The organism is Sphingobium lactosutens (assembly GCF_013393185.1).
Taxonomy (GTDB): Bacteria; Pseudomonadota; Alphaproteobacteria; order Sphingomonadales; family Sphingomonadaceae; genus Sphingobium; species Sphingobium lactosutens_A.
On record NZ_QJQX01000022.1, the window covers coordinates 115343 to 162028 of the forward strand.

The 46686-nt window shown below is 58.1% G+C and carries 38 protein-coding genes, 2 pseudogenes and 1 other annotated feature; of the genes and pseudogenes, 13 read left to right on the forward strand and 27 right to left on the reverse strand.

Features of this window, described 5'->3' with window-relative positions:
- Positions 1-146 precede the first annotated feature (146 nt).
- The gene (locus tag DM806_RS02490) at positions 147-467 is read left to right on the forward strand and encodes a 2Fe-2S iron-sulfur cluster-binding protein (protein WP_372859194.1); all 321 of its coding nucleotides are present in this window, start codon (positions 147-149) and stop codon (positions 465-467) included.
- Positions 468-618: 151 nt separating this feature from the next.
- On the opposite strand, the gene DM806_RS02495 is transcribed toward DM806_RS02490, so the two are convergent.
- The 15 genes from DM806_RS02495 to DM806_RS02560 form a co-directional block, all read right to left on the reverse strand.
- Positions 619-933, reverse strand: coding sequence for a hypothetical protein (locus DM806_RS02495; RefSeq protein WP_179041676.1), 315 nt, complete (start codon positions 931-933; stop codon positions 619-621).
- Between the two features lie 173 nt (positions 934-1106).
- Positions 1107-2281, reverse strand: a protein-coding gene (locus tag DM806_RS02500) for an IS3 family transposase (RefSeq protein ID WP_218647315.1) whose coding sequence is annotated in 2 segments (ribosomal slippage) — positions 1107-2047 and positions 2047-2281 — 1176 coding nt in all. Because the reading frame shifts where the segments join, the coding sequence is not laid out codon by codon here.
- Positions 1938-2054: a sequence feature (AL1L pseudoknot), on the reverse strand. (Overlaps the previous gene by 117 nt.)
- 204 nt (positions 2282-2485) lie before the next feature.
- Positions 2486-3829: a carbohydrate porin gene (locus DM806_RS02505; protein WP_179041677.1), complete on the reverse strand. Its 1344-nt coding sequence runs from the start codon at positions 3827-3829 to the stop codon at positions 2486-2488.
- A 347-nt stretch (positions 3830-4176) separates the two neighbouring features.
- Positions 4177-5343 carry a sugar diacid recognition domain-containing protein gene (locus tag DM806_RS02510; RefSeq protein ID WP_179041678.1) on the reverse strand — a complete coding sequence of 389 codons (1167 nt, stop codon included), beginning with the start codon at positions 5341-5343 and terminating at the stop codon, positions 4177-4179.
- A gap of 45 nt (positions 5344-5388) precedes the next feature.
- Complete coding sequence (pyk, locus tag DM806_RS02515; RefSeq protein ID WP_179041679.1) at positions 5389-6846, reverse strand: pyruvate kinase; 1458 nt, start codon at positions 6844-6846, stop codon at positions 5389-5391.
- A gap of 40 nt (positions 6847-6886) precedes the next feature.
- Positions 6887-8059: a glycerate kinase gene (locus tag DM806_RS02520; protein ID WP_179041680.1), complete on the reverse strand. Its 1173-nt coding sequence runs from the start codon at positions 8057-8059 to the stop codon at positions 6887-6889.
- Positions 8060-8095: 36 nt separating this feature from the next.
- Positions 8096-9406: an MFS transporter gene (locus DM806_RS02525; protein WP_218647316.1), complete on the reverse strand. Its 1311-nt coding sequence runs from the start codon at positions 9404-9406 to the stop codon at positions 8096-8098.
- A 400-nt stretch (positions 9407-9806) separates the two neighbouring features.
- Positions 9807-10475, reverse strand: coding sequence for an IS5 family transposase (locus DM806_RS02530; protein ID WP_256869066.1), 669 nt, complete (start codon positions 10473-10475; stop codon positions 9807-9809).
- Complete coding sequence (locus DM806_RS27110; protein WP_256869058.1) at positions 10361-10612, reverse strand: transposase; 252 nt, start codon at positions 10610-10612, stop codon at positions 10361-10363. The genes DM806_RS02530 and DM806_RS27110 overlap by 115 nt, the downstream gene beginning before the upstream one ends.
- Before the next feature lie 248 nt (positions 10613-10860).
- Positions 10861-11877 (reverse strand): zinc-binding alcohol dehydrogenase family protein, encoded by a 1017-nt coding sequence (locus DM806_RS02535; RefSeq protein WP_256869059.1) that lies wholly within the window; start codon positions 11875-11877, stop codon positions 10861-10863.
- Positions 11878-11880: 3 nt separating this feature from the next.
- Entirely contained in the window at positions 11881-13173 is a 1293-nt protein-coding gene (gene fucP / locus DM806_RS02540) for an L-fucose:H+ symporter permease (RefSeq protein ID WP_179041681.1), read from the reverse strand.
- Between the two features lie 12 nt (positions 13174-13185).
- Positions 13186-13962 (reverse strand): SDR family oxidoreductase, encoded by a 777-nt coding sequence (locus DM806_RS02545; protein ID WP_179041682.1) that lies wholly within the window; start codon positions 13960-13962, stop codon positions 13186-13188.
- Between the two features lie 107 nt (positions 13963-14069).
- Positions 14070-15287: an SGNH/GDSL hydrolase family protein gene (locus DM806_RS02550; RefSeq protein WP_372859196.1), complete on the reverse strand. Its 1218-nt coding sequence runs from the start codon at positions 15285-15287 to the stop codon at positions 14070-14072.
- A complete protein-coding gene (locus DM806_RS02555; RefSeq protein ID WP_179041683.1) occupies positions 15284-16489 on the reverse strand; it encodes a glycoside hydrolase family protein in 1206 nt (401 codons plus the stop codon). The genes DM806_RS02550 and DM806_RS02555 overlap by 4 nt, the downstream gene beginning before the upstream one ends.
- 112 nt (positions 16490-16601) lie before the next feature.
- The gene (locus tag DM806_RS02560) at positions 16602-19574 is read right to left on the reverse strand and encodes a TonB-dependent receptor (protein ID WP_179041684.1); all 2973 of its coding nucleotides are present in this window, start codon (positions 19572-19574) and stop codon (positions 16602-16604) included.
- A 194-nt stretch (positions 19575-19768) separates the two neighbouring features.
- On the opposite strand from DM806_RS02560, the gene DM806_RS02565 reads away from it, so the two are divergent.
- Positions 19769-20560 (forward strand): IclR family transcriptional regulator, encoded by a 792-nt coding sequence (locus tag DM806_RS02565; protein ID WP_179041685.1) that lies wholly within the window; start codon positions 19769-19771, stop codon positions 20558-20560.
- 114 nt (positions 20561-20674) lie between these two features.
- On the opposite strand, the gene DM806_RS02570 is transcribed toward DM806_RS02565, so the two are convergent.
- From DM806_RS02570 to DM806_RS02580, 3 genes and pseudogenes are all read right to left on the reverse strand, one after another.
- Complete coding sequence (locus DM806_RS02570; RefSeq protein ID WP_179041686.1) at positions 20675-21463, reverse strand: MipA/OmpV family protein; 789 nt, start codon at positions 21461-21463, stop codon at positions 20675-20677.
- A 383-nt stretch (positions 21464-21846) separates the two neighbouring features.
- Positions 21847-22437: a TetR/AcrR family transcriptional regulator gene (locus tag DM806_RS02575; RefSeq protein WP_179041687.1), complete on the reverse strand. Its 591-nt coding sequence runs from the start codon at positions 22435-22437 to the stop codon at positions 21847-21849.
- Between the two features lie 424 nt (positions 22438-22861).
- Positions 22862-23643 (reverse strand): annotated as a pseudogene (locus DM806_RS02580) (IS5 family transposase).
- Positions 23644-24056: 413 nt separating this feature from the next.
- On the opposite strand from DM806_RS02580, the gene DM806_RS02585 reads away from it, so the two are divergent.
- Positions 24057-25481, forward strand: a complete 1425-nt coding sequence (locus DM806_RS02585; protein WP_218647317.1) for a family 43 glycosylhydrolase — start codon at positions 24057-24059, stop codon at positions 25479-25481.
- A gap of 301 nt (positions 25482-25782) precedes the next feature.
- On the opposite strand, the gene DM806_RS27550 is transcribed toward DM806_RS02585, so the two are convergent.
- Together DM806_RS27550 and DM806_RS02595 are read right to left on the reverse strand one after the other, a co-directional pair.
- On the reverse strand, positions 25783-27330 hold the full coding sequence (locus tag DM806_RS27550; RefSeq protein ID WP_179041688.1) for a TerC family protein: 1548 nt from the start codon (positions 27328-27330) through the stop codon (positions 25783-25785).
- Positions 27331-27392: 62 nt separating this feature from the next.
- A complete protein-coding gene (locus tag DM806_RS02595; RefSeq protein WP_179041689.1) occupies positions 27393-28055 on the reverse strand; it encodes a DedA family protein in 663 nt (220 codons plus the stop codon).
- A gap of 21 nt (positions 28056-28076) precedes the next feature.
- Here DM806_RS02595 and DM806_RS02600 point away from each other — a divergent pair, with 21 nt between their 5' ends.
- The 5 genes and pseudogenes from DM806_RS02600 to DM806_RS02615 form a co-directional block, all read left to right on the forward strand.
- Positions 28077-28769, forward strand: a complete 693-nt coding sequence (locus DM806_RS02600; protein ID WP_179041690.1) for a hypothetical protein — start codon at positions 28077-28079, stop codon at positions 28767-28769.
- Between the two features lie 150 nt (positions 28770-28919).
- The gene (locus DM806_RS02605) at positions 28920-29105 is read left to right on the forward strand and encodes a hypothetical protein (RefSeq protein ID WP_179041691.1); all 186 of its coding nucleotides are present in this window, start codon (positions 28920-28922) and stop codon (positions 29103-29105) included.
- A 97-nt stretch (positions 29106-29202) separates the two neighbouring features.
- Entirely contained in the window at positions 29203-29583 is a 381-nt protein-coding gene (locus DM806_RS26930; protein ID WP_218647318.1) for a hypothetical protein, read from the forward strand.
- Positions 29558-30190 (forward strand): IS630 family transposase, encoded by a 633-nt coding sequence (locus DM806_RS26935; protein WP_256869060.1) that lies wholly within the window; start codon positions 29558-29560, stop codon positions 30188-30190. Before DM806_RS26930 ends, DM806_RS26935 begins: the two co-directional genes overlap by 26 nt.
- A pseudogene (locus tag DM806_RS02615) lies at positions 30187-30690 on the forward strand (IS5 family transposase); the annotation flags it as partial. The gene DM806_RS26935 and the pseudogene DM806_RS02615, both read left to right, overlap by 4 nt.
- Here DM806_RS02615 and DM806_RS02620 read toward each other — a convergent pair.
- From DM806_RS02620 to DM806_RS02650, 7 genes are all read right to left on the reverse strand, one after another.
- Positions 30691-31320, reverse strand: a complete 630-nt coding sequence (locus tag DM806_RS02620) for a DedA family protein (RefSeq protein ID WP_179041692.1) — start codon at positions 31318-31320, stop codon at positions 30691-30693.
- Entirely contained in the window at positions 31310-31942 is a 633-nt protein-coding gene (locus tag DM806_RS02625; RefSeq protein ID WP_218647320.1) for a class I SAM-dependent methyltransferase, read from the reverse strand. Before DM806_RS02625 ends, DM806_RS02620 begins: the two co-directional genes overlap by 11 nt.
- Before the next feature lie 418 nt (positions 31943-32360).
- Entirely contained in the window at positions 32361-34157 is a 1797-nt protein-coding gene (locus DM806_RS02630) for an ABC transporter ATP-binding protein/permease (protein WP_218647321.1), read from the reverse strand.
- 73 nt (positions 34158-34230) lie between these two features.
- Entirely contained in the window at positions 34231-36177 is a 1947-nt protein-coding gene (locus DM806_RS02635; protein WP_179041694.1) for a S9 family peptidase, read from the reverse strand.
- 30 nt (positions 36178-36207) lie between these two features.
- Positions 36208-37167, reverse strand: a complete 960-nt coding sequence (locus tag DM806_RS02640; RefSeq protein WP_179041695.1) for a hypothetical protein — start codon at positions 37165-37167, stop codon at positions 36208-36210.
- Positions 37167-37514: a thioredoxin family protein gene (locus tag DM806_RS02645; protein WP_179041696.1), complete on the reverse strand. Its 348-nt coding sequence runs from the start codon at positions 37512-37514 to the stop codon at positions 37167-37169. The genes DM806_RS02640 and DM806_RS02645 overlap by 1 nt, the downstream gene beginning before the upstream one ends.
- A 111-nt stretch (positions 37515-37625) precedes the next feature.
- The gene (locus tag DM806_RS02650; RefSeq protein WP_179041697.1) at positions 37626-39998 is read right to left on the reverse strand and encodes a TonB-dependent siderophore receptor; all 2373 of its coding nucleotides are present in this window, start codon (positions 39996-39998) and stop codon (positions 37626-37628) included.
- Positions 39999-40397: 399 nt separating this feature from the next.
- Between DM806_RS02650 and DM806_RS02655 the strand changes: the two genes are divergently transcribed.
- The 5 genes from DM806_RS02655 to DM806_RS02675 form a co-directional block, all read left to right on the forward strand.
- Positions 40398-41060 (forward strand): response regulator transcription factor, encoded by a 663-nt coding sequence (locus DM806_RS02655; RefSeq protein WP_218647322.1) that lies wholly within the window; start codon positions 40398-40400, stop codon positions 41058-41060.
- Positions 41057-42418, forward strand: a complete 1362-nt coding sequence (locus DM806_RS02660; protein WP_218647323.1) for a sensor histidine kinase — start codon at positions 41057-41059, stop codon at positions 42416-42418. The genes DM806_RS02655 and DM806_RS02660 overlap by 4 nt, the downstream gene beginning before the upstream one ends.
- A gap of 252 nt (positions 42419-42670) precedes the next feature.
- Positions 42671-44707: a M3 family metallopeptidase gene (locus DM806_RS02665; protein WP_179041699.1), complete on the forward strand. Its 2037-nt coding sequence runs from the start codon at positions 42671-42673 to the stop codon at positions 44705-44707.
- Positions 44708-44830: 123 nt separating this feature from the next.
- Positions 44831-45925 carry a PLP-dependent cysteine synthase family protein gene (locus tag DM806_RS02670; protein WP_179041700.1) on the forward strand — a complete coding sequence of 365 codons (1095 nt, stop codon included), beginning with the start codon at positions 44831-44833 and terminating at the stop codon, positions 45923-45925.
- 620 nt (positions 45926-46545) lie between these two features.
- Positions 46546-46686: transposase (locus DM806_RS02675; protein WP_179041701.1), on the forward strand; the 141-nt coding region annotated here is incomplete at its 3' end.

Here is a 46686-nt window from a genome sequence, read left to right on the forward strand (position 1 = left end):
TGGACAAGGCAAACCAGGTTTTCGACATGATGCATTTCAGTGAAATATTCTGAGCCACCGTGATCTATTGAGCAATATTATCAGATCTATTGTTTCATCGCGGAGCATTTATACTGACATGTAGCCTATCTCGCGCAAGAGGATTAATGATGGTTGATATTGTGATCACTGATCGCGACGGGAGCGAACGCAAGATTGCGGCAGACACTGGTCTTTCGCTCATGGAGGTCATTCGCGATAACGGCTTTGAACAGTTTCTCGCGATGTGCGGCGGAAGTTGTTCTTGCGGGACATGTCACGTCTATCTCTACGCCCCCGAAGGCGCCAGACTAGCCCCGGTCAGCGCGGATGAAGATGATCTTCTCAGCAGCAGCGAACATCGCGCGCCATTATCCCGATTGTCGTGTCAAATCCCGATCACTCAAAGCCTGGACGGCACAATGGTTATCATCGCTCCGGAAGGTTGAGGATTTCAAACCCATAGCTCAACGTAGCCGGCGAGATGGTGCGCGCGGGTCGTGCTTCTCAAAAAACATAGCAAGTCACTCACCCAACCGGCGGACCTTTTTAATGCAAAGATGCACCAGAATTGTAAATTCGATCCTATGAAATAAAATATCAGACAGAAAGCCACGCCAAGGCTGCTGTCTCCGATAAAAATGGACGGCATATTTCTTCGGAATATGTACGGATAAATTGCATTTTTGTTAAACTTGTATCGACGATGGCGGCTACCTTGTCTCCAGAAAAGCAGAATTTATTAAACAATTCTTGAACCCGGCGCATCGTCTCTTGCGAATGGACCGGCGCGCCACGCTTAGCGATATGGGCACGGATGGGTTGACCGCGTGCATGTTCGGAACCTACACGATTTCTCAGCAACGTAAAATAGCGGTCGACAATCGCAGGTGTCCAGAAACCAGCGCAACGCACATTAATGATCCAACGACTCTAATCATAGTGGATGATGAAGAATTCATCGTCCCCGGCTCTTTGCGCCGTCGCAATTCGATCAATAAGCTGCATCGATTTTCACCTCTCATCTGAATGATGATATCGCAGCGGTTTGAACTGCGCCGGGTTTGCCGGAGGCTATTTGGTTTAAGTTACGCAGCCATGGGGACGTCGTCCAGCATGGCGTAGTACAGTTCCTCAGCTTCAGCTGGCGGGATATTGCCGATGGGCTCGAGCAGGCGCCGGTTGTTAAACCAGTCCACCCATTCGAGCGTGGCATATTCCACGGCTTCAAAGGACCGCCATGGTCCTCGCCGATGTATCACCTCGGCCTTATAAAGGCCGTTGATCGTCTCAGCCAAAGCATTGTCATAGCTGTCGCCGACGCTGCCAACCGATGGCTCGATCCCGGCTTCGGCAAGCCGCTCCGAGTATCGGATCGACACGTATTGCGATCCGCGGTCGCTGTGATGGATGAGACCACCCCGATGGACAGGACGTCGTTCGTGGATAGCCTGTTCCAGTGCGTCCAGCACGAAGCCGGCATGCGCAGTCCTGCTGACCCGCCAGCCCACAATGTAGCGAGCATAGACATCGATCACGAAGGCGACATAAACGAAGCCCGCCCACGTCGCGACGTAGGTGAAGTCCGACACCCAGAGCATGTTCGGCGCCGGTGCATGGAACTGCCGGTTCACATGATCGAGCGGGCACGGAGCAGCCTTGTTGCTGATCGTGGTGCGCACGGGCTTGCCCCGGATCACCCCCTGTAAACCCAGATCGCGCATCAGACGCGCGATAGTACAACGGTCAACAGCAAAGCCCTCGCGGTTCATCTGCCGCCAGACCTTGCGCACGCCGTACACCCCGAAATTCTCGGCAAAGACCCGGACCACCTCTGGCTTCAGATCCTGATCGCGCCGGACACGATCTGACAGTCGCTCCGGATCACGTCGCTGTGCGACGCGCTCATGATAGGTGGATGGGGCAATTGGCAGAACCCTGCAAATCGGCTCGACCCCATATTCAGCGCGATGCTCGTCTATGAAGGCCGTCATCGTTTGAACGGGCGGTCGAGCTCCGCCTGGGCAAAATATGCGCTCGCCTTCCGTAATATCTCGTTGGCCTGGCGCAACTCCCGGTTCTCACGCTCCAGCGCCTTCAGGCGATCAGCCATGTCGGTAGGCACGCCAGCGCGCTTGCCGCTGTCCATCTCCGCCTTCTTTACCCACTCGTTCAGCGTGTGCGCCGAGCACCCGATCTTCTCGGCGATAGAAATCATCGCCGCCCAGCGAGAGGGATGATCTGCTTCGTGATCCAGCACCATGCGCACCGCCCGTGTGCGAACCTCAGGTGCAAACTAGTTCGTCGTTTTGCTCATATCGGCTCCACTTACTCAGAAGTTGGAGCCTCCGGCAAACCCGGCGCAGTTCAGTTCGACCACTGAAAAGAGCGCCAAATGTGATTGCCAGTTGGCAGGGGTGCACTATCGATCCCGCTCGCTTTTCGTGCAGGGCCCTTCCTTTAGCCCTTAAAAACTCGCAACGGTTTTAAACCCTAAGATGGCGACAGCTGATCGGCGGCTGTTGCCGCCAGGATTGAGCGTAAGCTGCACGTTGGGGCGCATGACGACACCCGGCAGCACGCTGAACCCATAATAAAGTTCCGCCGTATATTCGCTCTGCCGGATCGGTGCTGTCGATAGCCCGTCTGCTCGCAACTGTCTCTGCAGGTCGGTCAGCCGGTCATTCAGGCGCCCCTTACCAATGGCGAAGGCGACTTCATCCTTTGGACGTCCCGCAAATGGTCCGCTGTAATGGAGGCCGACCACGAATTTGCTTTCGACGGTTGCCGTGCCCTGGCTAGCCCAGATGCCGTTGAAAAAGGCGGTCAGACCATGGGATCCATCAGTGCGGGGCGCGACGATCTGCTGTCGAATATTGCCGAACACCGCCCACTGACTGGTACGCATCAGCGCTGGTCGCCCCGTCCTGCTGCGGATGCCGCCATCGACGTCTCGAATTAAATCGGGCTGGGGCGCGTTGCTGTAGAGAAAGCCAATCTTGTAAGTGCCGACCAGTCGCCCGAACAGCTTGGGGCTGTAGCCTATTTCGCTCGGCAGAAGGACGCCCGTGCCACTGTTGAAGCCCAGATAAAAGCCACCGCCGTTCACATCGATATTGCGCGGATTGACCTGATAAACGCCGGTTTGAACATAGAGATCCGGCCTTATGTCATAGCGAAGACGCGCCGCCCATGTGCTGACGGGATAATTATACCAATATTGGGGAAGTACCTGACCTGTTCCAGCCGCGCAAAAATACAGGCTTTCAAAATCGCAGCGGGCGGAATGGAAATCCTCGCCCGTGCCCATGCGACCCAGCTTCAGATCGAGAGAGCCGATATTTACGCGATACCAAGCCTGCGTCAGCCGCCAGATGCGGCCCCGTCCCCATGCTTCCTGTGAAAATTGCAGCAGTCCAAGGCCCGCTTCATCATCCAGGCGCGGTCCGCTGCGCTTTGTGACGGTGAACTGGAACGTGCCGGGTACGACATGGGTCAGCTTTTTAAGATCGGCGGTAAAGCCCAGCGCCAACTGCGTGATGTTGGTGGCATCGCGCGATGTGCCGCCCGAAAGATTGGCGGCAAATTCACTGGCATATTGGATATTGGGCGTGATCCCGTGGCGTGCCAGGGCCGAACGGATACCAACCCAATCACCCAGAAGATGCGGATCGGCGGGAGGGGCTGGCGGAGGCGGAGGCATCGCCTCCGCAGGCGGACCATTCCGTTGCTCGACAGCCTTTGCACTGTCAGGACGCACGGCTTCACCGGCCGGCAAGGCGATCAGCGCCGCCGCCATCATAATGATCATCATTTTTCTCGGAAGGCTATAAGGCCGCACATAGGCGGCCATTGCTGCGCTACAGGCTGTAGATAACGACGGGGCTTTGCCGACTATCTGACGGAAGAGAACATTGACGTCTGATGGGTGCTTGGGTCATCTGCTCTCCTCCAGGCCATATCTGCCCTTTAATGGGTGGCACCGCTTGAGAGTGCCCAGTCAACCAGCCCATCGCGCCCGGTGCAGCGGACAGGAAAAGCTGGCTGACCATTTGATAATAAACATTGCTGCTGTGTAAATCTTCGTGCCAAGCACCCCATATTCCTGTCAGTGGCCATAAAATCTTGTGCGATACTCCGAAAATAGGCGCGCGCGCTTCATGATGTTTTCGGGACCGAAACCATCATTTGCAGCGCGAGATAAAGGCGGACGCAATCCTCTGTGACCGATAGATCGACGCAGCACAGGTCCTGAATGCGCTGCAAGCGGTAATCCAGGCTGTTGCGGTGGATGTTCAGTATCTTTGCGGTGGCGGCTGGCTTCATGCCCACGCTGAACCACGCCTGCAGCGTCTTGAGCAATTGCTGCCCCCGCCGCTCGCCCTGGGACAAAGCATGCAGGGGCTTGAGCAATTCCTGCGCGCGCCAATCCTGCCGCAATTCGTCCACCAGCACGGGGAGCATGTAATCTTGATAGCAATAGAGCGTGTCTGCCGCGCACCGGACCCTGCCCACCCGCATGGTCGTGCGCGCAATCTCGTACGAGCGCTGTAGTCCGTTCTCTTCCGGGAAAAATTGTCCCAGCGCCAGCCGGAACTGGAGGGGGCTGCTGTCCTTCATCCGTCCCAGAAGATGTTGGGCGCGGCGACGCTGTTCGTCCACATCCCACAATCCGCGATGGTCGAGCGCAGGCTTCAATACGACGATCTCATTCAGCGATGTCGCCGCGATAAGGTTGCCGCGTTCGGGCGTTGCCAATAGCGTGTGCAGCCGTTGCAGTTCCACCAGCATCGCATCCAGCGCCAGCGATCCGCCATCCACTTCTATCACTGCTGCCACACGCGGCAGATCGAGCGCTATGCCCAGCCTTTTGGCCCATCCAGTGACCGCTGACGTTGGCCCGCCTTCACGGATCAGGCCCAGCGTCACTTCTTCGCGCAGACGGGCGTCGCGCGCCAGCAGGCGGAGGAGTTCCGCCTGCTCAAGCATGGTTTCCGCCGCCATCCGAACCAGTTCGGCCTGCTGATGGATCGCCCGCGGATCGCCGGTCAGCCCGACGCAGCCCACGATACGGCCATCCGCGATCAGTGGCAGGTTCACGCCCGGTCGCACGCCCATCAACTGCGCTGCCATGCCTTCGTCGATATCGACCCGCCCCTGTTTCGACAGGACCAGGAGCGCGCCATCATGCATATGTCCAATGCGGTCGCGGTCTCCGCTGGCGATGATTGTGCCGTTCTGGTCCATCACATTTACATTGCCGTCGATGATCTTCATCGATCGATCGACAATGGATTGGGCAAGGATGCGGTCAAGCTTCAGCATGGGCGCTTATAGCACGACCGGATGGTGACTGGACAGAAGGTGCCGTCACGCCGCGCGCGGTTGCGCCGTCACACCCTCGATCCGAGCGATCCGCAGCAGGTTGGTGGTGCCCGGTCTGCCAAAAGGTTCGCCGGCGGTAATCACCAGTTGCGCGCCATCGTCGCCCAGATCGAGCGCACGTGCCTGGATCATGGCTTCACAGACCATGTCGGCGACATTGCGGACATCCTGGCTCACCACCGCATGGACGCCATAGGCCATGGCCATGCGCCGCGACGTGGCGACTGATGGCGTCAGGCACAGGATCGGCGCGGCGGGGCGCTCGCGCGCCGCCCGCAGAGCAGTGGCGCCGGATGAGGTGTAGGTTACGATCGCGGCGGCATCGACCGTTTCCGACACCTGCCGCGCAGCAGCGGCGATAGCGTCAGCCGACGTTTCGTCCGGCTTGGCATGCTGGTTGTCCAGCATCGTGCGATACATTGGGTCGCTTTCCACCTTGCGCGCGATCCGGTCCATGATGGCGACTGATTCCAGTGGATAGGCGCCAGATGCGGTTTCCGCCGACAGCATGATCGCGTCTGCGCCATCGAAAATCGCCGTCGCCACGTCGGATGCTTCCGCGCGGGTGGGCGCGGGAGCCGTAACCATGGATTCCAGCATCTGTGTCGCCACGATCACCGGCTTGCCCGCACGTCGGGCCGACAGGATGATGCGCTTCTGGATTGAGGGAACATCCTCCGGCGGGACTTCGACGCCCAAATCTCCACGCGCCACCATAACGCCGTCGGATAAAGCGACGATGGCGTCCAGATGCTCGATCGCCTGCGGCTTTTCCATCTTCGAGAGCAGCGCCGCCCGACCTGCGATCAGCCCGCGGGCTTCTTCCACGTCACTCGGGCGCTGAACGAAGCTGAGTGCGACCCAGTCGACTCCTTGGTCGAGGGCAAAGGCGAGGTCGGCCAGATCCTTGGGCGTCAGCGGCGAAACGGGCAGGACCACGCCGGGTACGTTCACGCCTTTGCGGTCGGACAGGCGGTTGCCACTGACGACGCGGGTATCGGCGTGGTCGGCACTGCACGCGACGACGGTTAGGCGCACTCGACCATCGTCCAGCAACAGGTCCGCACCGGGTTCGAGAGCAGCGAAGATTTCTGCATGCGGCATGCCGACACGGGTGGCGTCACCCGGCGCCATCGACAGATCAAGGCGAAACGCCTGCCCTGGCACCAAGTCGACGCCCCCGGTCGCGAAGGTCGCCAGTCGCAATTTTGGCCCCTGAAGATCGGCCATGATCGCGATAGGCCGTCCGGTATCGCGCTCTATCTCGCGCACCAACTGAATGCGGGCCGCATGGTCGGCGTGACTGCCATGGCTGAAATTCATGCGGAAGACATTGGCCCCGCCGTCATGCAGTGCGCGGATTTTTGCGGGTGTCGAGGTGGCGGGGCCAAGGGTGGCAACGATCTTGGTCTGGCGGAATCGGCTGGGAGCGAGACTGTTCATGACGCGATACTCCGGAAAATGGGAGGCGAGGATGGTAAGGTCAGGCGGCGATATTCAGGCATGTCGAGACCGAGTGCATCTCGCTGCCGATCCTGATGGCGGCGGCTATGTTGCGAGCAGCGACGCGAACATTGGCGGCGGCCTCCGCCAACGCCTGTTCGACCGTGCAGGATTGATGAACGACGCTGAACATCGCATCGATGCCATGGGCGTGGAGCAGATCGGCACCGGTGCCCAGGCATCCGGCGATGCCGATCACCGGCTTGCCGTGCCGTTTGGCGACGCGGGCCACGCCCACCGGCGTCTTGCCGTGGATACTCTGGCTATCGATGCGCCCTTCGCCAGTGATGACCAGATCGGCGTCGGCGACGATCGCGTCCAGCCCTACAGCAGCGGTGACGATGTCGGCGCCGCGACGCAGTCTGGCCCCCAGAAAGGCGACCATCGCTGCTCCGAGCCCGCCTGCTGCGCCACCGCCTGGAAGGTCGGCCACCAACAGCCCCAGATCAGCTTCGATCCTGGCCGCGTAATGCCGTAAATTATCGTCCAGCGTTCGCACCATGACCGGCGACGCGCCCTTTTGCGGGCCGAATATCGCGGATGCCCCGGACGGGCCGACCAATGGATTGTCAACGTCGCAGGCGACCTCGATGTCACATTCGGCCAGGCGAGGATCAAGATCGGACATATCGATCCGGGCAAGCGCTGACAGAGCGCCGCCGCCTATGTCGATCGGTTGACACCCGGCATCCAGCAGTTGGGCACCCAACGCCTGCGCCATGCCTGCGCCGCCATCATTGGTGGCGCTGCCGCCGATACCGATGATAAAATGGCGTGCACCCAAATCCAGCGCCGCCCGGATTAGTTCGCCGACGCCATAGGTGGTTGTCCGCATCGGATCGCGCTGGTCGATGGGCAGCAGCATCAGGCCGCTGGCCGCTGCCATTTCGATCACCGCCGTCTTTTCGTCACCGCTGATGCCAAAAAAAGCATCGACGGGATCACCCAATGGGCCTATGACGGTCTGCTTGACGATCCGGCCCCGGGTGGCGGCGACCAGCGCCTCTACCGTGCCCTCGCCGCCATCTGCAACCGGCACCTTCACATAGTCCCAAGCTGGAAAGACGTCCCGAAACCCTGCCTCGATATGAATGGCGACGTCCAGTGCCGAGAGGCTTTCCTTGAACGAATCCGGAGCTATTACGATTTTCATGGGCTATCCTTGGCGCGTTTTTGGCTATGGAGGGCTTCAGCGATTGGCGATGCTGGCGGGGATGCGAAGCGTTAATAACACGCCAACCGCCAGGGCAATGGCCAGAGTAAACAGCGCCGCCTGCGTGCTGCCTGATGCATCCTTGATCCAGCCGACCAAATAGGGGCTGACGAACCCGGCCAGTTGCCCGGTCGAATTTATGAGGGCGAAACCACCAGCCGCTGCCGCCGCGCTAAGATAGCTGTTGGTAAGCGGCCAGAACATCGGCAAGCCTGTCAGCGCGCCCATCGCCGCCAGCGTCATGCCGAACAGGGACAGGCCAGGATTGCCGGTCGCCGTTGCGGCGATGATCAGACCAGTCAGACCAATGGTCAACGGGATCGTCAGATGCCAGCGCCTTTCCTGCCGCCGATCCGCCGAACGGCCCATCATGATCATGAAGATGACGGCGGCCAGATAAGGGATGGCACTCATCAGGCCGATCATCAGCGGATCGCTCTCGCCGCTGGACTGGATGATCGTAGGCAGCCAGAAATTAATGGCGTAGACGCCACTCTGGATGCAGAAATACAGCAGGCCCAGCATCCAGATCGTCGGATTGCGCAGCACGGCCGAGAAACTGTCGGCGGCCGTTATGGGTTTGGTCTTTTCATCCTGAACGATAGCGTCGTGCAAGGCCCGCTTTTCGCCAGCGTCCAGCCACGGTGCCGCATCAATGCCGTCGCTTAGGACGAACCAGACCGCAACACCCAGCAGCACGGTAGGCAATCCCTGCAATAGGAACAGCCATTGCCATGCAGCAAGCCCACCATGGCCAGCAGCGAAATGGCCAAGTATCCAACCCGAAACAGGGCCGCCCAGCACGCCGGAGACGGGGATAGCGGACATGAAGATGGTCATGACACGGCCATGTTGCGTACGGGGGAACCAGCCCGTCAGGTACAGGACGATACCGGGGAAAAAGCCAGCCTCCGCCGCCCCGGTCAGGAAACGCAGGAGATAGAAGTGTGCGGGTGTCTGCACGAACATCAGCGATGTTGAAAACAGCCCCCATGTCACCATCATAACCGCGACCCAGCGGCGCGCGCCCAGCCGCTGGAGGATCAGATTGCTCGGCACCCCGCAGGCGAGATAGCCGATAAAGAAAATGCCCGCGCCAAGCCCGTAGACGGTCTCGCTCATGCTCAGATCGTCCAGCATCTGCAGCTTGGCAAAGCCCACATTGACCCGGTCGATATAATTGAAAAGGTAGCAGACAAAGAGGAAAGGGATCACGCGCACGGCGATCTTCCTGTAGGTCTGCCTCATATCATCCGATGTGGACATGGGTAAGGCTGCGGCAGTCATGGAGCGCCCTCCTATGGCGTTTCTGGTTCTCGGCTATACGCAGCCCTCCAAGTAAGGAAGGAACGTCGTAGCCACATGCTAGTTGGACAAGCGCCAGAAATCTTTGTGAGGCCGGGGATATTCAGACGAGCACATCCTTTTTTTTCTGGGCAAATGCCAAAAATTAAATGAGATAGGTTAAGCTTGGGCTGATCCGCTCTCGCCAGCACGGTGCGACTGACAGTCAGATTTTGTCGCTCAGTAACCGAACCATGATCGGCTAACCGGCGACAAACAGATGATAGCCGCTATGTCGGGACCTGACGCAACCGATCGTTCACGCGTCCAGGGCGGAATGGCTTGAGTTGGTCGCGACCTGCCCGTTACCGGACAGTCCGGACCTAGGCTCAGGACTCACTGATCAAAGCCAAAAGATGACGGTGGCAGCGACGGCGATTGCCGAGAAGAAGGCGTTGGGGCATCGGTCGTAGCGCGTCGCGACCCGTCGCCAGTCTTTGAGGCGGCCGAACATGATCTCGATGCGGTTGCGCCGTTTGTAGCGGCGCTTGTCGTGTTTGACGGCCTTGTTCCGGGATTTGCGACCGGGGATGCAGGGGGTGATACCCTTTTCCTGCAAAGCATCGCGGAACCAGTCGGCATCGTAGCCGCGATCAGCGAGCAACCATTGGGCTTTGGGAAGTTCGTCCAACAGGGCAGCGGCACCGATATAATCGCTGACCTGCCCTGCGGTCATGAAGAAACTGATCGGACGGCCGTTCGCATCGGTAACGGCATGGAGCCCTTCGACAAGCTCAGGAGAGCCTTGGTGTTCATACCGCCTTTCGTGCGTCCGATCAGGCGTCCCGCGCCGCTTTTTTACCGCAAGGCTGGATGCCGTGCGGTGGGCCTTGAGATAGGTTGCGTCGATCATAACCGTCCTGCGTTCGGAAGCCTGAGGCGCTGCCAGACCTTCCATCATCCGAAGGAAAACGCCCTTGTCACCCCACCGCTTCCAGCGGTTGTAAAGCGTCCCTTCGACAGGCTCAGGACAGGCTTGTGCGGCCCATAGTCCTTTGGTGCATCCCGCCAGCGCAACCCATTCCGATTGACGAAAATGATCCCGCTCAACACCCGGCGATCGTCGACACGCGGTTTGCCATGGCTCTTGGGAAAGTAGGGCTCAAGCCGAGCCATCTGCTCGTCCGTGAGCCAATACAGATCGCTCATCTGCAATCTCCTCGCGGAGCCTGAATCAGATCGAGCCGGTTATATCAATGGGTCCTGACCCTAGCTACATCGCGGCAGGGCCGGACGACATCTACAACTTTCAGTTCGGGGCACCGCGTACATACGGCGTGCGGGTGTCGGTTAACTTCTGATAAGGGAAAGCAAAACCACCGCACCCAGAAAGGTGCGGTGGTTTTGCTTTAAGCCTCGCGTTTATTGCGGGCCTTTTACTTCGGTGGCGAACGGGGTTACAATTCCACCAGTGCCTTGATAACCCTTTCCCTAGGGTCCATCCAGCGTGGCAACGCTTCCGCCAATTCGGTGAGCGTCGCCCGGTGTGTCGCCAGCGCAGCCAGCGGAACTTTCCCCGCACGCATCGCCGTCACAACCGTTTCGAAATCCTCAGCAGTCGCGTTTCGGCTAGCGAGTAATGTTGTCTCGCGTTTGTGAAATTCAGGATCGGAAAAGCGGATATCGGCCGCCACGACCGATACGAGCACATAGGTGCCGCCATGCCCGACCCTTGCAAATCCAGCTTCTATCGCCGCAGGGCTTCCCGTTGCGTCGATTACCACATCATAAAAATCGCCATCGGTCAGTCTGGACAATTCCGCATCGGCCTCTTCACGTGCGACGACAATATGTTCTACCCCGACTGCATCGCGGCACGTGTCCAGCCGGTCCTGACGCGCATCGATCGCCGTCACCATACCCCCAGCCGCCTTGGCAAAGATCGCCGCCGCAATTCCAATCGGCCCAGCGCCTACTACCAGCGTTTTTCGTCCGACTGTGATGTTCGCGCGCCGGACCGCATGCGCGCCGATCGCCAGAAACTCGATCATAGCAGCTGCGTCCAGGTCGATGCCCTCGGCCTTCACCACGAACCTGTGCGGAACCGTGATATATTCAGCCAAAGCGCCATCACGGTGCACGCCCAAAACCTCTATCCGTGTGCAACAATTGGTCTTGCCCTTCGCGCAGGCGATGCATGTGCCACAAGACATATAGGGCATGACATAGACCTGATCGCCGGGCGATAGCCCCGCCCCTTCATCGACCTCTGCAACCTCGCCCGACACTTCGTGGCCCATCACGCGAGGATACTCCAGAAAGGGCTGTACCCCACGATAGATATGCATATCTGTGCCGCACATTCCTACGCGCCGGACGCGGATCAGCACTTCGCCCGGTTGGCGCATCGGTCTCTCGCGCTGGATCATATCCAACTGGCCCGGTCGGGTACACACGACGACATTCATCTTCATTGTTCAATGTCCTGTGAAAGGTTTGATATCCGACGCCATGTCGCCGGAACGGGATAGGCTGGAGAACGCGAACAGCGCGATGATCGCAAAGCAGGCGGCAGGAACCAGCATCGCCAGATGAATGCTCGTAACCGTCGACACAGCGCCCATGATCGGCGTCAGCACCGCGCCGCCGATGATTGCCATCACAACAAGCGACGAACCGGTCTGGGTGTATTCCCCCAATCCCTTTACGCTCATGGCAAAGATGGTGGGGAACATGATCGACATGAAGAAGCTGATTGCGGTCAGCGCCAGCAACCCTGGCAACCCGGTTGTCACGACTGCCAGCAGCACCAATGCGACATTGATGACGGCGTAGATCATCATCAGCCTGGCTGGATTGACCCGGCTCATCAGCGCCACACCCACGAACCGCCCGATCAGGAACAATATCGTGGCCGCGATCACCCAGTCGGCGGCCGCCCGCTCGCCAATCCCGATCGCTTCCTGCGCATAGCGGATGGTATAGCTCCACACTCCCACCTGCGCGCCGACGTAGAAGAACTGTGCCGCGACGCCCAGCATGAAGTGTCGACGGCAGAACAGCCCGGCGATCGACTCCCGCCAGCCGATTGCCCTACCCTCCAGTGGCTGGGGGCTTTCAGCCTGTACCGGGAAACGCGTCAGCGCAACGATGATCGCCCACACCAGCACGAACAGGCCAATGGCGATATAGGGCCCCTGCGCTGCCTGCGCTTCACTGGCGTAGAATGCCGTGCGCTGCGCGGCCGTCATCGACGCCAGCGTTTCATCGGAATGTTCGATGCCAGACAGGATCAGATATTTGCCGATCAACAGGCCCGTTACCGATCCTACCGGGTTGAAAGCCTGCGCCAGCGTCAAGCGCCTTTCGCTGTCTTTGGGATCGCCCAGTACCGTGATGAGCGGGTTTGCCGATGTCTCAAGGAAGGCCAGGCCCGCAGCGATCACGAACAGCGCGAACAGAAACAGGCCATAGGCCTGCATCTGCGCAGCAGGATAGAAAAGCAGCGCTCCTGCGCCATAGAGGATCAAGCCCAGCACTACCGCTGCCTTATATCCATAGCGCCGCATCATCAGTCCGGCGGGCAGGGCCAGCAGGAAATAGCCCATGTAGAAGGCCGACTGTACGAACCCGGTTTCCAGGTCGGTCAGGATGAACGCCTTCTTGAACTGCTTGATCAAGATGTCGTTCAGATTGTTGGCCATGCCCCACAGGAAAAACAAGCTTGTGATCAGCATCAGGGGCAGGAGGGCGGAACGGGCGCGTGTCATCCTCTATTTCCTTCAGCCGATCGCACGATCAAGATCCGTGTAGCCGCCATCCGGTATGATCCATTGCGCGGTCGTATGCGAGGATCGTTCCGACAGCAGGAACACCACGCTATCGGCGATCTCCCGGTCGGTGGTCATGCGTCGTCCCAGCGGAATGCGCGCAACGATGTCTTCCAGTTTCGCGTCCGGCTCAGGGAAGGTGGCGATCCAGCTGCGATAAAGCGGGGTCATCACTTCGGCCGGCAGCACAGCGTTGACGCGCACGCCATCCTTCACCAACGAGGCGGCCCATTCGCGGGTCAGGCCCAACTGCGCGGCCTTGGCGGCAACATAGCCGCTAGTGTCGCCCTGTCCGGTCAGCGCGGTTTTGGACGATATGTTGACGATCGAACCTCGGCTGGCCTTCAGGTGCGGTAAGCTATGGTGAGCCATAGCGTAATAATGACCCAGATTGGCGGTCACGGACGCCACGAACGCCGCCGTCCCTGCTTCCAGCCCGACGCTGTCGTTGCGCCCGGCATTGTTGACCAGCCCATAAATGCCGTGCCCGGCAGATATGATCTGCCTTACCGCTTGGGCGCAGGCGTCATCGTCGGTCATTTCTGTCTGTATGAAGATCGTTCCGGGCTGAAGCGCGCGGATTGTCGCCTCGAACTTCGGGTCAAGCGCACTGCGCCCAAGGATAGCGGGGATCGCGCCCTCCTCGGCCAGCACCATCGAAATCGCGCCGCCTATGCCTGCGCCGACGCCGGTGATAATGACAAGTTTGTTTTCAAGGCCCAGCTTCACAAGCGGCTCCCATCATCGACGGACATCGGCTGTTGTATTTCAGGAGCGTCGCCGATCATCAGCGGCGGCTTATTTGTGCCATTGCCCCAGTGCATCGCTGCCATCCCCTATTTCAGGAGCTTCAGGTCGATAGCATCTGCCATCGCCCGGAAGCCTGCATCATTGGGGTGGAGATGATCACCCCCGTCGAACGCGGCGGCTATGTGAGCGGCGTCGCTTTTGTCGGCGAGAGCCTTGTCGAAATCGATGAAGCCGTCACCTTGCCCGCTCGTCCTGATCCAAAGGTTTACGGCTTGCCGCACCTGCTCGCCCTCTTCGCTCCAATAGCCAGCGCCCTTATAGGGCAGGATAGTCGCCAATATGGCTTTGACGCCGTGCCCGTGAGCGCGTGTAATCAACTGCCGTATCGCAGCGGTCAGGACTTGGGCCGTCGGCAACGGCAGCTTGTCCCGCGTGGCCGTTCCGATATCGTTGACCCCTTCCATAATAATCACATGACTGACGCCCGGTACTGCCAGAACATCCCGATCGAAGCGGGCCAGAGCATTCAGTCCGGTTCCATCCGCCAGCAGCCGATTGCCGCCCAGACCCAGGTTGGCGACCCCCGGTCTCTTGCCGCCCGCTTGAAGTTTTTGCGCGAGCAGATCGGGCCACCGCTGATCTGAATCGATCGATGCGAGCGCGCCGTCCGTGATGGAATCTCCGAACGTGACGATGGTGTTTACCGCACGACGGTTTTCCACTTCCACGCCGGAAATGACTAGCCGCTGCATGAAAGGCGCGCTCGCTTCCATGGAAGGAGCAGAGGTCTGATCGCCCGGCGCGATCCACGCCGTCGATGCTGCGTGGCTGTGGATCGTCGGCCGGACAACGGGCTCACGAAAGTGAAGGCTGATGGCCAGTCTCGACAGGCGTTGAACGGCTAAGGCAACCGGGTCGCTTATCATGGGGGCATGCCCGGGGATTTGCACATCGGCACGTCCATCGAAGGTGACGACGCGATCACTTCCAGGTACGATCCGACCGGCAGCGTCTGCATAGGCGATACGCACTGAATCCAGCCTCAAAGCGGTATCGGACATTTCGTTCGACAGGCGAATGCGAACCTGCTTGCCACCACTGCTGATGCGCACGACCTGCCGTATCGTCCGATCGGTCAGGTCCGGTATGGGCCGGCTATTTCCCGAAAGCGGCGCCTGGGGCGCGGCTGCCCAACTACCTGCCCAATATTGGGCGTGGGACGGTTCAGCCTGAAGGGCTGCAACGCAGCCGAGCAAGAGAGCGGCCTTGCCGCATAGCCCCTTCCACCATGCGACGGACTTCACGACCCTGCTCGCTTGTCTATGTCTGCCAAGTCGCGATCCATCGCCGCGCCGTCGAACGGTACGACGATGACCTTGCTGCCATGCCCATCATTACCTTGTTGCTGTTCCTTGACGATATCGACCACGGCGAAGGTCAGCGCAGTGACATGGCCTTTCTCGATCAGGACGCCGGGCCGCTCGAGCTTGTACCAGTTGTTGACCGTGCCATTTGTGTAGCGAATGAAATCGGCGCCCGGTTCGTAGGCAAGCCCTTGGACCTTCCAGCCGACAACCCCATCGCGCGAAATCAGGTGATAGGCCCGCCGGTCGCGCCAGTGGTTGACCAGGACATGATACCAGCCGCCACTGTACCAGACTGCCGGGTCTTCATACGCTCGCATGTCATTCTGCGGCAGGCCGGGCAAGTTACGGTAGATGCTGTCGCCCATGACTGCATAGGGACCAAGGATGCCGTTGGAGCTGATCAGGATCTGCCCCGACCGCTGAATGATCTCGAATTTTCCATCAGGCCGCGCGATGATGCCGACATTCGACGCTTTCCAAGGCTTCAGCTGCGTTGATTCCTGCGTGTCGCCGGGCGTCTTGAGAGACTTGTAGCGGCTCTGGTCGACCGTGATGCTCCCAAGGCGCTTCCAGGGACCATCAATCGAGTCCGATGTAAAAACATCGCCGTTACGCGTTTCGCTGACGACGATTGCGTACTGCCCGGCTGGCAAGCGAAGCGCGGTCACATTATGACCAAGACCGCCCTGATCGTCCGGCCACGTCAGCCCCATGTCGCGATAGGGACCGGTCGCGGCGTCGCTTATGGCCCGCACGGCCAGAGATTTTTTCCAAGCGTCATGGCCCAGCGCCTGATCCCATCGGCTGGCGAACATGCGATACTTGCCATCCGCCCCTCTTAAGATCTGGCCGTCCCAATAATTCCATTCTGTAAGGGAGGCATCTTCAAGGCCGTTGCGGGTATCTCGCGGCCCGACATCTTTGGCGCCCCAAACCGTCTTAGAAAGGCGTCCTTTGACAGGGGTCGGCTTGAAATAATCGATGAAAGCTTTCGGGCCAATTATGGGCACCTCGGCTGGCTTTGTCTGAGCCGGGTCGCTTGCCTGCCCATAAGCGTGCGAATGCAGCGCGACCGCAATGCTCATCACCGCGGAAATCGACAGGAGGGCAAAGAGCTTTGGACTGCTGCGCATTGCCAACATCGTCATTCTTCCTTCGTTTTGGACCGCAACAGGGCTTGTTGATGTCATTGCAGGCCAGCAAAAAAGGGCGCCGCGCCGGTGCGCAGACCGGTGCGACGCCAGGGGAGCATCAAAATTTGAACGACGCGCCGACCGTGACAGTACGTCCGATCCGCGTTTCGAAAAGAGGATCCTGACGCTGGGAGTCGATAAATAGGGTGTTCCGCTCATCCGTCAGATTTTGCGCCTCCACCGTAAACTGGATGCGATCGGTAAGCTGATATGATGCCGACGCATCGACATACACATTGCTTTTGTTACCGATGATATCGCTGTCCGGCCCGCCTGACGGGATCGCGCGAATATAGGGTCCGCGATAGGATAGGGTTCCGCGAATACTGAATTTGGAATCTTCATAATATAGCGTGCCGCTCGCCGCATTTTTCGACAGGCCAAGCAGGTCGTTGACGGTGGTTTGGGTCGGCACGCCACCGCTACTATTTAGGAAATAGGTGATCTTCGACTGGACGCGGGTATAGTTGGCCAGAAGCCCCAGGTTAGACAGAAAACCCGGCAGGAATTTGAACGGCTGCTGATAGTTGATTTCGAATCCGTCCAACGGACCGCCAGGTGTGTTGACGACTTGGCTGACCGTAAAGATATCCGAGGGTGAGGAAGGCGAGCCGTCCAGCAGCGACGCGGGCAATCCGGTGTCGGAGTAAACCACAGAATTGTTCAGCACCTGGATGTAGGAAGAAATATCTTTACGGAAATAACCGACCGACAACAGAGCGCCTGACGCGAAATACCACTCCAACGACGCATCGTAAGTACTTGAACGGATCGGCTTGAGCAGGGCGTTGCCATTGCTGATCGTGCGGGTCGTGGTGTTGACCGAGCCGCCCGGCGTCAGGTTTGACAGTTCGGGCCGGGACAGCACATCGGCCGCCGCCAGGCGCAGGATTAGCTTGTCGCTGAATTCCATGGCGATGTTGACCGAAGGCAGCCAGTCTTCATAGCTGCGCCTGATCGTGACCTCTCGCCCGGTCTGCGGAAACGGCGATCCTGCCGGTGTTGCTATTGGGATGTATCCGATCGATCGCTGCGCGGTGCGCACATAGCGCAGACCAGCATTGCCGCGGATAACGAATGGCAGCAGATCACCGGTATCGAACTCCGCCTGGCCATAGCCTACGGAAATCCTTTCGCGAATGGCGCTGTTGTCGTTGACGACACCGCATTCCACCGAGCAATCGGCGAAGATACCCTGCCGCGCCTCTGTATCGAACAGATCATTGAACTTGTCATAGTCGACAGCGACCCAACTGGATGGAACGCCAGCGCCCAGCCCTTTGCCAAAGCCGGTGATCTGGCGGGTGACGTCCGCCAATGATTTTCCGGCCGGGAAAGCCGGAACGGCGATGTTGTTGGCGGCCGTGCGTGAGAAGCTTACGACCCTGAAGTCCGTCTCACGAAACTGGCCACCGAAGCGAAGCTTGAAGCCTTCAGCGACTGACCAAAGTCCATTCAGTTCTGCCGTGCCGTTGTCGATCTTCGACCGCAGGCGGCGGGTTACGACCGTCCCGCGCACGGTTCCGTCCGCCGCTGTTCCGGTAAATGCAAAGGCAGCGGGATTGGTTATGTCGAATCCGAAATCGATCAGCGGAATATTGCCGCGATCGCGGAAATCATAGGAAAAGCCATTCTGATTGATCGCGTCGATATTCACGGTCGTGCGAATGGGGTTGTTAAAAATCGAGCTCGATTTGCCAACCAATCCGTAGATTTTGAACGCGTCGCTGAATTCATGTTCCAAATTCAGCGTCAACTGTTTGAAGGTGGACTTGAACCGGTCCGTCTGATTTTCTGACCGAACATCGACGCCATTGAACTTGCCATATTCCAGCGTGCCGTCCCGCGTCACCGATGCGTCAACGATCGACGTCATGGGCTTCCCGTTGTTCGTCAGGTTACGACCGAAGGAGAGCCCCGAAATAAAGTTGTCGCGCCGTTCGACATCGAAAATCGCAAGTAATCCGTCGAGCGAAATGCGTGTCCCATCGCGTGGCTCCCATTGCAACGATGCCGTGGCGCCAAGGCGATCATAATCCTGTTCCGAATTGACGTAGCGTGGGATTCGCGGATGATAGGTACCCCCTCCTGCAACGCCGGGCGCCGATCCACCCGCGATGCCCGGGCGGCTGAAGACTGCATTATATGCCGATGCTACGGACGTGCGGGGGACACCTGTTCCGCAATTGGCAGCGGTAACGCCTTTGGCGGCGTTGTTGGCCGGCACCTGCGGCGAACCGCCAAGCGGCGAGCAGAAGCCGCCATCATCCGACGCGCGCAGGATGTTGACCCCGGAATAGCCCATTTCCCGCGTCCGCCGCCTTGTGTATGCAACCGAGCCCAGCACGCCCAATCGACCGTCTGCGAACTTTTTGGAAACCAACATGGATGCGCGCGGATCGACTTCGTCGCGGATCTCGTTCCAGCTTCCCTGGACGCGCGCTGTTAGGACAAAATCCTGATTATAGTCCAGCGGACCAGCGGTCTTCAGGTCGACCGTCGCGCCCAGTGATCCTTCTTCGATATCCGCTGCCGACGTCTTGCGAACCGTAAGCGCGCTAAAAAGTTCAGACGCGAAGACGTTGAAATCGAAGCTTCGGCCGCGATTGCCCGCACCATAGATGTCCGAGCTGCCCGTCTGCGAACTGCCTTCCATGCCGTTCAGACGGACCTTGGTAAAGGCTGCTCCAAGACCACGGACGGAAATATTCTTGCCCTCGCCTCCATCGCCCCGAGCCAGCGCCACGCCCGGCACGCGCTGCATGGATTCAGCCAGATTGGAATCTGGAAATTTCCCGATATCCTCCGCCAAAATCGTGTCGATGACACCCGCATCCTCCCGTTTGGCGGTCAGAGCTTTAGTCAGGCTTGAGCGAAAGCCTGTGACGACGATGTTAGCGGCGGGAACGTCTGCGCCTTGCGAAGCGGGCAGATCGACCGACTGGCCAAAAGCCAGGCTACTCCACGCGATGCAGACCAGGGCCGTTCCACACTTAACCGTCGAAGCCTTGGATATGCTGCTCTTTCCCATGATTTACCCTCCCCAAATGGCCGCCGATAATCCGGTCTTCCAAAATCAGTGGTTTTATATATGCGATTACATTCTCACATACGTCAACGGCTAAATGCCACTTTGGGGAAAAATGCACCGCTATGTGGAGCGGCGCGCAAGTTGTGTGATGCAAGAGGAAGGTCTAGTCGGATGCGAAACGGAGAGGATGACCGATGAATCGAACGGGTCTGAAGGGAACTTATAACGCGCCAGCGCTCGAAAAATCATTTGAGATCATGGAGTTATTAAGCAAAAATGCTGGCGGATTGTTACTCAGCGATATTGCTGCAAAGCTCGAGCGATCGGTAGGTGAGCTTTTTCGGATCGTGATCGTGATGGAAAAACATGGCTATCTGCAGAAGTCGGAGATTACCGACAAATACGCGATTTCTTATAAATTGCTGGAGATTGCGTTCGGCGGAACGCCATCCCAAAACATTTCTGCGGCAGCGATCCCTCAGATGGAAATGTTGAGCGAAGCGATCGGACAATCCTGCCATCTTGTGGTGGCAAATGGCGGGCAAGGGCTCGTCATCGCGCGCCAGGAAAATCCCGGCACCCGTGGCTTCACCTTGAAGCTTGGCGCGGCGATCGATCTGCTGCGTAGTTGCTCAGGACATGTTCTGCTTGCCTTCTCGCCTCCCGCGCGAACCGAACGCATTATCGCTCAGGCAACCATAAACCGATCAGATCTTGATACCCGGAAATTATCGGACGATCTGGTGAAAGTTCGCGAACAGGGTTTTGATTGTCGAAAGAGCCCTATTACCTTCGGCGTCACCGACATCAGCTTTCCGATTTTTGGATTCGATGGTGATATCCTCGCCGCGTTGACGGTTCCATTCCTCGAATTGGTCGACGGCTCCCAGAAGCTTGGCATGGATGAGTCGAGACAACTTCTGGCTGAAGCAACCTATACCATCTCCGACACACTCGGCTTCAACAAGAGCTCATCTCGCACATAGTCTCCCCATGTGGAGCTTGTGCGTAGGTGGCTATTGATCATTTCCGATCGTGGCCTGTCAGTCGTTGGAGTGATTGGCCAAGGACGTCCGCGGAAAATTCTGCCAAGAGCGTAGTCAAAAACGATAGCTTGCGGTCAAAAATCCGGAAGGTGCCGATTTGCGTTCAATTTGGGGGCTGTTTCTCACTACTCCTAACAGCGTTGTGTAGGTGGTAGTCGCGGTTAGAGTGATGTTCGTTGTCAACCGATAGGCTGCGGTGGCACCAGCCGACAGATCCTTAAACCCGCTGCCAGTCGAGAATTGCGGAAGGCCACTGGCGACCGATTCCGCGAGAGTTATCCCAAAATAGCGCTCGTTGTGCTTGGCATCAGCCCAGGTGACGCCAACCGCCGGCGTCAAAGAAACCTTCGATGACACAGGGATGGGGTAGGATATGCTGGCATCCGCGATGGCCCCCTCCGTTCCACCTGAAATGCCTTTCGTCACCCCAATCGTGGTCATGAAACCTCCAGTTCGCAGGTTGGTAAAGAGACGAGCGCCAACGCCATCTTTCAGGCGCTCGATACCGACTGGAACGTCGCGACGACGGTAACCCTGGATAAAAACCACGCTGGCTCCTACTGTAATCATCCCGGTATTGATCGGCGCAATGCCGATGCCATTACGCAAGTTGGCGACAAACCAACCCTTCTTGATGTCGATCACCGGCATGGGGAGGATACGGTTCTTGTCGGCCCCCTGATAGGCCGGGATCACAACAGCGCCGACCCCCAGTACAACGCGATCACTATCTTGAGCATTGGCCGCGGAGGCTGTGAGAACTATAGCGGCAGTCGCCATAAAACTTGCAATTCCTGGATAATAGGGGCGCAGGCGGCGATGGATCGTCGCGAAGCTCGTCATGATTTTTAACTCCGGTACGTATGTTGGATGGATTGGCTATTTGTAACGAGGCGTGAGATGAGGCAGCGCTTCACTGACGGCAAGTCTTGCTGTTCCGGCGCAGCAGCGTCAGAAGCTGCCCAATCACGCCGCCAGAACATTGCAGTTCAGGACACATCAGCCGTCGCCCATCAATTGGAGCTGCCTGGATGCGCAAATGATCTGCCACGTTCCCCTGCCGCCCAAGCGCGGGCCACATGACGCTCGTCGCTTTTGAAGGACGCCCGACAGGCATCGCTACGAACCAAAATGCCAAAGCCATTGCCACCTATGAGCGCCCTCAGTTAAGATACATATCGTATCCTATAGAATGGCGAATCGGTCAATAAGAATCGGACTGCACCTTAAATGCATTCGGTCGAAGATTCTGCTCGTGCTACGGGCAAAAATATTTCGTCGATGATTTCCTCGATCGCACTATCATCTACGCGTCTTTGCGTGAGGATTCCTTCCAGAAGTACAAGGCTCGTTGGCAATTGCAGCATGCGTGGCGTCAGCTGCTCGACGCGCAGTTCGCCACGCATAACAGCTCGCTCAATGACAGGCTGAAGCGGATGATCCTGGAAACGCCTATCGGTCCAGCTTGTCTTTTCAGCCGCCATGTCTTCGCTCATATCGAACATCAACCGCATCAATCTAGGCGGCGCGCGGTCAGCAAATCGACGTAGAAGCTGTTTTAGCTCGTCCCGGACATTGCCAAGATCAGGGACGATGATCGGATTATTATCAAGATGGTAACGAATGGCCGCCGTCGCCAGCTTGAGTCGGCTGTCCCAGCGACGATATAGCACCGGTCTGCTTGTTTGGGCCCGGCGAGCGACGGCCTCGAAGGTAAAATCGCCATACCCCTGTTGCTCCAATTCGCTCCAGGCAGCATCTAGTAACGCTTCCTCCAATGCAGCGCCCCGCCTGCGCTTAGCTGTGTCTTCACTCATCAAATGCCTAATCACCTAAAATCTTGTTTAAAAGCCTCATCCAGAGCGCTGAAGAAAGACGGCGGCCTATATGAGAGCAACTGCTTTTCCGAATCATGCATCATCATACGATGCTAATCCATCAGTCACCGCAACCAAATGCTGTCTGAGATAGGCATGGTCTGCAACCCTGTTACATGGTTTTTGATCAGCGTCATTTCTTTGATATGGCGCTTCACGGAAGCATCTCACATAGCTATGTGCGCTGAGGAATGCGGGCTGGCGAGATATACGCACAGACTGAAACAGCTTCCGCTATCAACAATATTATATATGTTGGAACCATAGAGCAATATATGGGATCTGATAAATGAAGAGTTATCGCAGAAATGGCGCGAGTCAACGGCCATTCCCGCTGAAGCCTGGAAGGATTATGCCCCTTGGCCTAGGTCGCGTTGACAAAGTGTGGCAGCCATTTGCGGATGGCGGCGAGGTTCAGGAAGCTTGCGAAGGATAAGGCGGTTTTGTCGTAACGGGTTGCGACACGGCGGAACTGCTTGAGTTGCCCGAACATGCGCTCGATGCGGTTGCGGTCACGATAGCGGCGGAAGTCGCAGGGAATGGATTCACGACGATTGGCCTTGGGCGGGATGATCGGCAGGATGCCGTGCATCAGCAGATTTTCGCGGACAGCATCGCCGTCATAGCCCTTGTCTGCCAGCAGCGCCTTGGGCTTGGCGACAGGGATCGCCATCAAGGCATCGACAGCGCCATAGTCGGACGCTTCACCACCGGTCAGGATGAAGCCGAGAGGGCGTCCCTGATTGTCACAGCGGGCGTGGACCTTGCACGTAAAGCCGCCGCGTGATCGACCAAGAGCCTGCGCACAAGCCCCCCTTTTCCGCCCACTGCCGATACATGGCCGCGAACTATGGTGCTGTCGATCATATGCTGCCAGTCGTCGGTCAGCCCCAATTCCACCAGCGTCGCCAGGATCGCATCCCACACACCTTGTTCGGCCCAGCGTCGGAACCGCACATAGACCGAGTTCCACAGGCCATAGCGTTCGTGCATATCCCGCCACGGACAGCCGACCCGCAGAACATGCAGCATGCCGTTGAGAAAACGCCGGTTATCATGGGCAGGACGGGACTTGCGACCGCGCTCCGATGGCAGCAGCCCCGCGATCACATCCCATTCCTCGTCTGTCAGATCGCCTCGCGCCATCATCACTCCTCGCAAAGAGAAGCTCTGAATCAGAAATCAGCCGATTTGGGAATCCACTTTGTCAACGCGGCCTAGCCCTCTTGGCAATAGGTGCGATACTGCTGACCGATCAGGTCTGTGCCCAGTCCAACATTCCCAAAATCACTCGGCAAGCAGCGGCGACGCCACCCATGGGATCGAGCCCGTTCAAAGCTTTGCCGCTGGACTGTGAAAAGCTGCGATGTTCGGGGTAACCGATGCGCTCGTTAGGCCGGGCCTGGTAATGCTGGATATCGCGATGTGAGTATCAACGTTGGTTGGTGGATGCGCCAACTAGCTTTAACTGGACAATGCGCCACCTTGAACGATGAGCATGGGGTGGCCGACCATCACCGCACAGGCTTCACTTCCAGCCAGTCATGAGAGATAACGGGATGAAGACGATGATATGGACCACCACGCGCGCCTTCGCGCTGCTCGTACTTACAGGCCTTGCCTATCCAACGGTTGCGCAAACGCCGAGGCGCTATGACGCGGTCCATTCGGGCACGCCCTGGCTCGATCAGCGTGGTCTTCCTGTCAGCGCGCATGGCGCCGGCATCATCAAGGATGGCGATATCTACTACCTCTTCGGTGAAGCGCATGAGGACATGACCAATGCGTTCGCGGGGTTCAACTGTTATTCATCTAAAGATCTAGTCAATTGGCGTTTCGAGAAGGTGGCTCTGCCAGTGCAGCGATCCGGGCCCCTTGGGCCGAATACGGTGGGCGAACGGCCCAAAGTCATGCGGTCTCCCAGCACCGGCGAATATGTGATGTTCATGCATGCAGATGCGATCGACTATCGTGGGCAGTTTGTCGGCTATGCCACTGCAAAGAATGTCGCCGGCCCGTACACTTTCCATGGCCCCCTGCTGTTCGACGGGAAACCCATTAGAAAGTGGGACATGGGTACATTCCAGGACAAGGACGGCCTCGGCTATATATTGCTGCACGGGGGGGACATTTATCGTCTGGCCGACGATTACAGAAGCGTCCGGGAACATGTGAACCAAGCGATGGCGCATGGATTTGAATCGCCCGCGCTGTTCCGCAAGGACGACATCTATTTTTTTGTAGGGTCCAATCTGACTGGCTGGGAGCGGAACGACAATTATTATTTTACAGCCAGATCCTTGCGCGGGCCTTGGACGCGACAGGGATTGATCGCACCGGAAGGGACGCTGACCTGGAATTCACAAGTTACGTTCGTGCTGCCGGTCGAAGGCACCCGAGACACCACTTTCATGTTCATGGGCGATCGTTGGTCGTATCCACGTCAGGCAAGCGCTGCCACATATATATGGCAGCCCCTGATGGTGGACGGCGACAGACTGGCCATGCCCGCATATCAGGAGGCCTGGCGGATCGACACAGCTACCGGCACCCTTCAACCGAAACGGACCGATGGCCAAATCATTGCGGCCACCGACCGGCGGGTGCGCTTTGTAGGTACCTGGAAGCAGGCGGCGACGGGCGAGCCCAGCCACCGCATGACGGTTGATAAGGACGCGTCTTTCTCGGTGAAATTTACCGGCACTCAGGCCGGCCTATACAGTGTGGCACGCCCCGATGGCGGCTACGCCCGCATTAGCGTACGCAATAGCCAAGGGGATGAAGTGCTGTCATCGACGGTCGACATGTATTCCCAATATCTGGTGTCCAGTGCGAAGTTTATCACGCCACGCTTGCCACGCGGCACCTACACCATGAACGTCTCGGTGGTGGGTGATGGTTGGTACTGGGTCAATAAGAAGGGAGAACGCTCCGGCAGCAAAGGTCATGCCATCTCATTCGAGCGCCTTGAAGTGCGCCAATAGAGCGTTTCGCTGGGGGGATGGACGTCATTCGCGAAAGACCCGCTCCGAGGTGGGCGAGCCTCTTGCAACAAGATGAGAAACGCGAACGGCGCTATCATCTCACCGGAGGAAGAACTTTGGTGGAACGGTCTCATACCATCGCGAGACAACAAAAGGATGACGGCGCATAATCACCGAAGGCCGTTATGGATCAGCCATAGCCGAGCATGAAGATAAATGCGGCCAATACGGCCAATACGGCCGGTAAATGGAGCTCGACACGGCGGCTATCGGCCGTCGCATGGCACGCAGAAAGGGCGTATCACCTAGTCGCGACCCGCACCTTGTCGATCCGGCTGGCCAAGACCGAGAGGATGGTGAACGTCATGGCATCGCGCTTGATCGTTTCACCTACATCGGGCATGCGACCGAACTCGAACAGCAGAAAACCGCCGAGCGAACTGTGCCGGCCGCTCGAAACCGGTTCGGGATGCCCTATGGCCTCGGCCAGATCGCGCCAGCTTATCGTCGCATCGGCTTCGACGACTGTCTCATCGATCCGAACCCAGTCTGCCTCGTCTTCGTCTTCGGCAAGATCCCCGGCGATCGCCGCGAAGATGTCGGTCGAGGTCACCACACCGTCTATATTGCCATGCTCGTCGACCACGACCGCAAATCGTTCGCCCGTTTCGCGTAAGACGTCGGTCAGGCGAAGCGCGGTGATGCTTTCGGGTACGATCAGCGGGCGCTCGACCATAAGCGACAGGTCGGCGTCAGTGTTGCCCAGCATCGCAGGCAACAAGCTGCGGGTCTCGGCGACCCCGAGCATCATATCCAGCCCGCCGCGACAGATGAGCACGCGCGTCCGCCCGCTGTCGACAAGCCGCGTCAGCGACCTATTCATCGGATCCTCGACATCAAGCCAGAACAGCTCCGCGCGCGGCGTCATGATGGTGCTGACGGAAAGATCGGCCAGGGCGATGACGCCGCGGATCATGTCGCGTTCGGCGGGCTGGAATGGTTCATGCTCGTCGTCGCGCTGGCTCGGATCCTGTACCTTTTCGCCGATGACCAGCTCGCCGTCCGCCGACGCCTTGGGGGCAAGCAGCCGATAGATGCTGGCTGCCGCCCGCTGCCGCATGGGCAGGTGGGCCAGCGCCTTGCGGCGATTGCGGGTGCTGATCTGGTTGAAGGCTTCGATCAGGACGGAGAAGCCAATCGCGGCATAGAGATAACCCTTGGGCAGATGGACGCCGAAACCCTCGGCGACCAGGCTGAACCCGATCAGCAACAAGAAGCTCAGGCACAGGATGATCACCGTGGGATGACGTCCGACAAAGACGGTGAGTGGCTTGCTGGCCGCGATCATGATGCCCATGGCCAGGACGACGGCCGTCATCATCACCCACAGCTCGTCAACCATGCCGACAGCGGTGATGATCGAGTCGAGCGAAAAGACGGCGTCAAGCGCAAGGATCTGGGCGATGACCACCCAGAAGACGGCATTGGCGGGACCGGAGGCTCCCTGGTCGCCTTCGCCTTCCAGACGCTCATGCATTTCCTTGGTCGCCTTGATCAACAGAAAGATGCCGCCACCCGCCAGGATGATGTCGCGCCAGGAAAACCCTTTGCCCGCGATGGTGAAGAGCGGATCGGTCAGACCCACGATCCAGGAGATGCTGGCCAGGAGGATCAATCGTATGACGAGGGCAAGGCTGAGACCCAGCAGCCGCGCCTTGTCGCGCTGATGGGCGGGCAGCTTGTCGGCCAGGATGGCGATGAATACGAGATTATCGATCCCCAGAACAACTTCGAGGACGATGAGCGTCGCCAGACCGATCCATATCGAAGGATCGAGAAGCATCTCCATGGCTGGTCAGTCTCCGTCTGAAAAATGAGATGGGCAGGAAAGGACTATGGCCATGATCGGGCTCATGCCTGGCGGTTCATACGCTGCGCGCGCCGTCTCGCGCGCATGCGGGGATCACCCAGTATTTTTGACGTGATAAAAGTGGCGGCAAAGGTCAAGACCATTATGCCCGCGCCAAAGGCGATCAGATGCCATTCGGTGATGGCGACCGACGGACCAAGGCTGCTGCCGGCCAGATAGCCTGGTGCGAACATCAGCGGTACCCAGAGCAGTGCGGAAAGAAGATTGGCAATCTGAAAGGGCTTCGGCGCCATGTTCATGACGCCCGCGACCAAAGGAATGGTCGCGCGGACGGGCCCAAGGAAGCGGCCGAAGAAGATCGAGAGAAAGCCATATTTGCGGAAGAACAGGCGTGTTCGCGCGACCATGGACCGGTGCCGGTTGAGGGGCCAGCGGCGATAGACCGACGGACCGATCCTGCGTCCGATCAGGTAGGACAGCCAGTCACCCAGGATTGCGCCAACCGCGGCCCAGATATAGACCGGGACCGGATCGAGCGTACCAGCGCCGATCAATCCGCCGATCGCGATCATCACTGCGGTTGCCGGGATCAGCACGCCGATGACGGCAAGCGATTCGCCAAAGGACAGCAGGGCGATGACGGGGCCTGCCCATGCGCCATAGGACGCGACGAGCAGCGTGGCCCGGCTGGCGAGGTCATCCATCGCGCAGCGTCCGATCGTAAAGTGGACGGTAAAGGGTCATGTCACAGATATAGTGCCCATGCCGAGCAACAGGAACAGGCAGATGCCCAGAAGGATGCGATAGCAGACAAAGGGCACTGGTGTTCAATCCCGAGGTTATCTTTTGACCCGTCAGTCAGCCTTGGGGTTTCGGCATCGCCGGTTCCCTACGGTGATGATGGAGAGGTTGCTGCTGAACTCTCTAACGTCATCGAGGGGTTGAAGTCCGCACCTGAGACGATCGCGGTGGTCGATCCGTGGATGGTTGCGCATGTGGTTTCCGCCGCGCTCCATTTCGCGCTGTTGTCGACCAAGCATCGCGCGTTCAGAGAGGAGCGGGAATTGCGCATATTGGCGCGCGCCGGTGACCTTCCAACCAGCGGCCCTGTGCGCCGCAAAATCCAGTCGATCGGTGGTATCCCCCAGATCGTCCAGGTGCTGCCATTGCACGGCCATGGAAGCAAACTGCCCTGCAATGAGGTGCAGATGCACCATGCGATGGAATCGGATGAGGTGATGTTCCTCCCGCAGTTTTCCTGGGGGCGCCTGATCGACCGCATCATTGTTGGCCCGTCGTTTTTCCCCGAAACAGTGAAGGCCGTGATCGAGGCGCAATTGCGGATGGACGGCGTTGATCGCTGGGACCAGCTCGTGTCCTTGAGCGAAATTCCACTGCGATTGTCGAGCGACCGATGATGTCGGTGCGCAATTTACGAAAGGGGAGTGATGGGATCGTTCGCGCTTCATGCTCAGGGGACTCCGGTCATTGCAATGGATGTCCCCGCTATCGTCTGGGAGAGCTGGAAAGGCAGCAGCATGTCGCTTCGGTTTACGATGGCGTGCTGAGTGTCAACGGCCGTGCCGAAAACCAGCCTTACCGGGCTACAGTTCTACGCCCACCACAGTGATGAATGTGCAACGGCCCCGGAGACGATCTGGCCCCGTGAAGCCAAGGCGCTGATCGTTGGTGCGATGCGCCAACTCGGCGTGGAGTGCGCCGAAGAGGTCATCGAGAATGGCGCTCGCCCGTGAAAAGCTGATGTTCTAGAGCATCGCACCTGAAATAGGAATCGCGCTGGGGATTCTCTTTTTTGCGGATCCATGATTCATTTCTTGGCGGAGGTGGAACATGGGTAAGTCCTATTCGAGCGATCTTCGAGAACGGATATCGGCACATGGTTTGGCGGGGCACTCGCGGCGTGAAGCCACCCGCCGTTTTGGAGTCAGTCCGAGTTGCGCGATCAAGCTTGTGCAGCGGGTTTCGAAGACGGGATCAGCGGCACCGGCACCGCAAGGCCGACCGCCAGGTGCGGGGAAATTAGCGGCGTACCTGACGACATTGATCCGCTGGGTGGACGAGCAACCTGACATCACGATGCCGGAACTGGCAAAGAAATTGGAGCAAAATAGCGGGCTGAAGGCGCACCCCGCTTCCTTGTCCCGGATCCTCCTTTCAGCTGGCTTCCGATATAAAAAAACAGCTGATGGCGTCGAAGTGCGGACGCGATGATGTCAGTCTGGCACGCCGGAGGTGGCGCCTAGACCGGCAGCCGCGCATGCGCGAAGAGCGGCACCGGCTTTATTTTATCGACGAAACGGCAACGACGACGAAGATGACCCGTTTACGCGGTCGTGCCCCGAAGAACAGGCGCCTCAAGGCACGCGCGCCGTTTGGACATTGGAAGACCCAGACTTTTATCGCGGCCCTACATTGCGACGGCCTAACGGCGCCCTGGATCATAGAACAGCCTATGACCAAGCAGGTTTTTGAAACCTATGTCGAGACGCAACTCGCGCCGGTACTCAATTCGGGCGACGTCGTCATTCTCGATAACCTCCCCGGCCACAAAAGCGACAAGGCCGCAGAAATCCTCAAGAAGCGAGGAGCCTGGTTCCTCTTCCTTCCACCTTACAGCCCGGATTTGAACCCTATTGAAATGGCTTTCGCCAAGCTCAAAGCACATCTCCAGCGCATCGGTGCCCGAACAATCGACGATCTCTGGCGCGCCGTCGGCAATATGACGCCGACTGGTTCCGCAAGGCGCTCGCCGAACGCAACATCGCGGCCTGCATCCCGTCAAAGAGGAACCGAAAGGTCCCGATCCCACACGATATGATCGACGCAACCTATCTCAAGGCCCACCGCACGGCATCGAGCCTTGCGGTAAAAATGGGGGCGCGGGACGCCTGATCGGGCGCACGAAAGGTGGTATGAACACCAAGCTCCATGCCGTTACCGATGCGAACGGTCGTCCGATCAGTTTCTTCATGACCGCAGCAGGTCAGCGATTATATCGGTGCCGTTGCCCTGTTGGACGAACTTCCCAAAGCCCAATGGTTGCTCGCTGATCGCGGCTACGATGCCGACTGGTTCCGTGATGATGCCGACTGGTTCCGTGATGTTTTGCAGGAAAAGGGCATCACACCCTGCATCCCGGGTCGCAAATCCCGCAACAAGGCCGTCAAATACGACAAGCGCCGCTACAAACGGCGCAACCGCATCGAGATCATGTTCGGCAGTCTCAAGGACTGGCGACGGGTCGCGACACGCTACGACCGGTGCCCCAATGCCTTCTCCGCCATCGCCCTCGCTGCCACCGTCATCTTCTGGCTTTGATCAGTGAGTCCTGAGCCTAACACGTCGACGGGTAACGTACCTTGCGACAACGACGATGATGATTTCCGCACCAATGAGGATAGCAGACGCACGAAGGCCAATATTGCTGGGCGCTTGCGCACTGCCTTTTAGGCTGAATCCCAGAGCCAGAAAAGGAATGTTCCAGATCAAAATGCCTATCCCTGCTGCAGACATGAAGGCGTAGGGCGGCAGCTTTAGCACGCCAGCGGGAAGCCCCAGATAGACCCGTGCGACAGGGACAGTCTGCCCAAATAGCGTAACCTTGAACTGGTTACGCCGGTATGACATTGCCAGCAATCGGTATGTTTTAAGCTTGAAAAATATATAGTGGCCAAAGCGAGATATGACCGCTTCGACACGCCTTTCTCCAAGGCTCCGTCCGATAGCATACCAGCCAAGCGATCCACACAGCGATCCTGCCGCGGTGACCAGCACCGCTAGTCCTAACGTTGCCCTGTCAGGAATTGTCATGCCAAGAAGCATCAGCATCACATAGGACGGCACAACCGGGATGAACTTTTCAAGAAGTGTAACAGCGAATATTCCACCAAAGCCGAGACTTAAAAAGAATGGCACGATATCTTGAATACTCAAAGAATTAGCTACCAACGGAAGTACTCCGCACGATGCGGTACACCGATGCTGGCGGTAAGTTGCGGAACGTCGTACCTACGCGGCTTGCTGTCAATCCGAGACGCATCAAAAGCACATCGGGAACCGAGCAGCGAAGGCCATAGGTGAAGAGATAAAAGCCAGCGTCGGAATGCATGCGGGCAAATGCCCCACGCAAAATGACCTCCACCTCTCGGCAACGCATATTACGCAAGCCAAGCCCACAAATAACAGCACCAAAGCGCGTGGGGTCTGCCGCCGCCAAAGCGGGTATATCCATCGCATTCATGTGATGGACCGTCGCCTTCGGGTAACGGCGTTGAAGAAGACGCACAAATGACGAACCATATTCAACCAGCGTCAGATCATCCTCCTTCGTGCCTCGTTCGATCAGCGCCTGTGTAAAGACACCGGTTCCAGGACCCAGTTCAAGAACCGGTCCGGTACGCGATGTGACATTGCTGGTAATCAATGCCGCGAGCGACCTGCTAGACGGAGCCACAGCTGCAACAGCTTTAGGATTGCGCACCCAGGCCGAGAAGAAGCGGAAACTATCCAAGAACGATCCTGCGGCATTTAGCAACCAACGTTGACTGAACCCCATTGCCGAAGATTTCATCAGATTCCGTTCCAACTTTTGTCGAGCTATCGTTGCATTGCGTACCGCAACATCTGGCGGGCACAGCTAGAGTTTGAGGCTGTCGCCAGTCTGTCGGACGACAAATTTTCTGTAAATTTAGGCTCAACCGCGACCAGTGTCGTTTTGCAAGCGATCGCCGTTGGCGGCGCGTGCGCTTTGGCAACAGTATGCATTTCTGGCAGGCGGGTGATAAACGCTAAGTCAAAGGCTGAATCCACTCCCACACGAAGAGGGAGTTGATAGAAGAAACAAAAAACCGGCCGCTCCGACGCAAGGGACGTTCGAAGCAGCCGGAGCCGCCAACTCGGCTCGCCGGCGACCGAGTTGGGTAACCTATCGGAGCAGTCCATTCATCATCTGTTTCGCCAGCATCGGCGCCAGATGCTCTCGCTGACATTTATTGAGATTCATCCTCTGCGCGGCGCAAGGCGCTGGTCGACGCCCGCCCATCTTCGAGCCTGAGCACCGTGTCGTGATACTGTTCGACAGATTCCTTGTGGGCGACCGATATCAACGCCACTTTTGGAAGCCGTTCGAGAAGAAGTCCGTAAAGCTGCGCTTCCGAAGTTGCATCTAGTGCACTGGTGGCTTCGTCTACGAACAGGAAGTCGGGCTTTGACAATATGACGCGTGCGGCCGCTACACGCTGTTGTTCGCCAGGTGACAATATCCGGCCCCATGGCTGAGTCTCATGAAGTCGTGGCACAAGGCGATCTAGCCCCAGACGGCTCAACAGCGTCGCATATTCCTCATATTTATAGGCTTCGGATGGCTGAGGGTAGGACAGGAGGCTGGCCAACGTGCCTTCCGGCATATAGGCGCGCTGCGGCAGGAAGGCGATGGCAGCATGGTCAGGCATGGAGATGTGACCGCTGCCATAGGGCCAAAGACCGGCGATCGATCGGAGCATCGTACTCTTGCCCGATCCTGACCTGCCTTGAACAAGCAGCCGGTTGCCGGGCTTGATCTGGAGATTGCCGACATCCATCATCGCCTGACCGTTGGGATAGTCGATCACAAGGTCGCCCACCGATATGGCACCCTCCCCACCTTCGCGCACCGCGATCCCGTTGGCAAAATGCTCTTCCAACATTTCGTCAAGCAGCCGCAAACGTGCTACGGCTGACCGCAGGACCGCAAGGTCGGCATATTGCGTGATGACGATGCCCACCCCGTTGAACACCTGCATGAAGGAGGCGCCGACAAGGGCAATGTCTCCGATCTGCATCTGCCCACTGAGCACGTAGGGCGCGCACAGCAGCGTCGGCGCGACGATCAGGACCGTCTGCGGAACCCCCATGACGACGGTAATCTTGAGGTTCGCGAAGATATAGGACTGCCAATTGTGTCGGATCAGTTCAAAGGTGTCGTGTAACCGCGCTTCCTCGATCGGCGCTGCCCTCGCGAAGGCGATGGCCTCGCCATTTTCGCGAACTGCGCCCATTTGCTGACGAAACTGCGCTTCAAGCCTTTGACGCACCACTTCGACGCGAGTGAGGCTCTTCCCCACCACATGCGTCAGAATGGTCCACAAAATGGCGAATGCGAAAGCCAGATAGACAAGATAGCCCGGGATCGTATGCGTCATCCCGATCGAACTGAACACCACCGGTGGCGAAAGCTTCCACAGCTGGCCGGTGTAAAGGAAGATGGAAAAGAGTGCGAACAGAATGCCTGGTGCGAGTGTGGTCAATCTTTCGATGAATTGAAAGACATCGTCTTGAATACGCTGTTCGGGATAATCAAGTCGTTCACGCTGTTCCAAATGAAAGAAGCGGTTGGCGCTCATCCACCGCGCAATAAGGCTGTCGGTCAGGACGCGCCGCATGCGTATGCGCAAGGTAAATCGCGACCATTGGACAAATGTCCCGACCACGGCCATGAGCACGCCCGCAAACAGAATCTTGGAAACATAGCCGCCGATGACGCCAGCGTCGCGCGCGACGAGCGCATTTGTAATGGCCGCCAGATGCACCTGCATCTGCATGAACACCACACTGGTCAACGCGCCGGATGCCAATTCCACCGCAAACAGCAACGGGCCTACAATCGGGTCATTCTTGACATATTTCTTTATGAGCGCGCCGCCGTGCCTGACGTCAGGCCATAGCCTGCGCGCCCTACTCTCTGGCGGACGCTCGGTGGCGACGGCGTCTTCAGCGGACTGGTCGATAGGGGGAGAGATATCTTCCATCTTCATTCTTTTCGCAAATTTGCGGAATGACTTGGACGCAGTGCCGGGCCATTCAAATCTAGAAACAGGCTGATCAAGCGAGCGAATTCTCAACCATCACGGCTGTGTTCCCTTCGACCTCGCCAGGGGCAAGCGGCTCGACCCGACCACCCAGATATTTCGCCAGAAACTCTTCGGTGATCGCATTGAAACGGATGCTGTTGGCCGGCCGATGAAAACCATGGCCCTCATCGGGAAAAAGCACATAAGTAACCGGCACGCCATTTTCCTTCATGGCTGCCACCATCTGGTCGCTCTCCGCCTGCTTGACGCGCGGATCGTTGGCGCCCTGGCCGATGAGCAGCGGCTTCGCTATCCGCGCAGCGCGATGCACCGGCGAACGCTCTTGCATCAATGCCTGACCTTCCGACGTATCCACATCACCGATCATGCGGAACAGTTGTTTCTTGGCAGATTCCCAATAGGGCGGAATCGATACGGCCAGGGTTGCAAGGTTGGACGGTCCGACAATATCCACGCCGCAGGCATAAAGGTCGGGATGCGCCGTCAAGCCCCACAGGGTCGCATAGCCGCCATAGCTGGCGCCCATGATGCAGATCCGGGCGGGGTCCGCGACACCGCGATCGATGGCCCAGCGCACCGCATCGACCAGATCATCGTCCATCCGGCCACCCCATTCGCCGTCGCCAGCAGCGATGAACGCCTTTCCAAACCCCGTCGACGCACGGAAATTGACGCCCAGCACAGCATAGCCACGATTGGCGAGCCACTGGTGCTGTGGATCGAAGCCCCATTCGTCGCGCGCCTGGGGGCCGCCATGGACGAGCAGGATGAGGGGAACGGGGGCCGCGCTGATCAACGCGCGATCCTGGACATCGACATGAATAGGCAGCGTCAGGTAGCTGACCATTTCCAGCCCGTCACGGGTCGTTATCCGTGTCGATTGCATACGGGCGAGCGGCGCCGACGCCAATTGCGGGCGGGCGCTATACAGATATGTCAATGTTCCCGCATCACGGTCATAGGAATAGAAGACCGATGTGCTCACATCGCTGGCGCCAGCGACAATCCAGCGGCGATCATTTTCGGTTCGGCTGGCAATCCGCCACTGCCCCAGTTCGCGGCCATTCAGAAAAGTGACGTCCGCTTTCAGAGCATCGCCGAGCAGGTGGATTTCGCGCCGTTCCACCGTAGCTGTCCAGGCCAAGGGTTCCTTGGTTTCGTTATCAGTCCATACCCCACTGATATCGGCTCCATCATGTTCGGCTATGCATGTGCCGATTTCGGAACTGCCTTCAAGATCGTATTGATAGAGCGCCGCCTTGTCGCGACCTCGGCTATCGAGCATGTACAATGTATGGCCATCGCGATGCAGGACAGCAGGCCATGTGTTAGAAGCGTCCTCTTCCTCAATATGGCGCCATAGCTTCCATTCATCCCCATCGGGGGTCAGCATGTCTATGGTGCCGTCGGGATTTGGCGCCATTGCAAGCCGCACTTGATAGTCTTCGTCCGTGACGAAACCCGCATACCCTGGATTTTCGCGTACCAGCGTCAGCGCGCCGGTAGCCAGTTCCAGCCGGTAGAGGTCGTCGAAGCGCGCATCCCGATTGTTGATCGACACCAGCAACGCATCACGATGAATCCGGCTGATCCCCGCCAGACTGGCGCGCGCGCCCGGGAAGGGCGTCATGTCTCGCGCCACCCCGCCGGTCGCGGGCACGCAAAAGATATGCGCATTCTCGTCGCCGTCGCGGTCCTGCATATAAAGCAGGTGGACCCCGTCATAGGACCAGAAGAACTCGTAAATGCCCCGGTTGCGATCGTTGGTAATCGCGCGTGCCGCGCCAAGTGCTTCTTCCAGATCCGGTCCCCACTCCCCGATCCACAGGTTCATCACGCCATCATGCGGCGCGCAAAAGGCCAGCCAGCGCCCGCACGGACTGATCTGACATCCACCGCGTTCAGGATTACCGAACAGGGCGGCGCGCGGGACGAGAGCAACTTCTTCGAGCAGCATCAATATGTCTTTCCAAAGGTCGGTGGTCGCTCAAGCGTCGGCGATGAGCTTCAAAACGATGTTCATTTGTTCGCGCAGCATTGGGTCGGTGGCGATCCGGGCCTGTTCCTGGACCTCGGCGCGGCGGGCTTTCACGTCGGGGGCGAAGGTTGACTCCATCACCCGCTTGGATTCGGGCAGAGCATCGAGCGCCGCCTGCATGTCCTCGTCACTGCCACCCTCACGCGATACCTGATCGATCCGCTGCCATCCGATCATCGCATGGTCCTGGTCGCGTTGCTCCTCTTCGGAGAAAAACGGCCGCTGCAAATACGTCATCCAGGTGACGAGCACCGTCTGAAAGAGCGCAACGAATTCAGGGGCGAGGCTTCGGACCGGCCATGCGACCGATTCCACGAAGGTTGCGATCGTATGGCCGAACAACGACCTGTTGCTAGTGGTCGCAGCCATCGCCTTCCGCCGCACGATGGACCATTCCGACGATGCGATCGTTTCTCCCGCCAGTTCACGCAACCAGAGGGCATGGATTTGCGCGGCTACAGCCTTGACAGGCGGTTCGATCTCGCCTGCCAACGCAAAGACATCGGAACTGATGATACCCAGAATATACGCTGCAAATTGGGGAACTACTTCTGACAGGTCGGCGCCAGGCCGTACGGCGTCGAGCCATTCCATGCCAAAGGACAGGATCCCGGATGGGCCGCGCATCGAAAAGCCTTGTGCGCTGGTCGGGTCCGCCGATATGTCCACCGCCAGCGCCATGAGCGCTTCGCACAGCATGGCGCATTCCAGAGGAATGCCGGTCTTTTCCTCAAATGTAGCCCTGTCGTCCGTCTCCGCCAGGGCGCCACCCAACGAATGAATTTCGCTATCCGCATCCCATTTCAGGATTGTGGCGGGCAGAAGCGCATTGCTCTCCCAACGCGGCCGAACCGCTTCCACCATGGCCGATTTCCGCGCGGCATCGCCACCAAAGGCGCGTATCGACATCATACCGCTCCGTTCGCTGCGATATTGTCTAAGGCCGTATCGAGTTCGACCGACAGACGGGTACGGGTGCGCTCTTTGATCGAGCCGACCGTTTCGCCACCATTGATTAGAAACAGCTGCGGAATCCCGCGAACGCCGAACCGCTCCATCAATGCCGGGTTCTCGTCAGCGTTGATTTTGACGACCTTCAGGCGATCCTCATACATCGGGGCGAGCGCTTCGATCGCCGGCAGCAGAGCCATGCATGGGCCGCACCATGGCGCCCAGAAATCAACCAGCACCGGACGGTCGCTCTGCAACACCTCGGCATCGAAGCTGGCTTCATTCACGTCAAGGAGCGTCGTCATGATAAATTCTCCGATCTGGCCCGGCTGACAATCTGTCCTTGCAAGAGCAGAGTCAGCCGGTTCGATGAAAGTAGAGGTGAAGGACCGCGATCGATCGCCGTCCAATCCCGGTTAGTTGAAACGATAGCGGAGCGTAGCGTAGACCTCGCGCGGCTGCGTGACGGTACCAATATTGGAATAGCCCGAGCCGACATCATATAGCCGCTTGTTGGTGACGTTCTTCACACCAAAGATCACCTGCCACGCCTTTGCCTGATATCCACCGCTGAGATCGACCCTGATCTGACCGGGATTGATCACATTGGCGTCGCTATCGTTGTTGCGTGCACTCCGCGCCTGAATGCCGCTGCCCAGCCAGAATCCCAAATTATCGGTGCGGAAGTTATACGTCGTCCACAGACTGCCTATATGGTGGGCATAGGCAATGCCGGAGAGATTGGCCGACGCGCCATCGATGGCGGGCGCCTTTTTATCGGCATAGGCATAGCTTGCCCGAACTTCAAAATGCTTGAAAAGAGTGCCGGAAATTTCGAGTTCCGCACCGGTGGAGCGCACCCCCGGAATCGTAATGAAACATGCCGATCCGCCAAGGCAAACAGGGTTGGGTTGAGTGGGATCGTCGGCCGCCACGTTCTTTTGATCGATGCGATAGACAGACAGCGTGGCTGCAATCTGCTTGTTGAAGAGCAGTGCCTTGGCGCCACCTTCATATTGCTTGGCTTGTTCCGGCGACACTGCGGAACCGTCGATAGAGAACTGCCCTAGGTTGGGTGTAAACCCCTTCGAGGCACTGGCGTAGAAGGAGAATTCAGGCGTCAGTCTATACAGAACACCCAGTGATGGCAGCCCTTTCTTGAATGTGCCGACATCACCAAGCGAGAGATGAGGCGTGTAAACCATGCGGCGATACCCCGCTAGAACATAGAGGTCTCCCCACTGCATCTGATCAAGGGCCAACAAGCCGGTTTCACGAGGCCTTAGGCCACCTTCTGTCCGCGGGCCGGGCAAGCCCAGAAGGACGCCGAGCGTATCATCAAGGTCGGTGACTTCGCCAGTTTGGATATCAGTGCTGGATACGGAAAGCGACTGACTCCCTGCGGCTATCTTGGTCTTCTGGTTATCATAAGCCAGCAGCAAGCTATGCTTGACAGGTCCGGTGGCGAAATGGCCACGCAACTCGAACTTGAATAGGTCAGCCGCAACCTTGGTATCGCCCCGGTTGGCGATGGATACGATGTTAGAAAAGGGAAGACCCAGAAACGATCCGGGGAAGCTCACTGCACTGTTCGTCTGCTGATTGCGTCGCTCGCCGGCGTAGCGGGCTGTCATCGTCCATCCAGGAACGATGTCCTGATTGATCTGAAGAGTCGTCCGCTTGATCTTTGTCCGAATGCCGTCGGACGCAGCGCCTAGTCGAAGTGTCTTTAGATCCCCGGTCAGCTTGGGCTGATCGGTAAATACTAGGATATCGGGTGCGCGGCGGACATCCTGATATTCGAACTGTGCCGTGATTTCGGTCCCCCAGTCCTTGTTGCGCCAGGTCATCGAAGGCGCAAGATAATCATTGGATGGGCCGTCATAGCCGTTGATCGTATGATCCGTATTCTGCGTGGTCGCGACCATGCGAAACAACACCGACTTATCCTCATTCAGAGGACCGCCGACATCGATGCCGGCATCATAATATCCACGGCTGCCCACGGTGCCCACGATCTCCGCGAGAAAGCTGTCCTGCGGCGTTTTGGTTATGATGTTGACCAGACCGCCATAGCTTGACGCAACGCCGGCTATGATAGCCGCTGGGCCTTTCACAACTTCCAGTCGAGCAATGGCGAGGTTAGGCAGATCGCTGCTCGTACCGTCGAGCCCCAGATCACCGTTGCGCTGCACGCCGGCGCTAAATCCTCGCATGTTGAAGGATCCGCTCCCACCAGGCGTCACGCCGGAGATGTTGGCGGCCGCATCAGCCAATGTCAGAGATTGCTGTCGAGCCAATAGCGATTCGCTGACTGTGCTGACCGACAATGGCAAAGTGAGGGGATCGGCATCCATCCGCGTGCCAGTTCGTGTGTGGGCCGCGAGGTGAGAGACCGCATTTGCCGTTACAATGATATCGCTTGCGACGCCATGCCCTTCGCTTGCTTCAGATTCAACGCACCGCGTAGCAGGAGCGACGATGACAATTCGCACGCGCTCCGCGCCACATTGCTGGAGCTTGTTGCCGGATAAGATCCGACGCAACGCAGCGGTTTTGTTCATTTCGCCATTGACGCCGCTGGTTTTCAGACCATCGATCTCAACGCCCTCGACCCGGACTTCTGTACCGGTCGCAACAGAATAGGCATCAAGCGCCGATTGCAGGTCTCCCGCTTCGATCGTGAACAACTGGCGCTGCGCATGCGCCTGCCGCGGCAAGAGAATAAGCGCCACACACGCCCCAATCGTGAACAAGCATGACTGACCAAGAAGAGACGTTCGCTTCATCGTAACCCCCATCGCAAGGATAAAAACACTCCTGCGTTCGCCATGCCGCTCGTCGTGCGCTTGTCCGCTTATTGGATCCCGGCGCAAAGCCCGGTCTTCCGCCCGTCGTCTTCGCGATCCGGAGTTCCTGCTAGGCATCGACAAGGCTTATGGCGCGTAGATGTCGCCAGTCTGTCGCCCGCGTGGTTTTGCAAAAATTTGCAGATAGCCCTGACTGATGACATTGGTGGGACGGTGCGGCGTCCGTTCAGGTGTCCGGCGTTCAGGTGTCTGGACGATACCCCCCTTCCCGCTTACACAAGGCCCCGTGATTACAGATGTGATGTCGTTGATGCCGGTGGCATCACTCTATCTTTATGGGCCGCAGGCATAGTCATAAGGTCGGGAATGAGAATATTATTGGTTGAGGACGAGGTCGAGATGGTAACCGCGCTACGGGAGATATTCCTGAACCGCGGCATAGTGATGAATCATGCGGAAACCTTGTCCGAAGCCAGGATCGTAGCAGAAACCTACACCCACGATGTCATCATTCTCGATCGGCAATTGCCTGATGGCGATGGGCTCGAACTCATCAGCTACTTGCGCGCCGACGGAAATCTGGCGCCCGTCCTTGTTCTGACGGCGCGGGGGGAAATCTCCCACAAAGTCGAGGGCCTGGATCATGGGGCAGATGACTATCTGGCAAAACCCTTTGCCGTGGAGGAGCTTCTGGCGCGAATACGTGCGCTGGGCCGCCGTCCATCCAATCTGCAAAGCGATCTGGTTACGGCGGCTAGGCTGTCTTATGACTATGTTAGTCGAGAGGTTGTTGTTGACGGCAAAACGCTGGAACTTACCCGGCGCGAGCATCTCGTTCTGGAAACCCTGCTGCGTCATCTTGGGCGAATGGTGATGCGGCCTATACTTATGGAAGCGGTGTTCTCCATGGACGACGAGGTCCAGCCAAACGCACTGGACACCCACGTCTCGCGGTTGCGGCGCAAGCTTTCAGACGCCAATAGTGGACTGGTCATCAACGGCGTTCGCGGCGTCGGCTACTTATTACGCGAAGAACAATGACCATATCGCGGCGATCTCTGAAATGGCGCCTGATCAACAGCTTGGTGATCTGGCAAGCCCTTATCCTCCTTGTGCTTATCGCATTTAGCGCTGTATCCTTGGCGTATATGTGGTCGGAAGGAGCTCTCGGCGACAGCCGCGGGCGCGCCGCCTATGAAGCTGTCAGCGAAGCAGTCTCGCATGATGCCACAGGGCGGCTTGATCTACGCCCCTCCCACAAACTGGACAGGTTGCGTAAGGAGATAGACGGCTTTTGGTTTCTCGTCCGTGACGCAAGAGGCCAAAGCTTGGCTGAAGGGCGAATGCCCGATGACGCGCGTGCGTTACTACCCGTTCTCGATCATATCGAAGGCGCGAACGTCGGTCATTTGGCGGCCGGCAATTTCCGTGATGTTGGTAGTGTCGCAATCGCTGACACACGGGCGGGGAGAGTGCGGATACTTGCCGACAACAGGGGATCAGTAACCTTTTCAACGGTGTTGGCGATCGCCCGAACCAACTTGATGATCGGTTCTGTCTTCGTGCTTTTGATGGCTGTAACCACTCTGATCGTGACGCCATTTGTCGTGCGCCGGGCGCTCGCAGGTTTGGACAAGGCGGCCGGCGAGGCGGAGCAGATCGACATCAAACGCGCGGGCGTCCGTTTGACAACCCGAGGCGTATTCCGAGAGATCAAGCCTCTCGTCATCGCAGTCAATGAAGCGCTCGATCGCCTCGATCAGGGGTATGAAAGGCACAAGCGCTTCCTGGCCGATGCAGCGCATGAACTGCGCACCCCCATCGCAATATTGAGCACCCGCGTCTCATCGCTGCCGACAAGCGACACAAAGCTGCGCCTGCTTCAGGATGCGGCCCGTCTGACCGTGTTGGCAGATCAACTGCTCGATCTTCAGCGCCTCGATGGGCAGGAGTTGTCGTTTTCGCCGGTAGACCTGGTTACAGTCGCCGAACGCGTGATCGTCAACCTGTCCCCCCTCGCCTTCGCGGCCGGCTATGAAATAGATTTCGATTCAAAGGATGCGACCGTGTCGATCAACGGCGACGAAAGCGCTATTGAACGGGTGATCACCAATCTGGTCCAGAATGCTATAGATCATGGCGGGCAGCGTGGTTCGATCAGCCTTTGCGTGTCGAGGCCAGGCGTGATCGAGATATGCGACGATGGTGACGGCATTCCCGAATCCGAACGCGAAAGCATCTTCGATCCTTTTCGTCGCCTAAAGCGTGGCGGACGCGGCGCGGGCCTTGGCCTGGACCTCGTGCAACGGATCATGCGGATGCATGGCGGATTTGTCGATGTGGTCCCCAGGGAAGGTCGTGGGGCGTGCATGAGATTGTGCTTCAATGGCAACGATTAGCATTCCACCAAGCCCCTCCTGGAGACCCTCCGATTGATAAGTCTCGACCGATTTTTCACGTTGATCCATCCAGCATGTATTTACCGCCCGCCGACAACCATATTCTGACATGCGACAGAATGACGACAGGGTCAGGTGGCATGAGCCGATAAAGCCACAAGCCCATCATGTGATCAAGATAAGCATACTGCGATGCCGTACGTATCGGACCGGCAGCATTTCGATTGCTCGGAGAGATTTGTTGAAAGGGATATGATGTTGAATCCGTTGCTAGATACAGTTGCTCTCCCACGCTTCACCGAAATCCAGCCTGACCAGATCGCTTCGGCGCTGGGCGTAGCGATCGCGGATCAAGAGGCCGCCGTCGCGATGGTCATCGCCGCCCCGGCAAAATCTTTCGAAGACGTCTGGATGCCGTTGGAGCGGGCTAGCAACATGCTGGACTCCATCTGGTCGGTGGTCAGTCATCTGTGCGCTGTCGCAGACAGCCCTGCCCTTCGCACCGCGCATGCAGAAGGCGAAGCCCGGCTGGTTGCAGCCGGAATCGCCTATGCCCAGAATCGCGAATTATATGATGCCCTCGTTGCGTTCAGCGCCACGTCCGCGTTCGCAACGTCGGATACAGCCGATCAGGTCGCCGTCACCCGCGCAATCCGCGATTTCAGTTTGTCCGGCGTGGCGCTCGACGCCGACGCGCGGTCGCGTTTCCGGGACATTTCGCTGGAACTGTCCGGCCTCTCCACCGACTTTGGTAATGCGGTCCTAGACGCGACCGATGCTTGGGAAGAAATCGTGACCGATGAGGCCATTCTTTCCGGCATGTCGGACATGGATAAAGCGATGTTCCGCAAGGCAGCGGAGGACAAGGGTGTCGCCGGATGGCGGATTACGCTTCAACAACCTAGCGTAAGCGCCATATTGACGTTTGCACAAAACCCGGAGTTACGCGCACGTATCTATCGCGCCAATGTCACACGCGCGTCGGATCAGGGGCCACATGCCGGTCAATTCGACAATTCACCAAAAATTGCACGAATGTTGCAATTGCGACGCGAAATGGCCGAATTGCTAGGATATCCCGATTATGTAGCGCTCTCACTCGCAACCAAGATGGCACCAGATGCGGCCGAAGTTCTTGGCTTCCTGCGCGATATCGCAGCCCGCGCCAAAGAGACGGCGATACGGGAACTGGCCGAAGTTCGCACATTCGCGGCACAACATCTGGGTATGTCCGACGTGCAGCCATGGGACATAGGGTTCGTATCCAACCTCCTGCGCAAGGAACGTTACGCGATCGATGAGCAGGAAGTCCGCGCATATTTCCCGGTCGAACGGGTGATGGCCGGATGGCAGATGTTGCTTGAACGGTTATTCGGGATCCGCTTACGCGAACGCCGGGACGTGCCACTATACCATGCCGATGCACAATATTTTGATGTACTCGATGAAAGCGGCGAAAGCTTCGCTGGCCTCTATCTCGACATCCATGCCCGCCCGGGCAAGCGCGGAGGGGCATGGATGGCCCCGGCGCGCGCTCGGATCGCAGATGGTAACACGGCGTCCCTGCCGGTCGCCTATCTGACCTGCAACTTTAGTCCTAAGGGTAGCGATACGCCATCCCTGCTCAGCCACGGCGACATCGTCACACTGCTGCACGAAACCGGCCATTGCCTCCATCATCTGTTCACACGTGTCGACAGACCCTCGATCGGTGGGATCAACGGATTTGAATGGGACGCGATCGAACTCCCAAGCCAGCTTATGGAAGACTTCGCCTGGGACCGCGATGTGCTGACGGCAATGTCCGGCCATCATGCGACAGGGGCGCCGCTACCCGCCGACATCTATGACCGCATGTTGACGGGCCGGCTCTTCCAGGCGGGACTTTACATCTTGCGATATGTCGAATTCGCGCTGTTCGATCTTCTGCTCCATTTGGGTGTCATGGGATCTGACCCGATCGAAGTGATCAACGCGGTGCGCGAAGAGGTCGCAATCATTCACCCGCCGGAATGGCATCGTTTCCCTCACAGCTTCAGTCACATCTTCGCAGGTAGTTATGCGGCGGGATATTATAGCTATCTCTGGGCCGAACTCCTTGCGGCGGATGGCTTCCAGCGCTTCGTGGAAGCTGGAGTCGTAGACCGCGCGACCGGCGACGATCTTCGGAATGAAATTCTCTCCCGCGGCGCCACTCGCCCGGCCGCAGATAGCTTCCGCGCCTTCCGCGGGCGGAATCCAGATCCGGCTGCCCTGCTCAGGCGGCACGGTCTCGTGCAGACCATCTGATGCAACGACACGCTTGAAGACGATCGACGCGCTTATCCAGCGATCGCACCATGGCGACTAGCAGACATGGCGGCACATCCACTCACAGGGCATATTCTGATGAACGATCAAAGAGTTGGTATAATGCAGCACAGTCGAGAGTGGCTGAACGAAGCGGTCCGGCGGATAGAAGCGGACTATAATCGCTCCGCAGATACCCATCTCATACGGATAGACCTTCCCCGATACCCGAACATTCCCCTGTATCTGAAGGATGAAAGTTCGCATCCTACGGGCAGCCTCAAGCATCGCCTTGCCCGATCGCTGTTCCTCTATGCGCTGTGCAACGAGTGGATCAGACCTGACACATGCATCATCGAATCGTCTTCAGGGTCCACCGCTGTGAGCGAAGCCTATTTCGCGCGCATGCTGGGGCTGCGCTTCATCGCGGTGGTTCCATCCACGACCGCCGCGCCGAAGCTTGACGCCATCCGCTTTTACGGCGGAGAAATCCATATGGTCGACGATCCACGTACGATCTATGACGAATCGCATCGACTGGCTGCCGAAACAGGTGGCCATTACCTGGACCAGTTCACCTATGCCGAGCGTGCCACGGACTGGCGCGGCAACAATAACATTGCCGAAAGCATCTTCTCTCAAATGGAAGCCGAAGAAGCCCCCATTCCCAGATGGATCGTCTGCGGAGCCGGGACAGGTGGCACCTCGGCGACGATAGGGCGGTTTATACGCTATTGTCGGCACGAGACACAGCTATGCGTCGCCGACCCGATCGATTCTATTTTCCACCGCCATTTCAAAGACAATACCTTGGTCGCGCTGCCAGACGGCTGTGCGTCCCGGATCGAAGGGATCGGACGGCCGCGCGTCGAACCCAGTTTCCTACCCAGCGTCATCGATCGCATGATCGCAGTTCGAGATGAAGACAGCATTGGCGCCATGCGCGCGCTAAGCCAATCCCTAGGTAGGCGGGTAGGAGGATCGACAGGCACGAACCTCTGGGCATGCGCTACACTGATCAAAGAGATGTCGGCGGCAGGCGAAACAGGCAGCGTCGTGACACTATTATGCGATGGCGGCGAACGCTATGGCTGCACTTATTACAATGACGTTTGGCTAAGCGAGCGACAGATAAACTATCAAGATGCTACAAAGCAAACTGCCAGATTTCTAGGCTCAGAATCTGTAATTGCAGAGCTAGGCAGTGTGATCCCTTGAGGGTTTCATGGATCTGTCCGCACTGGCCAAGCCGGAACTTGGTCGTGCTGTGTCGGGTCTCAAAGAGGCGAACGTTGCATTGACTCGACGCGGGCTTTTCGGCCCATCTGACTACCTTCACAGATCGTTCGTCCCTGCGTTCCCTCGCGGGACACCGCCCTCGGATCAGCTTTGAGGCTTGACCGCTGGCAAACAGGTTCTATCCTACCTCACGCCTGGAACGTATGGCCCGCCCCGTCCGCAAGAGGCTTTTTAAAGGTGGCATGATGGTCTGCATCAACGTATCCGGTCTCAAGGCTGATGCCTTGGCCAAGATGGATATCCGCACAGTCTGATCCTCATAAAAACGCCGGTGCCAAGCACCATATTTTGAGCCAGGTTTCCAGACTGCCGGTACGACCTGTTATGCCATCTTCAGTTCACCTCACGCAGACATTGTAAGCAAACGGCGTTGGTGCCGCCCGCTATTTTTGACGATCAGGCGGTGAAGAATGCCTGCCGATCGAAGTCTTTCTGTAAGCGCCGACGGAACGAGGCCTTGTTGCCGGCACTGGAATAGGAAAGCTCGCGGCCTTTGAGGAGGCGAGAGAGTGGATATCGAGCAGTCAAACGAGCCTCGTATGAGCGGTCGCGGTGATGGCGGAGCGCTTGTACGGGTGGAGCGGCGTCGAAACTGGAGCGACGAGGAGAAGCTGGCGATCCTGAAGGAGACGACGGTACCTGGCGTCGTCGTATCGGCCGTGGCCCGGCGGCATGGGATA

Coding starts and splice junctions, on each gene's coding strand:
- DM806_RS02625 (WP_218647320.1), bottom strand. CDS start 31,942: ATGAAATCTTCGGCAATGGGGTTCAGTCAACGTTGGTTGCTAAATGCC.
- DM806_RS02575 (WP_179041687.1), bottom strand. CDS start 22,437: ATGAGTGAAGACACAGCTAAGCGCAGGCGGGGCGCTGCATTGGAGGAA.
- DM806_RS02665 (WP_179041699.1), top strand. CDS start 42,671: ATGATGTTGAATCCGTTGCTAGATACAGTTGCTCTCCCACGCTTCACC.
- DM806_RS02645 (WP_179041696.1), bottom strand. CDS start 37,514: ATGACGACGCTCCTTGACGTGAATGAAGCCAGCTTCGATGCCGAGGTG.
- DM806_RS02630 (WP_218647321.1), bottom strand. CDS start 34,157: ATGGAAGATATCTCTCCCCCTATCGACCAGTCCGCTGAAGACGCCGTC.
- DM806_RS27550 (WP_179041688.1), bottom strand. CDS start 27,330: ATGGAGATGCTTCTCGATCCTTCGATATGGATCGGTCTGGCGACGCTC.
- DM806_RS02535 (WP_256869059.1), bottom strand. CDS start 11,877: ATGAAGATGAATGTCGTCGTGTGTACCCGACCGGGCCAGTTGGATATG.
- DM806_RS02670 (WP_179041700.1), top strand. CDS start 44,831: ATGCAGCACAGTCGAGAGTGGCTGAACGAAGCGGTCCGGCGGATAGAA.
- DM806_RS02570 (WP_179041686.1), bottom strand. CDS start 21,463: ATGACGAGCTTCGCGACGATCCATCGCCGCCTGCGCCCCTATTATCCA.
- DM806_RS02560 (WP_179041684.1), bottom strand. CDS start 19,574: ATGGGAAAGAGCAGCATATCCAAGGCTTCGACGGTTAAGTGTGGAACG.
- DM806_RS02640 (WP_179041695.1), bottom strand. CDS start 37,167: ATGTCGATACGCGCCTTTGGTGGCGATGCCGCGCGGAAATCGGCCATG.
- DM806_RS02505 (WP_179041677.1), bottom strand. CDS start 3,829: ATGATCATTATGATGGCGGCGGCGCTGATCGCCTTGCCGGCCGGTGAA.
- pyk (WP_179041679.1), bottom strand. CDS start 6,846: ATGAACAGTCTCGCTCCCAGCCGATTCCGCCAGACCAAGATCGTTGCC.
- DM806_RS26935 (WP_256869060.1), top strand. CDS start 29,558: ATGGCGTCGAAGTGCGGACGCGATGATGTCAGTCTGGCACGCCGGAGG.
- DM806_RS02520 (WP_179041680.1), bottom strand. CDS start 8,059: ATGAAAATCGTAATAGCTCCGGATTCGTTCAAGGAAAGCCTCTCGGCA.
- DM806_RS02565 (WP_179041685.1), top strand. CDS start 19,769: ATGAATCGAACGGGTCTGAAGGGAACTTATAACGCGCCAGCGCTCGAA.
- DM806_RS02595 (WP_179041689.1), bottom strand. CDS start 28,055: ATGGATGACCTCGCCAGCCGGGCCACGCTGCTCGTCGCGTCCTATGGC.
- DM806_RS02660 (WP_218647323.1), top strand. CDS start 41,057: ATGACCATATCGCGGCGATCTCTGAAATGGCGCCTGATCAACAGCTTG.
- DM806_RS02510 (WP_179041678.1), bottom strand. CDS start 5,343: ATGCTGAAGCTTGACCGCATCCTTGCCCAATCCATTGTCGATCGATCG.
- DM806_RS02490 (WP_372859194.1), top strand. CDS start 147: ATGATGGTTGATATTGTGATCACTGATCGCGACGGGAGCGAACGCAAG.
- DM806_RS02525 (WP_218647316.1), bottom strand. CDS start 9,406: ATGACTGCCGCAGCCTTACCCATGTCCACATCGGATGATATGAGGCAG.
- DM806_RS26930 (WP_218647318.1), top strand. CDS start 29,203: ATGGGTAAGTCCTATTCGAGCGATCTTCGAGAACGGATATCGGCACAT.
- DM806_RS02585 (WP_218647317.1), top strand. CDS start 24,057: ATGAAGACGATGATATGGACCACCACGCGCGCCTTCGCGCTGCTCGTA.
- fucP (WP_179041681.1), bottom strand. CDS start 13,173: ATGACACGCGCCCGTTCCGCCCTCCTGCCCCTGATGCTGATCACAAGC.
- DM806_RS02650 (WP_179041697.1), bottom strand. CDS start 39,998: ATGAAGCGAACGTCTCTTCTTGGTCAGTCATGCTTGTTCACGATTGGG.
- DM806_RS27110 (WP_256869058.1), bottom strand. CDS start 10,612: ATGAGCGATCTGTATTGGCTCACGGACGAGCAGATGGCTCGGCTTGAG.
- DM806_RS02635 (WP_179041694.1), bottom strand. CDS start 36,177: ATGCTGCTCGAAGAAGTTGCTCTCGTCCCGCGCGCCGCCCTGTTCGGT.